40 protein-coding genes, 1 tRNA gene and 1 rRNA gene are annotated in these 44,677 nt (G+C 70.5%); 23 read left to right on the top strand and 19 right to left on the bottom strand.

The window, feature by feature from the left end; all coding sequences use genetic code 11:
• Positions 1-87 (top strand): 5S ribosomal RNA (rrf, locus tag ACH4XV_RS46545); the annotation flags it as partial.
• A 71-nt stretch (positions 88-158) separates the two neighbouring features.
• Entirely contained in the window at positions 159-341 is a 183-nt protein-coding gene (locus ACH4XV_RS46540; protein ID WP_379998717.1) for a hypothetical protein, read from the top strand.
• Between the two features lie 154 nt (positions 342-495).
• Here the strand turns inward: ACH4XV_RS46540 and ACH4XV_RS46535 are convergent, their stop codons facing one another.
• Positions 496-2,310: a protein phosphatase 2C domain-containing protein gene (locus ACH4XV_RS46535; RefSeq protein WP_395800361.1), complete on the bottom strand. Its 1,815-nt coding sequence runs from the start codon at positions 2,308-2,310 to the stop codon at positions 496-498.
• A gap of 578 nt (positions 2,311-2,888) precedes the next feature.
• On the opposite strand from ACH4XV_RS46535, the gene ACH4XV_RS46530 reads away from it, so the two are divergent.
• Entirely contained in the window at positions 2,889-4,049 is a 1,161-nt protein-coding gene (locus ACH4XV_RS46530; RefSeq protein WP_395800359.1) for a tyrosine-protein phosphatase, read from the top strand.
• Positions 4,050-4,182: 133 nt separating this feature from the next.
• On the opposite strand, the gene ACH4XV_RS46525 is transcribed toward ACH4XV_RS46530, so the two are convergent.
• The 4 genes from ACH4XV_RS46525 to upp all read right to left on the bottom strand — a co-directional run bounded on the left by ACH4XV_RS46525 (position 4,183) and on the right by upp (position 7,021).
• Positions 4,183-5,064 (bottom strand): SigB/SigF/SigG family RNA polymerase sigma factor, encoded by an 882-nt coding sequence (locus ACH4XV_RS46525; protein ID WP_078976446.1) that lies wholly within the window; start codon positions 5,062-5,064, stop codon positions 4,183-4,185.
• 250 nt (positions 5,065-5,314) lie between these two features.
• Positions 5,315-5,902: a PH domain-containing protein gene (locus ACH4XV_RS46520; RefSeq protein WP_395800357.1), complete on the bottom strand. Its 588-nt coding sequence runs from the start codon at positions 5,900-5,902 to the stop codon at positions 5,315-5,317.
• On the bottom strand, positions 5,874-6,041 hold the full coding sequence (locus tag ACH4XV_RS46515) for a hypothetical protein (protein WP_170222223.1): 168 nt from the start codon (positions 6,039-6,041) through the stop codon (positions 5,874-5,876). The genes ACH4XV_RS46520 and ACH4XV_RS46515 overlap by 29 nt, the downstream gene beginning before the upstream one ends.
• A 338-nt stretch (positions 6,042-6,379) precedes the next feature.
• Positions 6,380-7,021, bottom strand: a complete 642-nt coding sequence (upp, locus tag ACH4XV_RS46510) for a uracil phosphoribosyltransferase (protein WP_379998726.1) — start codon at positions 7,019-7,021, stop codon at positions 6,380-6,382.
• Between the two features lie 265 nt (positions 7,022-7,286).
• Here upp and ACH4XV_RS46505 point away from each other — a divergent pair, with 265 nt between their 5' ends.
• The 4 genes from ACH4XV_RS46505 to ACH4XV_RS46490 all read left to right on the top strand — a co-directional run bounded on the left by ACH4XV_RS46505 (position 7,287) and on the right by ACH4XV_RS46490 (position 8,701).
• Positions 7,287-7,475, top strand: coding sequence for a hypothetical protein (locus ACH4XV_RS46505; protein ID WP_078979378.1), 189 nt, complete (start codon positions 7,287-7,289; stop codon positions 7,473-7,475).
• Between the two features lie 113 nt (positions 7,476-7,588).
• Positions 7,589-8,068, top strand: coding sequence for a tRNA adenosine deaminase-associated protein (locus tag ACH4XV_RS46500; RefSeq protein WP_395800355.1), 480 nt, complete (start codon positions 7,589-7,591; stop codon positions 8,066-8,068).
• 5 nt (positions 8,069-8,073) lie between these two features.
• Positions 8,074-8,604, top strand: coding sequence for a tRNA adenosine(34) deaminase TadA (gene tadA / locus ACH4XV_RS46495; RefSeq protein WP_395800353.1), 531 nt, complete (start codon positions 8,074-8,076; stop codon positions 8,602-8,604).
• A gap of 10 nt (positions 8,605-8,614) precedes the next feature.
• Positions 8,615-8,701 (top strand) — tRNA-Ser (locus tag ACH4XV_RS46490).
• Between the two features lie 110 nt (positions 8,702-8,811).
• Here ACH4XV_RS46490 and ACH4XV_RS46485 read toward each other — a convergent pair.
• Both ACH4XV_RS46485 and ACH4XV_RS46480 read right to left on the bottom strand, forming a co-directional pair.
• Complete coding sequence (locus ACH4XV_RS46485; protein ID WP_395800351.1) at positions 8,812-9,411, bottom strand: LytR C-terminal domain-containing protein; 600 nt, start codon at positions 9,409-9,411, stop codon at positions 8,812-8,814.
• A 145-nt stretch (positions 9,412-9,556) separates the two neighbouring features.
• A complete protein-coding gene (locus ACH4XV_RS46480) occupies positions 9,557-9,853 on the bottom strand; it encodes a type II toxin-antitoxin system VapB family antitoxin (RefSeq protein ID WP_020556786.1) in 297 nt (98 codons plus the stop codon).
• A gap of 168 nt (positions 9,854-10,021) precedes the next feature.
• Here ACH4XV_RS46480 and ACH4XV_RS46475 point away from each other — a divergent pair, with 168 nt between their 5' ends.
• The gene (locus tag ACH4XV_RS46475; RefSeq protein WP_395800349.1) at positions 10,022-11,590 is read left to right on the top strand and encodes a helicase HerA-like domain-containing protein; all 1,569 of its coding nucleotides are present in this window, start codon (positions 10,022-10,024) and stop codon (positions 11,588-11,590) included.
• Between the two features lie 25 nt (positions 11,591-11,615).
• On the opposite strand, the gene ACH4XV_RS46470 is transcribed toward ACH4XV_RS46475, so the two are convergent.
• The 3 genes from ACH4XV_RS46470 to ACH4XV_RS46460 form a co-directional block, all read right to left on the bottom strand.
• Positions 11,616-13,487: an AAA family ATPase gene (locus tag ACH4XV_RS46470; RefSeq protein ID WP_395800347.1), complete on the bottom strand. Its 1,872-nt coding sequence runs from the start codon at positions 13,485-13,487 to the stop codon at positions 11,616-11,618.
• Between the two features lie 112 nt (positions 13,488-13,599).
• Positions 13,600-15,015, bottom strand: a complete 1,416-nt coding sequence (locus ACH4XV_RS46465) for a hypothetical protein (RefSeq protein ID WP_395800367.1) — start codon at positions 15,013-15,015, stop codon at positions 13,600-13,602.
• Positions 15,016-15,187: 172 nt separating this feature from the next.
• Complete coding sequence (locus ACH4XV_RS46460; protein WP_395800345.1) at positions 15,188-15,982, bottom strand: alpha/beta fold hydrolase; 795 nt, start codon at positions 15,980-15,982, stop codon at positions 15,188-15,190.
• A 179-nt stretch (positions 15,983-16,161) separates the two neighbouring features.
• Between ACH4XV_RS46460 and ACH4XV_RS46455 the strand changes: the two genes are divergently transcribed.
• Positions 16,162-17,013: a helix-turn-helix transcriptional regulator gene (locus ACH4XV_RS46455; RefSeq protein WP_395800343.1), complete on the top strand. Its 852-nt coding sequence runs from the start codon at positions 16,162-16,164 to the stop codon at positions 17,011-17,013.
• A 45-nt stretch (positions 17,014-17,058) separates the two neighbouring features.
• On the opposite strand, the gene ACH4XV_RS46450 is transcribed toward ACH4XV_RS46455, so the two are convergent.
• A complete protein-coding gene (locus tag ACH4XV_RS46450; protein WP_395800341.1) occupies positions 17,059-17,889 on the bottom strand; it encodes an isocitrate lyase/phosphoenolpyruvate mutase family protein in 831 nt (276 codons plus the stop codon).
• A 67-nt stretch (positions 17,890-17,956) separates the two neighbouring features.
• Positions 17,957-18,511 (bottom strand): hypothetical protein, encoded by a 555-nt coding sequence (locus ACH4XV_RS46445; RefSeq protein WP_395800339.1) that lies wholly within the window; start codon positions 18,509-18,511, stop codon positions 17,957-17,959.
• 113 nt (positions 18,512-18,624) lie between these two features.
• Here ACH4XV_RS46445 and ACH4XV_RS46440 point away from each other — a divergent pair, with 113 nt between their 5' ends.
• From ACH4XV_RS46440 to ACH4XV_RS46425, 4 genes are all read left to right on the top strand, one after another.
• The gene (locus ACH4XV_RS46440) at positions 18,625-19,965 is read left to right on the top strand and encodes a BTAD domain-containing putative transcriptional regulator (RefSeq protein WP_395800337.1); all 1,341 of its coding nucleotides are present in this window, start codon (positions 18,625-18,627) and stop codon (positions 19,963-19,965) included.
• A gap of 280 nt (positions 19,966-20,245) precedes the next feature.
• Positions 20,246-21,625, top strand: coding sequence for an FAD-binding oxidoreductase (locus ACH4XV_RS46435; RefSeq protein WP_395800335.1), 1,380 nt, complete (start codon positions 20,246-20,248; stop codon positions 21,623-21,625).
• A 110-nt stretch (positions 21,626-21,735) separates the two neighbouring features.
• Positions 21,736-23,058, top strand: a complete 1,323-nt coding sequence (locus ACH4XV_RS46430) for a sensor histidine kinase (RefSeq protein WP_395800333.1) — start codon at positions 21,736-21,738, stop codon at positions 23,056-23,058.
• Positions 23,058-23,702, top strand: a complete 645-nt coding sequence (locus ACH4XV_RS46425; RefSeq protein WP_395800331.1) for a response regulator — start codon at positions 23,058-23,060, stop codon at positions 23,700-23,702. The genes ACH4XV_RS46430 and ACH4XV_RS46425 overlap by 1 nt, the downstream gene beginning before the upstream one ends.
• A 147-nt stretch (positions 23,703-23,849) precedes the next feature.
• Here the strand turns inward: ACH4XV_RS46425 and ACH4XV_RS46420 are convergent, their stop codons facing one another.
• The 5 genes from ACH4XV_RS46420 to ACH4XV_RS46400 all read right to left on the bottom strand — a co-directional run bounded on the left by ACH4XV_RS46420 (position 23,850) and on the right by ACH4XV_RS46400 (position 29,516).
• Positions 23,850-24,536 carry a response regulator transcription factor gene (locus ACH4XV_RS46420; RefSeq protein ID WP_395800365.1) on the bottom strand — a complete coding sequence of 229 codons (687 nt, stop codon included), beginning with the start codon at positions 24,534-24,536 and terminating at the stop codon, positions 23,850-23,852.
• 14 nt (positions 24,537-24,550) lie between these two features.
• Positions 24,551-25,939, bottom strand: coding sequence for a histidine kinase (locus ACH4XV_RS46415; RefSeq protein WP_395800329.1), 1,389 nt, complete (start codon positions 25,937-25,939; stop codon positions 24,551-24,553).
• A 145-nt stretch (positions 25,940-26,084) separates the two neighbouring features.
• Positions 26,085-28,046 (bottom strand): FtsX-like permease family protein, encoded by a 1,962-nt coding sequence (locus tag ACH4XV_RS46410; RefSeq protein ID WP_395800327.1) that lies wholly within the window; start codon positions 28,044-28,046, stop codon positions 26,085-26,087.
• Between the two features lie 4 nt (positions 28,047-28,050).
• A complete protein-coding gene (locus tag ACH4XV_RS46405; protein ID WP_395800363.1) occupies positions 28,051-28,758 on the bottom strand; it encodes an ABC transporter ATP-binding protein in 708 nt (235 codons plus the stop codon).
• A 260-nt stretch (positions 28,759-29,018) separates the two neighbouring features.
• Complete coding sequence (locus tag ACH4XV_RS46400) at positions 29,019-29,516, bottom strand: DUF1772 domain-containing protein (protein WP_395800325.1); 498 nt, start codon at positions 29,514-29,516, stop codon at positions 29,019-29,021.
• Between the two features lie 383 nt (positions 29,517-29,899).
• On the opposite strand from ACH4XV_RS46400, the gene ACH4XV_RS46395 reads away from it, so the two are divergent.
• From ACH4XV_RS46395 to ACH4XV_RS46370, 6 genes are all read left to right on the top strand, one after another.
• Complete coding sequence (locus ACH4XV_RS46395; protein WP_395800323.1) at positions 29,900-30,586, top strand: Crp/Fnr family transcriptional regulator; 687 nt, start codon at positions 29,900-29,902, stop codon at positions 30,584-30,586.
• Between the two features lie 167 nt (positions 30,587-30,753).
• Complete coding sequence (locus ACH4XV_RS46390) at positions 30,754-31,653, top strand: hypothetical protein (RefSeq protein WP_395800321.1); 900 nt, start codon at positions 30,754-30,756, stop codon at positions 31,651-31,653.
• Positions 31,650-34,070 carry a hypothetical protein gene (locus ACH4XV_RS46385; protein ID WP_395800319.1) on the top strand — a complete coding sequence of 807 codons (2,421 nt, stop codon included), beginning with the start codon at positions 31,650-31,652 and terminating at the stop codon, positions 34,068-34,070. Before ACH4XV_RS46390 ends, ACH4XV_RS46385 begins: the two co-directional genes overlap by 4 nt.
• Before the next feature lie 126 nt (positions 34,071-34,196).
• A complete protein-coding gene (locus ACH4XV_RS46380) occupies positions 34,197-35,417 on the top strand; it encodes a PE-PGRS family protein (protein ID WP_395800317.1) in 1,221 nt (406 codons plus the stop codon).
• 95 nt (positions 35,418-35,512) lie between these two features.
• Positions 35,513-35,950: a Pycsar system effector family protein gene (locus ACH4XV_RS46375; RefSeq protein ID WP_395800315.1), complete on the top strand. Its 438-nt coding sequence runs from the start codon at positions 35,513-35,515 to the stop codon at positions 35,948-35,950.
• Positions 35,951-36,510: 560 nt separating this feature from the next.
• Positions 36,511-37,554, top strand: coding sequence for a M48 family metalloprotease (locus ACH4XV_RS46370; protein ID WP_395800313.1), 1,044 nt, complete (start codon positions 36,511-36,513; stop codon positions 37,552-37,554).
• A gap of 436 nt (positions 37,555-37,990) precedes the next feature.
• Here ACH4XV_RS46370 and ACH4XV_RS46365 read toward each other — a convergent pair whose 3' ends face one another.
• On the bottom strand, positions 37,991-38,740 hold the full coding sequence (locus ACH4XV_RS46365; protein WP_395800311.1) for an SDR family oxidoreductase: 750 nt from the start codon (positions 38,738-38,740) through the stop codon (positions 37,991-37,993).
• Between the two features lie 157 nt (positions 38,741-38,897).
• Positions 38,898-39,803 (bottom strand): AraC family transcriptional regulator N-terminal domain-containing protein, encoded by a 906-nt coding sequence (locus ACH4XV_RS46360; RefSeq protein WP_395800309.1) that lies wholly within the window; start codon positions 39,801-39,803, stop codon positions 38,898-38,900.
• Positions 39,804-39,947: 144 nt separating this feature from the next.
• On the opposite strand from ACH4XV_RS46360, the gene ACH4XV_RS46355 reads away from it, so the two are divergent.
• The 4 genes from ACH4XV_RS46355 to ACH4XV_RS46340 all read left to right on the top strand — a co-directional run bounded on the left by ACH4XV_RS46355 (position 39,948) and on the right by ACH4XV_RS46340 (position 43,301).
• Positions 39,948-40,265 carry a putative quinol monooxygenase gene (locus ACH4XV_RS46355; protein WP_395800307.1) on the top strand — a complete coding sequence of 106 codons (318 nt, stop codon included), beginning with the start codon at positions 39,948-39,950 and terminating at the stop codon, positions 40,263-40,265.
• Positions 40,266-40,385: 120 nt separating this feature from the next.
• Complete coding sequence (locus tag ACH4XV_RS46350; RefSeq protein WP_395800306.1) at positions 40,386-41,345, top strand: alpha/beta hydrolase; 960 nt, start codon at positions 40,386-40,388, stop codon at positions 41,343-41,345.
• A 433-nt stretch (positions 41,346-41,778) separates the two neighbouring features.
• Positions 41,779-42,987, top strand: a complete 1,209-nt coding sequence (locus ACH4XV_RS46345) for a Shedu anti-phage system protein SduA domain-containing protein (RefSeq protein ID WP_395800304.1) — start codon at positions 41,779-41,781, stop codon at positions 42,985-42,987.
• Entirely contained in the window at positions 42,984-43,301 is a 318-nt protein-coding gene (locus ACH4XV_RS46340; protein WP_395800302.1) for a hypothetical protein, read from the top strand. Before ACH4XV_RS46345 ends, ACH4XV_RS46340 begins: the two co-directional genes overlap by 4 nt.
• Positions 43,302-44,677: the final 1,376 nt, after the last annotated feature.

The following is a 44,677-nucleotide window of genomic DNA, read 5'->3' as shown; positions in this document are numbered from 1 at the left end:
GGTCTCATTCCGAACCCGGAAGCTAAGCTCTCCAGCGCCGATGGTACTGCACTCGAAGGGGTGTGGGAGAGTAGGACGCCGCCGGAATCTACGTGTGAAAGGCCCATCCCGAAAGGGATGGGCCTTTTGCGTTTTCCGGGGTGCGGTATGGTCTGCGCATGCCTGACAACGAGATGGATCCTGCAGCCAGTACTCAGATGTTCCGGGCTTTCGTCGCCGAGGACCGCCCCGCGGCTCCCGGCGAACCGGCCCGGCGCGGCACCCCGCCGGTGCTACTGATCGCCGGAGTCGTGATCGCGATCATCGTGGTCGCGGCGGTCGTGCTCATTGCCGTCACCTGACCCACCCATCGGTCGATATACCGACCGCCGTACCAACGGGCCGACATACCGCGGGCGGGACCCCATCCCTCCGGGCCCCGCCCGCGATATACATTCCGCGAATACTTCGGTATCCGGTATCCGGTATTCGCGGTTCGTCGCTCGATACCTCCGGTCAGGTCGACGGCCACAGCGCGACGACGCAGCCGTCCTCCTCGCGCAGCCGCAGGCCCTCGTCCACATCACGCAGGTAGTCGAACAGGGATGGCGGGGTCCGCCAATCCCCGGCCAGGCGCGGAGCGAGACCGGCGGTCGGCTGGCCGAGTGCCTCGGCGAAGCCGCCGGTCATCATCACCAGTACGTCGGTGGGCCGCCACGTGGTCCGGCAGATGCGGAGCTGGTCGTCGCCGGCCTGGTCGGGAATCGCCGCCGGCGCGGCCTCCAGCGAGGTGTCCCGGATGCCCAGCGGCGCGCGCCAGCCGCCCTGGGCCAGGCGGAGCACGGTGCTGTCGCCGAGTACGGCCATGTCGACCCGGTCGTCCTCCAGCGGATCGGCGGCGGTGACCAATATCGCCAGGCGGGTGGCGGGTTCGGAGCGGCCCAGCTCGTGCGCGCGGTCGGCGGTGCCGGTCAGGCGGGAGCGCAGGTCCTCCTCGACCTCCGTCTGAACACCGGCCCAGTCCCAGTTCTCGTGCCGTTCGCGCGCGACCATCCGCGCGACGGTGCGGTAGGCGCTGCGGACCGCGATCTGGGCGGCGAGTTCGGAGGCGTGCGCGTTGTCGACGCCGTCGCAGATGATGGCGATCGTCCAGCGGGCGCTCGGGTCCGGGCCGACCGCGAAGCAGTTCTGTCTGGGCAGGCCCTGTTGCTGGTGCAGTTCGCCCCGGACTCCGGCGGCGCGCACGTTCAACCGGCCCAGCCGGCCGCCGTCGACGACCATGCCGCCGCCGTCGGCGAGGGCGGGAGGTGGGAGCATGCGCAACATCCTTCGCGGGACCTCGTCGGCCGGGTTGTCCGCGGGCGCGGAGCGGTGGGGCGTGCGCTGGGCCGGGGGCGCCTTGAGGAACGTGGTGCCCGGCTCGCCGGCGTCGTCCGGGGCGGGTTCGCCGCCGACGTCGCGCCGTCGTTCCGTCGGATCGTCGCCGAACCCGGGGCTCGCGTCGATCGACGAGTAGCTGTCCGACTCCACGGCCGGTGCGGGCCGGTGCTTGGGGATCGGCGGGTAGTTCGGACGACGCTCGGCGGACGGGCTCGGGCCGGGGTCGAGCGGGTCGACCGGATCCATCGGATCGGCGGGCTCGATGTCGTCGTCGGCCTCCGGCCGCCACTGCTGCGGATCCTCGCGCCGTCCCGGGCGGGCGGCGCCGCGCGACGGCGGCAACACGCCCTGCGCGTCGCGGTGCAGCCGATCGGGCGGCATCGTGTCGCCGGGGATGCTGTCCGACATCGGCGTGCCCGGAGGCGGCGACGAGCCGAGCATCACGTCCTCCCAGTGCGAGGAGCCGGTGCGCCGCCGATTGCGGCCCGACGCGGGCGGCGCCGGATCGTAGTCGGCGTCGTACTCCTGGCCCTGGTCGCGTCCGTAGTCGTACACCCCGGCGTCGGCCTCGTACGGATCGCGGCGGCCGAAGCCGGGCCGGCGGTCGTACTGATCCGGTTCGTCCTCCTCGGCCGGCGCGCCGAACCCGAACCAGTTGGCCACCCGGCGGGCCCGCCCGGAGCGGCGCCCGCCCTGGTCCGGCGGCGCCGAGTCGGGAAAGCCCGGCGGTCCGGAGGGCGCCTCGACCTCGCGGTCGTACAGCGGATCCGGCCGATGGTCGTAGTCCGGGTCCGCCCGACGGTCGTAGTCGGGGTCGGGCCGACGATCCCAGTCGGGTTCGGGGCGTTCACGATCGCCCGGACCGGAGCGCCGGGGACCCTGGGCTCGCGGGACGGGCCGGCCCGGCGAACCATCGCCGGGGGTGTGGCGCTTGCTGGTACCGTCCGGCACGGCTTCCTCCTTCGCGTCGGGCCGGCCGGCGAGCCGGTCCCTTCGGGTCGCCGGTGAGTGGACGTCTCCCACCCGTGCGACCGGTATCAACAGGTATAGCGTGCACGGCCCGTGCCCGTGGGCGCACGCGCGCGCGTTGGTCCCCACTTTGCCCCGGGTCCGCCCGATGACCGGGCGGATGGCGGCGTTCTACCCGGAATCCCGTCGCTCGGTACCTATTTGACGGCGTATCAGGGAAACTCCCGAACCGGGTGCCGGCGTTCCCCGTCGACGGGGCGAATGTGGCGACTGGGCGTCCTCGCCGGCGTGTTCGGTGGGTTTTGTGTCGAAGTGGCTTGCGAAAGTGCCGGATTCGGGTCCGAGGGGGCGGCGTCGGATGATCGGTCCGCCCGGTGATCGGCGGATCCGGGCAACCGGCTCGTACGGTGACCCATCGCACCATCCCTCCATACGGCACCGTCTGGAGTCGGCGCACGGTCGTCACTACAGTGTGTCCGTCGCTCGGCAGCGACGACCGGTTGTTTTTCCAGGTCGTTCCCGGGCGATCACGAACACTTCCTCCTCGGGAGCACAACCGCATGCGCATACGCACCACCCGCCTCGCGACCCTCGCCGTCACGGCGGCGCTCACGCTCGGCGGCACCGTCGCGGTCGCCTCGTCCCCGGCCTCGGCCGCCACGGGCAACGGCGACTCCGGGGTCTCTGCCCGCGCCGGTCTCGGCTCGGTCACCGGAGCCTCGGCCACGGTCGGCCCGGACGGCACGTACACGATCACTTGGACCGATCGTTGGCCCGGCCCGATGCGCGTGTACGCGTCCACCGACGCGGACCGCTTCACCCGGCTCGTCGGCACGACCAAGGGCACCTCGCTGACCGTGTCCGGCCTGGACCCGGCCAAGCGCTGGTACTTCGCCATCACCCCGGCCGGCCCGAACGGCGCGGTGGTCACCGCCCCGCGCTCGCTGGGCCTGCAGGGCGCGCCCAACGCCCGGGACCTGGGCGGCTACCGCGCGGACTCGGGCCGGACCGTGAAGTACGGCCAGGCCTTCCGCGCCGACGCGCTCGGCAAGCTCACCGACGCCGACGTGGCCCGCCTGGGCGGTCTGGGCCTGGACGTGTCCGCCGACTTCCGTACCGACATCGAGATCACCGGCAACGGCGTCAACCGGCTGCCCGCGGGCACCCCGGTCGAGAACCTGCCGATCGCCGACGGCAACCTCACCGCCATCACCAACGCCGCGGTGGGCAGCCGGGATCCGATCCGGCAGAAGGAGCTGCTCGGCGACGGCAAGGCCGCTGCCGCGCTGGAGAACGTTTATCGGGGCTTCGTCGACGACCCGGCCCAGCGCGCGCAGTTCGCCACCGTGCTGCGCGACCTCGCGGACGGCAAAACGGTGATCTACAACTGCACGGCGGGCAAGGACCGCACCGGGTGGATGAGCGCGATCGTGCTCAAGGCGCTGGGTGTCGACGACGCCACCGTGCAGGCCGACTTCCTGGCCAGCAACGACAACCTGCGGGCGCGCAACGAGGCCACGAAGGCGGGCCTGAAGGCCGCCGGGCTGATGCAGGACCCGAGCCTGATGGACCCGCTGCTGTACGTGCAGAAGTCGTACCTGGACACGGCGTTCGCCGAGGTGCAGAGCAAGTTCGGCTCGTTCGACGCGTACCTGCGCAAGGGTTTGAACATCGACCCGATCACCGAACTGCGGCTTCGGGCCCGGCTGCTCACCTTCTGAGCCGCCGTCCCGATCCCGGCCCGCCGGGTGCGGGCGGTCTCGGTCGGCCGCCCGGCAAGGCCCCTGATGATCCGTCAGGGGCGTTGCCGGACAGCGGCCGAGGCCGCACGCACCGCGGCCGGGCCGCGCTCGCTCAGGCGGACAGGTCGGCGCGCAGCCGCGCCAACGCGCGGGCGAGCAGGCGCGAGACGTGCATCTGGGAGATGCCCAGGCGCTCGCCGATCTGAGACTGCGTCATGTTGCCGAAGAAGCGCAGCATGATGATCTGCCGGTCGCGGGGGCTCATCCGGGCCAGCAGCGGCCGCAGTGCCTCGCGATACTCGACCCCGTCGAGCGCCTCGTCCTCCTGGCCGAGACGGGCGATCAGCGCGTTGTCGCGATCGTCGTCGAGGTCGTGTGCGTCCAGCGACGCGGGCGAGTAGGCGTTGGCCGCCTCCATGCCCTCGAGGATCTCCTCGACTGTCAGGTTCAGGTGCTTGGCGAGTTCGACCACGGTCGGTGCCCGGTCGTACTTGTGGTTGAACTGCTCGGTGGCCTCGGCGAGCGCGAGCCGCAACTCCTGGAGCCGGCGGGGCACCCGCACGCTCCACGAGGTGTCCCGGAAGAACCGCTTGATCTCGCCGATGATCGTCGGCACGGCGTAGGTCGGGAACTCGACGCCGCGATGCGGGTCGAAGCGGTCGATCGCCTTGATCAGCCCGATCGTGCCCACCTGGAGCACGTCCTCGTACTGGTCGGTGCGGCTGCGGAAGCGGTTCGCGGCGAAGCGCACCAGGGGCAGGTTCAGCTCGACCAGGGTGCTGCGCACGTAGGCGTGCTCGGCCGATCCCTCGACGACGTCGGTGAGGCGGAGCAGGAGGGTTCGGGACAGCGTGCGCGTGTCCTGGGGGGTGTCGGTGCCGGAACCCCGGAGCGCGCGAGCGCGGGGTATGCCGGTACGGGGAAGGCGCGCGGGCGCGGCGCGGTCGGCGGTCGAGCCGGCTGTGCCCTCGTGGGAAGCATCTCGCAGCAGCACTGGAGAGCCCACCTCCTCGTCGGTCCTGGAGCGGAACCTGTCCGCTGCCGGCCATGGTGGAACGGCAGCCCGTCGTTCGGTACCCCCTTACCGGTGCGGGTCACCGCCCCAAACCCCTTGCGACATCCCCGATTTGTCAGGTGATGCGGGTGTATCTAGCGGCATGTCGACAGTACGAAAGCCGCGAATCACCGCAAAGAAAATTCGAGGTTTTACCAGCCGTTTCGCATTACTCGTCGGTCTTTGACGATCAGTCGACATTCGGGCCGAACAGTTGATCGCATACCTTCAGGTAGACGGCGTCGGGTCGAGGGACGAACTCGACCTCCCTGAGCGGTTGATCCTGCCCCGCGGACTCCATCACGAACGTCCCGTGTCCGAGCAATCTGCCGCCCGGGCTGCGTCGGTAGCTCATGTCGGTCACCTGGGTCAGCGGCAGCATGTTGACCCGCCGCCCGATCAGCCCGGTGGCCAGGATGATGCGCTTGTCGGTGACGATGAAGTAGTCGTTGCGCCAGGTCAGTATGTGACCGGAGCACCACAGCAGCAGGCCCGTGCCGACGGGCCATACGCCGTACTTCACGATCAGGTTCGCGGACGTGAAGTACCACAGCAGCAGCGCCAGGAAGGCGATCCCGAACCCGGTGACCGCCAGCGGGCCGATGATGATCGCCCAGTGCCGGCGTACGGCTATCGCGCAGGTCTCGCTGGGCAGCAGGTAGCGGCGTATCGCGTGGGTCTCGGTGGTGGAGGCGTCGACCGGTGCCGGCTCCGGCCCCGACGCCGCGCTCGCCGCTCGGCGCACGACCTCAGCCCGTGAGCCTGCTGATCTGGTCACCGCACCACTTGGCGGCGGAGGACATCGCCTGGAACCACTGCGCGACCAGGTCGGAGGCCTTTTCGGGCGTGGCGATGATCGTGTAGATGACAAAGACGATCAGGAGCAGCGTCAGGATCCGTTTGGTCTGCCCCGCCATATCCCCGCCTCCCCTATGAGGTGTCGGGGAGAAACAATAGGGGAGAGGGAGCGGCCGCGGGGGGACCGGCCACTCTCTCTCCCCTGTGGGACCCCCGCCGGAGCAAAGGTGGGTCGTACCTTCGCAGCATCGGCAAACAGTCCCGGGGTGCCTGCGGGGCTCCTGCCCAGCCCCGGGCACATCTCCAGCATGCGCCGAGGCGTGGCCGTGCGCATCCGGCGTTCGTCCTGTCGGGGCAGGGCCTTGGTCCCACGCGGGACACGGGCTGCGGGATCGGCCCCGAACGGTCGTACGCGGTGCGTGGGTCGGGTCGGGCTCCGCTCGGGTCGCGGCCCGGGTCAGCCCGCGGTGCCGTACAGCCGGTCGCCGGCGTCCCCGAGGCCCGGGACGATGTAGCCGTGCTCGTTGAGCCGCTCGTCGATCGAGGCGGTGACCACGGTGACGTTGGCCTCGGTGTCCGCGAACGCCTCCTGCATCACCTTGACCCCCTCGGGGGCGGCGAGCAGGCAGATCGCGGTCACGTCCAGCGCGCCGCGCTCCAAAAGCAGCTTGGTCGCCGCGATGAGGGTGCCGCCGGTGGCGAGCATGGGGTCGAGCACGTACGCCTGCCGGCCGCCGAGGTCGTCGGGCATGCGGGTGGCGTAGGTCGACGGCTCCAGGGTGTCCTCGTTGCGGATCATGCCGAGGAAGCCGACCTCGGCCGTCGGCAGCAGGCGCACCATGCCGTCCAGCATGCCCAGCCCGGCGCGCAGGATCGGCACCACCAGCGGCCGGGGGTAGGAGAGCTTGACGCCCGTGGTCTCGCTGACCGGGGTGCTGATCGCGACCGGGTCGACGCGCACCCCCCGGGTCGCCTCGTAGGCGAGCAGCGTGACGAGTTCGTCGGCGAGCCTCCGGAAGGTGGGCGAGTCGGTGCGCCGGTCGCGCAGCGTGGAGAGTTTGTGGGCCACCAGAGGATGGTCGACGACGTGAATCCGCATGGAGCGACAGTAGCCCGCCGGCCCCTCCCGCGACCCTGCGGGGTTGTCGGTTTCGGGGTGTGTTCGGTGGCATTCGTCGGCCGTGCGCGGGTCCGGCGGGCGGTCCGGGCCGGGCGGTTATGGGAATCCCGGGTAAATTGGAGGGATTGAACCGGTTTGTGAACGCACATCCGGCCCGGTCCGGCGGTGCGATGACTGAGCCGGCGTGTCCCGGGAACTACTGCCACGTCGGTTTCGGTGGATTTTCGAGTCCAGGGGCGTGGTGATGGAGAGTCGGGAACCTCGAACGACGGCGGCCGAGCGCCGCGAGGCGGAGGCCGCTCGCCGTCGCCGGCGCACCCTCTTCCTGCGCGAACTCGCCGAGGCGCGCGAGTTGCGGGCCCGCATTCAACCGCGGCGCGCGCGCAACGAGCGGCTACGACAGATGATGCGGATGCGTACGTTCCGTTACTGAAAACGATCCGCGCGCGATCGTCGCGGCGACCTTGTTCGTCAACGTGCGCCAATTCCCGTCGTGGTGGTCCGGTATCTGCCACGATGCGAGAGACAACGCCGAAGCGAACGATCTTGGAGAGTCCCGTGGCGTACTTCGCCGCAGTGCTCGTACGTACAGACGAGCAGTGGGAGGCCCGTGAAGCCGACCTCGACGATGTCGAGGACTCGGCCGGGATGACCGCCCTGGCACGGTCGGCGGCGGTGGACGACGAACCGGTACTGCTGTTCGTCGAACAGGAGGACACCTGGTTCGCGGTCGTCCGGGTGGACGGTGAGGAGGACCCGCGCATCTACGTCTCCGACGTGGCCGCGGTCTCCCGCAGCGCCTACGCGGACGCGTTGCTGACGGCCGATGTGCTCGACGGCCTGGAGGAGGACGACGAGGCCGTGCTGCCGACCGGTCCGGCCGGCGACGAGACCGTCCTGGTGGACCTGGGGGTGTCGGCCCAACTGCTGGCCGACCTCGCGGGCGAGGCGGGGCTGCCCGCGGACGCCATCGCGGTGATAGCGGAACGGCTGGGCTGCGCGGACGAGTTGGAGACGGTCCGCTGAGCACGATGCCCCCACCGGTGCCCGAGCCCCGATTCGATCCCGCGCTGCGACGGTACGAGCCGGCCATGCGGCTGGCCCTGGCCGAGGCGGCGCCGGCGGTGGACACGGGAGACGTGCCGGTGGGGTGCGTGGTGCTCGGCCCGGACGGCGCGGTGCTCGGCCGCGGCCGCAACGAACGCGAGGCGCACGGCGACCCGACGGCGCACGCCGAGATCGTGGCGCTGCGCGAGGCCGCCAAGGCCGTCGGGCAGTGGCGCCTGTCCGGCTGCACGCTGGTGGTCACCCTGGAGCCGTGCACGATGTGCGCGGGCGCGATCGTCCTGGCCCGGGTCGACCGCGTGGTCTTCGGCGCCTGGGACCCCAAGGCCGGCGCCGCCGGCTCCCTGTGGGACGTACTCCGCGACCGCGGCCTCAACCACCGCCCGGAGGTCGTCGCCGGCGTCGCGGCGGCGGAGTGCACCACGATCCTGCGCGACTTCTTCACCCTCAACCGCACCGACGAATCCGGTTACGAACCACACCCCGGCATCCGGTAAGCTCTCTCTCGGTAGCGTGTCCGAGTGGCCTAAGGAGCACGCCTCGAAAGCGTGTGATGGTGCAAGCTATCCGTGGGTTCAAATCCCACCGCTACCGCTCTTGCAAGACGAAGGCGCCATCCGGATTCCGGGTGGCGCCTTTGGCGTTTTCGGGGGCCTGGCGGGGGCTGCCGCCCCTTTGGGGTGGGGCGGCAGCGGGGCTTCGGGTCAGCAGCCGGGGGTTTGGCTGGGCGGGGGCGGGGGTGGCGGGGACAGGATGGCCGCGGCGGCCTCCGGGGTGGCCAGGTCGGTCCACGCGTCGCCGATGGCCAGGTCCACCGAGCCGTCGGTGCGCTGGTCCTCCTTGTCGGTGGAGCCCGCGACCTGGGCGGCGACGACCTTCGCGGGGGTGGCGCCGGGGAAGCCGTGGCGGATCTCGGCGGTGGCCGCGATCGGCGCGTTCAGCGGGTCGTTGGTGACCTTGCCGATGGTGAATCCGCGCGTCTTGAGCGCTTCGGCGACGGTCTTGGCCAGGCCGGTGCGCTTGGTGGCGTTGTAGACGTTCACCGTGATCGTCTTGGGCTCGGGCAGGGGCGCGGCCTGGGTGGGCGGCGGGGCCGAGGCGGTGGGCGAGGGGCAGGCCGCGGCGGTGCCGCCGTCGTCGGAGGTGAAGTGGTACACACCCCAGCCGGCGGTCGCCAGGACCACCAGGCCGACCACGATCGCGATCACCACGGGCATGCGTCGCCTGCGCCGCGTCATCCGCGGATACAGCTTGCCAGTGATCTTGTACTGGCCTCCCATGCCGCGGGGAGTGAGCATGCTCATCGGTGCGCCCCCGTCCTCCTCCTGCACGGCATGGCCGTGGTCCCGGTCGCCATGGAGTCGAGATTAGCGCCGACCTGGCACCTTGCGTATCCGGGCACGGCCGTACTCGTGACGACCACCTGATCGGGCCGCCGAGGTTGCGTGTTCAGCCGAGTTCGAGCACGCGCGCGTGCAGCACCTGGCGTTGTTGGAGGGCGGCTCGGACCGCGCGATGCAGGCCGTCCTCCAGATACAGGTCGCCCTGCCATTTCACGACGTGCGCGAAGAGATCGCCGTAGAAGGTCGAGTCCTCGGCGAGCAGCGTGTCGAGGTCGAGTTGCCGCTTCGTCGTGATGAGTTGGTCCAGACGCACGGGCCGCGGGGCGATGTCGGCCCATTGCCGGGCACCCGACCTCCCGTGGTCCGGGTACGGTTTGCCGTCACCGATCCGCTTGAAGATCACAGGCTCAGCCTACCGGGATCGTGGTCCCCGAACCCCCACCCTGTGCCGAAGCGAGGGAGCGGCGTCGCGGATCGGGTCGGCTCGGATGGCCGATCCGCCGGGGCAATCGGGATATTTCTTGCGCTATCGGTGTATTCGCTTTCCGGATCCCGGTGAGCGGAGGAGCGCATGACCGAGCAGGACGACACCGTCGCGACCATCACAGCCGGGTACACCTTCACGGGACCCGCGGTGGAGTTGGGCGCCGCCGTCGTCGCGGGAAGCGCGTACCCGCAGGCGCCGGTGCGGGTCCCGCTCGGGGTGCTCAACCGGCACGGGCTGGTCGCGGGTGCGACCGGGACCGGCAAGACCAAGACGCTGCAACTGATCGCGGAGCAACTGTCCGCGCAGGGCGTCCCGGTCTTCCTCGCCGACGTCAAGGGCGACCTCTCCGGCATCTCCGCTCCGGGGGAGCCCGGGGAGCGGGTCGCCGCACGGGCGGCCGAGGTCGGTCAGGACTGGCAACCCGGCGGATGTCCGGCCGAGTTCTACGCGCTCGGCGGGATCGGTACCGGGGTGCCGATCCGGGCCACGATCACCGACTTCGGGCCGACGCTGCTCGCGAAGGTGCTGGATCTGAACGAGACGCAGGAGTCCTCGCTCGGGCTGATCTTCCACTTCGCCGATCAACGCGGCCTGGAACTGGTGGATCTGAAGGACCTGCGCGCGGTGATCCAGTTCCTGACGGACGATCAGGGCAAGGCGGAGCTCAAGGGGATCGGCGGTCTGTCCGCCGCCACCGCCGGGGTGATCCTGCGCGCGCTGATCACGTTGGAGAACAACGGCGGCGCGGCGTTCTTCGGCGAACCGGCCTTCGACACCGCCGATCTGCTGCGCACCACCTCCGACGGGCAGGGTGTGGTCTCGCTGCTCGAACTCGCGGCGGTACAGGACAAGCCGCAGTTGTTCTCCACCTTCCTGATGTGGCTGCTCGCCGACCTGTTCCACGATCTGCCCGAGGTCGGCGACCCGGATCGGCCGCGCCTGGTGTTCTTCTTCGACGAGGCGCATCTGCTGTTCACGGGCGCGTCGAAGGCGTTTTTGACCGCGATCACCCAGACCGTGCGGCTGATCCGGTCGAAGGGGGTCGGGATTTTCTTTGTCACGCAGACGCCGCGTGACGTGCCCGCCGATGTGCTGTCCCAGTTGGGCAATCGGGTCCAGCACGCGCTGCGCGCCTTCACGCCGGAGGACGCGAAGGCGCTCAAGGCCACCGTGTCCACGTTCCCGCGCTCGTCCTACGACCTGGAGCAGGTGCTCACCCAGGCCGGCACCGGCGAGGCGGTGGTGACCGTGCTCGGCGAGAAGGGTGCGCCGACGCCGGTGGCCTGGACCCGGCTGCGGGCGCCGCGGTCGCTGATGGCGCCGATCCCGGAGGAGGCGATGCGCACGTTGGCGGCGAACTCGCCGCTGTTCCCCACGTACGGCACCGCCGTCGACCGCGAGTCGGCGTTCGAGAAGCTGACGGCGGCCCAGGCCCAGGCCCAGGATCAGTCCCAGGCGCCCGCGGAACCCGCAAAGACGCCCGCGCCCGACGAACCCGCGCGCGGGCGAGCCCGGGAGGAGAAGCCGAAGCCCGGGATGGTCGAGCAGATGATGGGCAACTCCGCGGTGAAGTCGATGTTGCGCTCGATGGGCACCCAGATCGGCCGGGAGATCACCCGCAGCCTGTTCGGCACCGCCCGCCGCAAACGCTGACGGGCGGGTCGACGAGGGGCCGGGTTCAGCGGCGCGGCATCTTCGCGAACGCCTCGATCCAGAAGCGCTGTTTGTCCACCGATTGGCCGACCAGATAGCTGGAGCGTAGCTTGGGCGGCAGGCCGGCGAGCAACTGCGCGACGGTGTCCATGTGTTCGCGCAGCTGGGACAACTCGGCGTTGGCCAGCACCTGGTGCACGATGTCGGTGTCGTCGGTGCCCTCGCCGGACTCCTCGTTGGCCGCGTCGAGTCGGCGCACCCATTCGTCGAGGTTGGCGGAGATGTCGCCGAGGCCGGTGGCCGGGTTCTCCGCGAACCTGGCTTCCAGGGCGTTCAGCGGCACGGGCGCGTATTCGCCGTCGCCGAGGTAGACCTTGGCCATCTCCAGCGGCAGGTCGCGCTGGTGCAGCTTGATCAGCCGCTCCAGGGTGCGCTTGGTGATCCAGTCGCGGCCCTCGTCGTCGATGTCGTTCTTCCACCACTCCAGCACCGTCTCGGCGACCGGGCCGTAGGTGGCGATCAGCCACTCGTTGGCCGGGATGTCCTCGGGACGAATGGTCAGCGACGCGGTGAAGCGGGTGGCCTGGGCGATGTTGTTGCGCGAGACGAGCATCTTGCGGCCGAGGTGGTACGGCGGGTTCTGCAGGGCTATCTGGGCGCGCAGGCCGGGGATCGGGCGGCCGGCGATGGACCACTCCTGGGTGACCTCCATCAGCTTGGCGAAGGTGGACTTGTCCTTGGGCCGGTTGTATTCGTCCCAGACGATCACCTTGGCGCCGGGATCGGTGAACTTGGCCGCCAGCAGGTTCTCCAGCGAGCCGTCGGGGGTGGGCACGGGCGCGCACAGGTCCTCGACGTTGGTCACCGGCAGCGAGAAGTAGAGCGGATCGTGGCCGAGTTCGGCGCGCACCACCTCGCGCACCACCTCGGTCTTGCCGCAGCCGGGCGGACCCTGGATCAGCACCGACCAGCGGCGGTGGATCGCCTCGCGGACGATCCGGCGCACGGCGTCGGGGGTCTGGTCGGGGTTGCGCACGCCCAGGCCGGAGGCGATCCGGTCGAGCACCTCGTCGGTGCGGTCCGGGCCGGGGGAGCCGTCCTTCTTGGTCTCGGTCAGCGCCAGCCGCTCGCCGTTGACCAGCGGCAGCCCCCACACCAGCGGGAAGCCGGCCAGCGCGCAGTCGATCACGTGCTCCAGCGTGCGCGGGGACATCAATTGGCGCAGCGCCGGGGACAGGCTGGTCCACACCTGGAAGACCTGGGTCAGGTCGGTGCCGGCGAAGCGCTCGGCGAGCTTGTAGCGCCACGCGGTGTCCGTCGCGGTGATCTTGACCGTGACCATGCGGTCCAGGATGGCCAGGTCGGTACGCCGGGTCGCGGTCTCGGCCAGCGACTCGTTGTCGGTGAGGAAGACGCCCACGCAGCCGAGTTGGCGCAGGTCGTGTTCGCCGAGCGTCCAGTTGCAGGCGATCTGCATGAGCTGGGACTGGATCGTCTCGCCCGCCTGCAACGCGTCGTCGATCAGCAGCACGAAGCGTTTCCCGGGCCGCAGTTGACGCATGATCAGCTGACGCAGCACCAGTTCGCCGGTGCGCGCGTCCCGGACGGGCGCGTTGATCAGCAGGTCGTCGGGGGTCAGGTTGGCGGCCGGGACGAAGACCAGGACCGTGTCCTCGTGCCGGTCCGGGATGTGGCTGAAGAACGTGGCGGTCTTGCCGATGCCGTGTTCGCCGAAGATCTGCCCGGTCTGGCCGAGGTCGATCATCGCGTCGATGAACTCCTCGAGCTTGGACACGCCCTTCCACCCCTTGGGGCGCTCGGGAAAGGTGGCGGTGACCTTCCACTTGGGCTCGGACACGGGTCGGCCGGCGCGCGTGGTGTCAGCGGTGATCGTCATGGTTCCTTCCGGGGGCGGCCGCACGGCGTGCTGCTGCGGAGGGCTCTTCGGCCGGGGGCGTCGGTCGGCGCGGGCATCGGTCGGCGCGGTGTGTCGGCATCGGCGGCCCCGATCAGTGGTCGCCGGTGACGACGCGGTGACAGTCCATGGGCGGGTCGTGCCGCTCGGGCCAGTCGTCGCCGCCCTCGGTGATCAGCCAGATCCACTTGTCGGGGTCGGCAGGGGTGATCGGCGGCGCGTAGCCGTCGGTGAGCATCACCACCGCGTCCACCGATTCCTCGAACCGGCCCGATCCCTCGATCGCCAGCCGTCCCTCGACGTAGTCGGCGACGTTTTGGAAGTTCGTCCCGCCGCCGCCGAGCACCCGCTCGCCCGGCTTGAACGGCATCACCGTGCCGTCGAAGCTGAGCCAGTGCGTCTCCACGCCCTCGGCCTTGCCGACCAGTTCGGTCAACCAGCCCACCACGTGGTCGGGCATCGAGCCCGAGGTGTCGTAGGCGATCACCACGACCTTGGTGCGCTCCAGACCGCGTCGGGCGAGCATCGGGTCGTGGCCCAGCGCGGCGAGCAGCGCGCCGCGCTTCTTCGGATATACCAGCCGCTCGCCTTCGCGCAGCTTGGAGGCCAGTACGTCGACCAGCCACTGCTGCCACCACTCGACCCGACGGGTGCGCTGGGTCTCGCCGCGCAGGAAGCCGGCCCCCAGATCGCCCCAGAGCTTGGAGGTGCGGTCGGTGGCGCCGTCGGTGCGCGAGAGCAGGTCGAGCAGCTCCCGCCGGGCCAGCCGCTCACCCCGCCGCGCCGCCAGCAGCACGCTGCGCAGCACCTCCGAGGCCACCCGGTCGACCGTCTCGCCGTCCATGCCGTCGTGGAGCCCGGTGCCCTCGCCCAGGATCACGTGTACGCACAGCGGGGGCGGTACCGGCGGGTGCTTCATGCGCTTGAGTTCGGCGTAGACCGTCGCGTCGGTGTCCACGAAGTCGTCGTAGGGCAGCGACTCCAGGCCCCGGTCCTGTAGGTCCTTGACGTAGGCGCGGTGGATCTCGCGCGGGTCGATGCCGGTCGGCTCGCCGATCTGCGCGCCGGTGTCCGGGTCGACCCGCCGCACGATCGGCAGCGACGTGCGGCCGAGGCGGGTCATCGCGACGTGGTTGATGGTCACCTCGGCGGCGAGCGTGAACACCGGGTCGGCGCGCAGGTCGGCCTCGGCGAACAGGTGCCGCTGGATCAGGTGCCGTGCCTCGTGGAAGAGCACGAACTTGACGCCGTCCAGGCCCAGATCGCAGAAGAACCGCGGGTTGTAGAGCAGCAGGCAGGTGCCGTCGCCGGAGGCCATCACGGCGGCCGTGTCGATCGCGGTGGTCGGGATGTGGTGGTGGCACTTGGTGTACAACCACGAGGCGATGACCGACAGTTCCATGCCGAAGTCGAGCAGCGCCTCTTCCTTGAGCTTGCGGGCCCGCGCGATCACCTCGTCGTCGGCCGGTCGCCAGGCCTCCAGCGCCCGACGGTCGGTCAGGCTCACGATCGGCGCCTGCGGGGCACGTTCGCCGTACGCCACGTCCGTCACCTCCCCTCGGTGTCCCTCGATGATTCCAGTGCCGACCGACACCCGCTCGAGTGGTCCGGACACCGCCGTCGGTTCCACATTGTGGGCCGCACCGGGGGCCAGGGTCAGGGGGTTTTCCCGCGTTCGCGCCTCACCCGGCGGCGATGAACTCGCGGATCCTCGCGACGAACTCGTCCTGCTTCTCGAACATCACCACGTGTCCGGAGTCGATCTCGACGTACGAGCTGTTCGCGATCGCGTCGTGCAGGGCCCGGCTGTGCTCCACCGGGATGGTGGCGTCCTGCGCGCAGCCGACGACCAGCGTCCGGGTCCGGATCCGCGGCAGCAGCGGGCGGATGTCGAGGGCCACGTCGTAGTCCACGTGTCGCAGCGTGCCCGGGGTCGGCGTCATGTTCCGCGTCATCGCCTCGACCGCGTCGCGACCGATCGAGTTCAAAAAGCCCCGGCCGAAGCCGGTCATCGTGACGAACCGGGAGAACGACTCGGCGTCGGTGTCCCCGAGCCGGCGCCACAGCGCGAAGGTGTTGCGCAGGTATTCGTCGCCCTCGGTGTACGCCCACCCGGCGACCAGGATCAGTCGGTGCACCAGGTCCGGCCGCAGCGCGGCGACCGCGGCGACCACGGTCGCGCCCATCGAGAAGCCGAGCAGGTCCACGGGGCCGAGGTCGGCGTCCTCGATCACCGCGATCACCTGGTCGGTCAGGATCTCGACGGTCAGCGCGCCGCCGTCGTCGACGGTGGCGTCGGTCCCGGACAGGTCCGGGGCGATGACCACCCGGTCCCCGTCGAGGAGGGGGATGGTCGAGCCCCAGTTCACCGGCACCCCCACGGACCCGGTCCCGTGCACGAGCAGCAGCGCGGGGCCGGCGCCGGAACCGGAGACGGCGTAGTGGACCTGGGCGTCGGCGACCTTGACGACGGGCATGGCGAACTCCTTCACGAAACGGCGGGTGTCGAACGACGAACGGCCGGTGTCGAACGACGTCGGGCATCGGCTCCGACACCCGAACCCTGCCGCCGGGGCCTTCGGCCCGGGAGAGCATCGCCGACCCTGGGATCGGCGGTCCCAGGGTCGGCGATGCGGCGATGCGCGACGATGGGCGCATGAAGATTGTTCGGGACCAGCTCGCCGACTTCCTGCGGCGCTCCCGGGAGCGGGTCTCGCCCCAGGAGGTGGGGCTGCCCGCCGGGCCTCGGCGGCGTACGCCCGGCCTGCGCCGGGAGGAGGTGGCGCAGCTCACCGGAATGTCGGCCGACTACTACATCCGCCTGGAGCAGGCCCGCGGGCCGCAGCCGTCCACGCAGATGCTCGGCGCGCTGGCGCGGGCGTTGCGGTTGAGCGACGACGAGCGGGATCACCTGTACCTGCTGGCCGGGCATCGCCCGCCCGCGGCGCGGACCGCCGGCGACGAGGTGGCGCCGGCGCTGCTGCATCTGCTGGATCAGCTGGACGCCACGCCCGCGCAGGTGCTCGACGACCTCGGTGACGTGTTGGCGCAGAACGCGATGGCGCAGGCCCTGCTCGGCGGGGTGTGTACGGTCTCGGAGCACGGCCGCAACGTGGTGTGGCGGTGGTTTGCCGACGCCCGACAGCGGGCCGCGTATCCGGCCGAGGAGCACGAGTACTACAGCCGGCTGCACGTGGCCGACCTGCGGGCCGCCGCCGCGCACCGGCCGGACGACGCGGCGGTGACGCGGCTGGTGAGCCGGTTGCGCGAGGCCAGCGACGAGTTCGCCGAGTTGTGGGATCGGCACGAGGTGGCGGTGCGGCGGCACAGCCGGATGCGGGTGTTGCACCCGGTGCTCGGTCTGGTGGAGGTGGACTGCCAGGTCCTGATCACCCCCGAGGACAACCGCCGGGTGGTGCTGTACACCCCGGCCCCGGGCGATGACCTGGCCGGTCGGCTGGCCCTGCTGCGCCGACCAGCGGGCGGCGACACCCTGGCGTTCGGCTGAGTCGGCGGCGGCCGGCCCGGGGTGGGCCGGGCCGGTGTCGAATGGTCAGCGGGCGAGCAGCGCGTTGAGGTCGCCGTACGGGATCGCGTCGGCGAGGCCGGTGTAGGTGCCGCTGTCGTACAGCTCCCGCGCCGCGCGGCGGACCACGGCGTAGGCGGCCTCGGCGACGGCGGAGCCCAGGCTGACCCGGGCCACGCCGAGCCGGCCGAGTTCGGCGACGTCGGGGGCGCCGGGGCCGACCAGGATGTTGAGCGGGGCGGTCAGGGACGCGGTGAGCGCGGCGATGGTGGGCGGGTCGACCACGCCGGGGACGAAGATGCCGTCGGCGCCGGCGGCGAGGTAGGCGCTCGCCCGGTCGAGCGTCTCGCGCAGGCGGTCGGCGGGCTCGCCGGTGCCTCGGAGGTAGGTGTCCACCCGGGCGTTGAGGTAGAGCGGGACGTCGGCGGCGTCGGCGGCGGCCCGGGCGGCGGCGATGCGCTCGGCCTGGTCGGCGATCGGGCGCAGCGGTGTCGGGCCGCCGTGCGAGGCGTCCTCCAGGTTGATCCCGACGGCGCCGGCGGCGAGCACGCCGCGCACGGTCTCGGCGACGCCGTCCGGGTCGACGCCGAAGCCGCTTTCGATGTCCGCGGTGACCGGTACCTCGACCGCGGCCGCCACGCGGGCGATCAGTTCGAGGGCCCGGTCGCGGCCGAGGAGGTCGCCGTCGGCGGCGCCCAGGCCCCAGGCGACGCCCGCGCTGGTGGTGGCCACCGCGCGGGCGCCGGCCTCGACGACCAGGCGGGCGCCGGCGGCGTCCCAGACGTTGGCCAGGGCGAGGGGCGCGGAACTCGTGTGCAGGGCGCGGAAGGTCAGGGCGGTGTCACGCGGGCTCGTCATGGCCCCACTCCATCAGCCCGACCGGGCCGCGGCCGGCGGTTTTCCGCCGGCATCCCCTGGGCACGCGCTAGCGGGCCACGCGGGCGCAGATGTCGTCGGTGCCGCCGTGGAGCATGGTCAGGGTCTTGGTGCGGTCGGCGGTGATGTCCAGGATGTACACGCCGTCGATGGTGTAGACGCCGCGCGGCATGTTGCCGCCGTTCGCGCGGAAGGTGGTGAGTACGGGGCCGAGCGCCAGCCAGCGCTGGGAGCCGTCGAGGCGATAGTCGACGACGGCGCTGCCACCGGCGTCGGCGTCGAAGTGGGTGCCGGTGTCGGTGTTGGTCACCCGCATGACCAGGGGGCCCTTGTACGCGACCCGTTTCGGGGTGCCGTCGGGGTGGGTTTCGAGGACTCGTTGCACCACCTCGTCGAGGATCGCCTCCGCGTGTACGGGGAAGTCGCAGCGGGCACCGGCCGGGTAGTCGAACGGCGGGGTGGGCGGGGCGGGTTCCCAGGCGGAGGGGGCTTCGGTCGTGCTCTCGGCCGCGGTCGGGGTGGGGTCGGCGGCCGATGCGGGCGCCGTTGCGGCGCTGCCGAGGAGGGCGGCAAGTACCGTCAGGGTGAGGAAGGTTCGGCGCATGGGCTTCCTTTGCGAGGTGGGGTGCGGTCGACCCGCCCGATTCGGGGGGCGTCGCCCAGCCTCCGCCCCCGCGCTGACCGGATTCTCACCACGCGGGGCCGGTGGAGGTGGTCATGGAGTTTCGGTTGCTCGGTGCCTTTGAGGCGTGCCACGAGGGGCGGAGCGTGCTGGTGGGCACGCGCCGTCAGGAACGGTGTCTGCTGGCCCTGCTGCTCCTCGACGCCGGGAGCGTGGTCGGCACGGAGCGGCTGATCGACCTGATGTGGCAGGAGAGTTCGCCTGCCTCGGCGCGTGGCACGGTGCACACCTACATCGGTCGGCTGCGGGCCCGGCTTGCGCCGTACGGGTTGCGGGTGCGGACCCGGCACGGTGGTTACACGGTGGATGCCGGCGCGCATGCCGTGGATGTACGGGAGTTCCTGGACCTGGTCGGACGGTCGGGACGCGCCGCGGATCCGGCGGAGCGTTTGCGGTGTCAGGATCGGGCGCTGGCGCTGTGGCGGGGGCCGCTGCTCGCGGACGTGATCGACGATCGGCTGCGCGGTCGGCTGGCCGGGCGGCTGGACGAACTGCGCGTGTCCGTGCTGGAACAGCGTGCCGAGGCTCGGCTCGCGATGGGGTTGCACGATCGGGTCCTGGCCGATCTGGCGCCGGTGGCCGAGGAGTTCCCGGCTCGGGAGCGGCTGGTGGCGGCCCGGATGACCGCGCTGAGTCGCGCCGGTCGCCGGGCCGAGGCGCTGGAGGCGTACCGGCGTACCCACAAGGTGCTGGTGAGCGAACTGGGCATCGAGCCGGGGCCGACGCTGACCACGCTGCACGAGCGCATCCTGCGCGGTGACCCGAGCCTGGATCGGCCCTCGGCGCCGGTGTACGCGGTGCGGGTCGGGGAGGAGTGGCTGCCCTGGAACACGAGCGGGGATCCGGCGCTGGAGTTCTGCAACACGTACGCGGGCTGGGGTGGCCCCGAGCGCCCGGGCGCGGACTGGTTGCGCGGCTACGCCACGCTGGCGGTGTGGACGGGGCATCTGGACCTGGCCGACGAGCGGCTGGTCGCGTGGCTGCGTCGGCGGGCGGAGGAGCGGCCCGTCGAGGCCGCCGCAGCACTGGCGCGGGCGCGGGAGTTTCGGGCCGATCTGTACGCCTGCCTGACCGATCCGCAGGACGTGCGCGCGTTCAACGCGGTGGCCGAGACGGCTCGGGAGGCGGCCGGGGCGGCGGTGTTCCGGCGCGGCGAGGACGGGCTGGGGCGGTGGCGGTTGTCGCCGGCGGCGGGGTTGGCGCTGCCGATCTACGCGGTGGCCCGCAGCGCGGCCGAACTCCTGGCGGATCCGCGCCGGTTTTTCGTCCGCAGGTGTCCGGACGAGGCGTGCGGCTGGCTGTTCCTGGATGCGAGCGGGCGGCGTCGCTGGTGCAGCCTGGCGATCTGCGGCAACCGCTGTCGGGGCGCGCAGTGATCGTCGGCGGCGGAACCGTGTGGGATGGCGGCGTTTCGGCTGGTGAGGGTGTTGCGGGCTGGGGCCCGGGGGTGCGGTGGTGGGGCGCCCCGGTGCGGCGGTTCGCCGCTGAATTGCGCGTCGCCGGGGGCGGCGGGACGCTGGACGGGTAAGCCCTGCGGCGTTCGGCGAGTCCTGCAGGCCCGGCGGCGCCGGGGAATCGGCGCATGATTGCTTCCCGAGGGCCGGTCGGCGCGCGACCGGACGGGTTCGCGGTCCGCGTCCCGTCAGGGAGATGGTCATGGACGGCAAAACTCTCGAAGACATGCGCACCGCGCTGCGCGGGCCGGTGATCGGGCCGCACGACGCGGAGTACGACGCGGCGCGCGGTATCTACAACGCGATGATCGATCGGCGTCCGGCGGCCGTCGTGCGGTGCACGGACGCGGCGGACGTGATGGCGGCGGTGGACTTCATCCGCGACCACGACCTCGAACTCGCGGTGCGCGGGGGCGGCCACAGCGGTGGCGGGCTGTGTGTGGTCGACGACGCGGTGACCGTGGATCTGCGGCCGATGCGCTGGGTACGGGTCGATCCCACCGCGCGCACCGCCCGGGTCGGTGGCGGCACCCTGCTCGGCGATCTCGACCACGCCACGCACGCGTTCGGCCTGGGCACCCCCACCGGAATCATGTCGACGACGGGTGTCGGCGGGCTCACCCTGGGCGGCGGACACGGATATCTGACCCGCCGGTACGGGCTGACCGCGGACAACCTGGTGGCCGCGGACGTGGTGCTCGCCGACGGCGGCTTCGTGACCGCGAGCGAGAGTGAACACCCCGACCTGTTCTGGGCGCTGCGCGGCGGTGGGGGCAACTTCGGGGTGGTCACCTCGTTCCGCTTCCGGCTGCACGCGGTGAATATGGTGACCGGCGGCGTCACCGTGTGGCCGGCCGAGCGCACGCGCGAAGTGCTGCGGTGGTACCGCGAGTTCCTGCCGCAGGCGCCCGAGGAGCTGTACGGCTTCTTCGCGCTGCTGACGGTGCCGCCCGGGCCGCCGTTCCCCGAGGAGATCCACGGGCGCGCGATGTGCGGCGTGGTGTGGTGCTGGAGTGGCGATCCGGACGCGGCCGAGCGGGTACTCGCCGTGGTGCGCGAACCCGGCGCGCCGGCCTTCCACTTCGCCGCACCGATGCCGTACCCGGCGTTCCAGTCGATGTTCGACGAGTTGATCCCCGCCGGCCTCCAGTGGTACTGGCGCGGGGACTTCTTCGATCGCATCACGGACGACGCGATCGACGTGCACGCCGGGTACGCGGAGAACCTGCCGACGGCGCTGTCCACGATGCACCTGTATCCGATCGACGGGGCGGCGCATCGGGTGGATCGCGACGACACCGCGTGGGACTACCGGGACGCGGTCTGGTCCGGGGTCATCGGCGGTGTCGATCCGGACCCGGCCAACGCGGGGACGATTCGGCGGTGGTGCGTGGACTACTGGCAAGACCTGCATCCGCACTCGATGGGTGGCGCGTACGTCAACTTCATCGGTGAGGGGGAGGGCCACGATCGGGTCGAGGCGACATATCGCGGGCACTACGACCGGCTGGCCGAGATCAAGCGCAAGTACGACCCGGGGAACCTCTTCCACGCGAATCAGAACATCGTGCCCGCGCGATAGGACCGGCTTTCGCGGATTCGGGCCGACGGGGGGCGTCTGGGGGTGTGCCCTACCCCCGGGGTCCGGAATACCCGCTGTGCGCGGTCGTTTTCGGCGGCGAGGATGTGGTCATGACCCAGACGACCACATCATCCCCGGTGGCGGCCGTGCCGCGTGAGATTCCGCAGGAGCCGGGGGTGTTTCGGCTCTTTTTGCGCCGACTCGGGTTCGTGCTGGGCGGGTTGCCGCTGGGTGTCGCCGCGTTCGTGGTCGGGCTCGGCGGGTTCGCGATCGGCGCGGTGGGCTCGGTCCTGGTGTTCGGGATCCCGGTCCTGGTCGGGGTGTTTGCCGCGGCCGGGTGGTTCGCCTCGGTGGAGCGGCGGCGGGTGGAGGCGGTGACCGGTCGGGCTCTGCCGCCGCACGGCTACCGGGCGTCGACGGGTACGGGCTTCAAGGCGTGGCTGCGCGCGCTGCGCGACCCGCAGTCCTGGCGCGATCTGACGCACGCGGTGGTGTCCTTCCCGCTGCGGGTGGTGGGCTTTTGCCTCGCGCTGACCTGGACCGTGGGCGGGCTGGGGGAGGTGCTGTATGCCGCGTGGTCGTGGCCGATCCCGCGCGACGAGGGCAAGCAGGGTCTGCTCGACCTGATGTTCGGCGTCTCGTCGCGGGCCGCCGACATCGCGTTCAACACCGGGATCGGTGTGGTGCTGCTCGCCACGGCGGCGCCGATGACGCGGGCTCTGGTGGCGATCCAGGCCGGACTGGCCCGGGTGTTGCTGACCAATGAGACGGCGGCGTTGCAACTGCGTACCGAGCAGCTCGCCCAGGGTCGGCGCAGTGCGGTGGCGGCCGAGGCGAACACGCTGCGCCGGCTCGAACGGGACCTGCACGACGGGCCGCAGCAGCGGCTGGTGCGGCTCACCATGGACCTGGAGACGGTGGCCCGTCGGCTCGACGACGACCCCGACCGGGCCCGGCCGCTGGTCGCCGACATGATTTCGCAGAGCCACGAGGCGTTGACCGAACTGCGGGCGTTGTCCCGGGGGATCGCGCCGCCGATCCTGGCCGACCGGGGCCTGGTGCCGGCGCTGACCGCGGCGGCGGCGCGGTGTCCGGTCCCGGTGACGCTGACGGCCGAGTTGCCGCAGGGGCGGCGGTTCGCCCCGGTGGTGGAGAATACGGCGTACTTCGTGGTGACCGAGGCGCTGACGAACGTCGCCAAGCATGCCGGGGCCGAGCGGTGTCGGGTGCGGGTGTGGGTGAACGAGCGGGCGTTGTCGGTGGAGGTGCGCGACGACGGGCGCGGCGGGGCGCATCCCGGCAAGGGACACGGCCTGGCCGGGCTGGTCGACCGGTTGGCCGCGGTGGAGGGTCGGCTCGACGTGGTGAGCCCGGTCGGTGGGCCGACGACGCTGACCGCGGAGATTCCGTTGAGCGGGGTGGGGGAGCGTTGATGCGGGTGGTGCTGGCGGAGGATTCGCTGCTGCTGCGGGAGGGCCTGGTGCGCCTGCTCGAGGAGACCGGCGCGGAGGTGGTCGCGGCGGTCGGCGACGGCCCGTCCCTGGTGGAGGCGGTGGCCGCGCACCGGCCGGACGTGGCGGTGGTCGACGTCCGGATGCCGCCGACCTTCACCGACGAGGGCCTGCGGGCGGCCCTGCGGATCCGTCGCGAGGTGCCGGGGACGGCGATCCTGGTGCTGTCCCAGTACGTCGAGGAGAGCTACGCCGGCGACCTGCTGGCCGACGGCGGCGGCGTCGGCTACCTGCTCAAGGACCGCGTCTCCCGCCTGGACGAACTCTCCGACGCGCTCACCCGGGTCGCGGCCGGCGGCACCGTCCTGGACTCGGAGGTCGTCTCCGCCCTGTTCACCCGCCGCCGCGACGACCCACTGGCCGCCCTCACCCCGCGCGAACGCGAAGTACTCGCCCTGATGGCCGAGGGCCGCCGCAACACCGCCATCGGCCGCACCCTGTCCCTCACCCAGGGCACCATCGAGAAACACATCTCCGCCATCTTCGACAAACTCGCCCTCCCCCCATCCGACGACGACCACCGCCGAGTCCTCGCAGTCCTCACCTGGCTCCGCACCAACCCCTGACCCGAGCACGGCAACTCCCGAATGGGAATCGATCATTCCGTTACCAGCCGGGTGGCAACGGGCAACCTGCACGGAACCCGGCTTTGCGTCGCTGACGGGCTTCGACGCCTGGGCCCACGGGACGACGGCCCCGGCGGACCCGTACCTCTATCCGGGCACCCTTGGCTCGTTGAAGCCGAACCGGCCCTGAACCGAGGGGCTTTCGGACGAGCCGAGGTAGGCCAGGACGGCGAGGACGCGGCGGTTGGTGTCGTCGTCGGGCGGGAGGCCGAGCTTGGTGAGGATGTTGCGGACGTGCTTGCCGACGGCCGGTTCGGAGATGTCCAGGACGCGCATGATCGCGGCGTTGGACAGGCCTTCGGCGATCAACGCGAGGACCTGGCGTTCGCGCGGGGAGAGCGCGGCGACGGGTTCGGCGCGGCGGCGCAGGAGACGGGTGACGACCTGGGGGTCGACGGCGGTGCCGCCCGCGGCGACGCGGCGCAGGGTGGCGGCGAAGTCCTCGACGTCGACGATGCGGTCCTTGAGGAGGTAGCCGATCGCGCGTCCGCCGCCACCGGCGAGCAGTTCGGCGGCGCCGTCGGGCTCGATGTACTGGCTGAGGACGACGATCGGCAGGGCCGGGAACGTGGCGCGCAGCGCGAGTGCGGCGCGCAGGCCCTCGTCGGCGAACGCCGGGGGCATGCGGACGTCGGTCAGTACGAGATCGGGGACCCGCTCGTGGACGGCGGCGGTCAGCGCCGCGCCGTCCGCGACGGCGGTCACCTCGAAGCCGAGGCGCTCGAGCAGCCCGGTGAGGCTTGCCCGGAGCAGGACGGTGTCCTCGGCCAGGATCAGGCGCAGCGGGTTCACCGGTCGTCCTCCTGTGGATGGGGCGGGCACGGGATCGTCACCCGCACGAGGGTCGGCCCGCCCGGGGGGCTGGACACCCGGATCGTGCCGTCGACGACCGCGACCCGGTCGGCGAGCCCGCTCAGCCCGGTGCCGTCGGCGAGGCGGGCGCCGCCGCGTCCGTCGTCCTCGACGTCGACGGTCAGCCGGCCGTGCCGTACGCGGGCGGTGAGCCGGATGTTGTCGGCCGCGCTGTGCCGGAGCGCGTTGGCCAGCGCCTCGGCGGCGGCGAAGTACGCGGCGGTCTCGACCGCTCGCGGTGGACGGTGCGGCAGGTCGATGTCCGTGCCGACGGGCAGCGGGCAGAACTCGGCGAGTTCGTACAGGGCCGCGCCCAGCCCGCGGTCGGTCAGCACTTGGGGGTGGATGCCGCGGATCAGTTCGCGCAGGTCGGCCATCAGGGTCTTGGCCTGGTCGTGCGCCCTGGCGACGGCCTGCCCCGCCGGGGAGTCGGCGGGCAGGTCCATCCGGGCGAGGCCCAATTGCAGGGTCAGGCCGAGGAGTTGCTGCTGGGCGCCGTCGTGCAGGTCGCGTTCGATGCGGCGGCGCTCGGCGGCGAAGCCGTCCGCGAGGCGGGACCGGGAGCGGGTGACCTCGACGAGGCGGGTGGCGAGCGGGTCGGGGCGGGGCTCGACCAGGGTTCGGGACAGGGCGGCCTGCGCGCGGACGAGGGTGGTGAGAACCACGAGGCCCAGGACGCCCGCGGCGAGCCCGGCGGCGCAGTACGGAAGCGCGTCGGGGACACTGCGCGCGTGGCCGATGCCGAGCGCCACCGGGCCGCCGCTGCTGCGCGCGACCACGAGCGGCGCGGCGAGCCATACCGGGCACAGGACGGCCCAGGTCGCCGCGAGCAGCACCAGCCCGGGCCCGGCGACGGCGACCAGGTACCCGGCGGCGACCTCGCGCCAGGCGCGGGCCGTGGTGTACCTCGCGCGGAATCGAACGGCGCGGGGGCTCGGCTCGGGCTCGGCCGGTGCGGCCGGCGCGGATGCCAGTACGCGCAGCCGGCGGCGTTCCAGGGCGGCCAGCGGAGCCGCGGCCAGGGGCGCGACACCGACGGTCAGGAGGATCCCGAACAGCAGGAGCGCGGCACGGCGGACGGCGTCCGCCCACGAGGAGATGTCGGCGGGCCGGGTGCACGCCATCAGCACCGGCGTCGCGAATGTGCCGAGGACGACCAGGGCGAGGAGGCCGACGGGCAGGCCGAGGGCGAGGTAGGCGAGCCCGCGTCGCAGCCGTCGCAGCCGTCGCCGCAGGCCCGCGCCGGCGCTGCCGTCGGCAGGCGCGTGGTCGGCGGTCGCGCGGCCCCCGGACCGTCGGCTGCGGAGCAGGGCGGACGATGGCACGGCGGGTCCTCTCGTGATCGTTGGCAGCGGTGCGCAAACCGTACCCACCGGGCCGTCGAGCCCGCCTGGCCTTCCGGTCGCGCGCCCGGCGTCCGTCGACGCGGCTCGCGCGGTTCGAACGGCCCGCTCCGACGGACCGTGGCCCTCACGTACGCGCCCCGGCGACTCGCACCGGCCGCTCCCGCGTCGCCTTTCGCGTGGTCACCACGGCGGCCACCACCGTCACGGCGAACGCGCCCGACACGGTGGTCGCCACCATGCCCCACGGCACCACCACGATCGCCGTCCCCGTCGCGGCAGCCGTGCTCCTGGCCGTGCCGGCCATCCCCGCGGCCGCGACGAGACCGCCGAGCAGGAGGCCGATCGTGGTCACGGCACAGGCTTCGACGAGGGCCATCCGTACCACCTGCGGGCGTTCGAGGCCGCCGAGCCGCACGACCGCGAACTCGGTGCGGCGTTCGGCCGTGGCGATGACCAGCGCGTTGACCACGCCGATCAAGGCGTAGACGCCCGCGAGTGCGAGCAGTACCGCGAAGATCTTGTCGTTGCCGTCCTGCTGCGCATCGGCTCTGCCCTGCGCCCATCGCGCCACGCTGGTCGACGTGCCGAGACCCGCCGCGCGGATCCGCTTCGCGACCTCGGCGGCGGACACGCCCGGCGCGACCGTCAGTACGGACTCCGCCGGCGCGGCGGCCACGAGATCGGCGGGCAGCGCCTCGCGCGGAATCAGGAACTCGTCGCCGATGTCCAGCGTTTCCGGCAGTACCGCGACCACCCGCAGGGTGCGCTCGTGCCCCGCGACGTCGACGCTCACCGTGTCTCCGACGCGCGGGGGACGGTAGCCCTCGGCGGCCACCGCGGAGCCGACGGCCACGGTGTCGCCGCGCAGGTCCGCCAGCGAGCCGGACGCGGGCGCGAGCGTACGGGCCCGTGCGTAGGCGGCCGGGTCGACGGCGATCACCCGCTCGTCGAACACGTGCGGCCGGGCGGCCCCGGCGCCGTCCCGGCGCACCTCGGCGGTCACCGGCACCGGCACGGTCAGCCGGGTCGACACGTCCGCGACGCCCGGGATCCCCGCCAGCCGCGCCGCCCGCGCGCCGTCCGCCGACGTGACGACGAGGTCGCCGCGGGTGAGTTGTTCCTGCTCGACACCGATCGACCGCGCCAATACCCCCAACGCGCCCGACAATCCCAGGACGAGCGAGACGAGGGTGATCAGCGGCGCCGCGACGGCCGCGTTGCGACGCGCGCCGTCGCGGATGTTCGCCTCGGCCAGCGCACCCAGCGCGCTGCGCCGCAACATCAGCCCGAACACCCGTGCCACGAGCGGCACGACCAGCGGAGCGAGCGCCGACAGCGCCACCGCGCCGACGACCGCGAGCGCCATCGCGATGGTGACCGCGCCGATCATGTCGGCGGCCTGCGCGCCGACGGCGAGCACGATCGACAGGGCCAGGCACGACAGGCCGACGCACCACCGGCCCGGCGTCATCACGCGAGCCGCCGCGCCGGTGTCGTGCATGGCCTCCAAGGGGCGGATGCGCCCCGCGCGCCGAGCCGCGTTCCATGAGCCGAGCAGGGCGATGCCGGTTCCGGTGGCGCCCGCGACGAGTACGGCCTTCCAATCCCAGTACGTCGGTCGGAACCCGGCCAGCACGAAGCCGACGTGTTCCAGCAGTCGTACCTGGACCCACGTGGCGATCAGCCCCAGCGGAGCGCCGCACAGCGCACCGACGAAACCCAGCAGCAGCGACTCGGCCGCGAGCAACCGCCGCACCTGGCCGCGGCCGCCACCCAGCACGCGCAGCAGCGCGAGGTCCCGACGGCGCTGGGCGACCGCGAACGCGCAGGTCGAGCCGACGACGAAGACCGCGAGGAACACCACGAGCGGGACCTGAAGCCCCATCAGCATCGCCGCGCCGACGAAGCCTTCGCGCATCTCGTTGCGTTCGGCGTGCGGCAGGTCGGCCGGGATGACCGGATCGGACACCGACATCAACACCAGCAGCGAGGCCTGGACGAGTGCGACGCCCAGCGCGATGGCGACCAGCGCACCCGCGAACAACTGCTTGCGGTCGCGCAGTGTGCTCCAGGAGAGCGTGAACATCGGCTCACACCTCCAGCGACACGAGGCGATCGGCGATGTGCCGCGCGGACGGCCGCTCGATGCGATCGACCACCCGCCCGTCCGCGAGGAACACCACGGTGTCGGCGGCCGCGGCGGCGACCGGGTCGTGCGTGACCATGACGATCGTCTGTCCCGCGTCGTCGCACATGTCCCGCAGCAGCCCCAACACGGTGCGGGCGGACGCCGAATCGAGCGCGCCGGTCGGCTCGTCAGCGAAGAGCACCCTGGGCCGGGTGACCATCGCCCGCGCCAGCGCGACGCGCTGCTGTTGCCCACCCGACAATTCGCGGGGACGATGCCGCCCCCGGTCCGCGAGCCCCACGTCGGCGAGCGCGGACCGGACGTCCTCGCGCCGCACTCTGCGCCCCGCCAGCCGCAGCGGCAGCGCCACGTTCTGTTCGGCGGTCAGGGACGCGACCAGGTTGAAGTTCTGGAACACGAACCCGACCGTGCCGCGCCGCAGTCGGGTCAGTCGCCGGTCGTCCGCGTCGGTCATGTCCTCACCGAGGAGGGTGACGCGACCCGAGTCGACCGTGTCGAGCCCGGCTGCGCAGTGCAGCAGCGTCGACTTGCCCGATCCCGACGGCCCCATCACCGCGACCCAGGCGCCGGCCGCGAGCGACAGGTCCACACCGTTCAGCGCTCGCACCCGCGCGTCGCCGTTGCCGTACCCGCGCACCACCTGCCGCATCTCCAGCACCGGTACATCGGGCCGCGCCGCACCGGGCCGTACCGGCTCCGAACCCCTCGGCGCGTACTTCACTTCGCCACCCGTGCCGCCCACTTCGTCCTCCCGGCCCCGCCCGCCGCCACGGTTCGGGCGGTATTCGAAGTCCATCAACACGGGCGCCCGGGGGCACTCCGGGAGGCAGGCGGATTCCGGGTATCCCTAGGCATACCCGGGGTATCGACGGTCCGCGTTGCCGATGCGTCGGCGTTCCCGCCGTCGTACTACCGGTGCGCGCCGTGCACGATCAGCGCCCAGGCCAGGCAGGCGAACGCCGCCGTGTGCAGGAACGCGCGGACGATGTTCCAGGTCACCCACTTGCCCTCGAAGTCCGCGCGGATCGAGGCCGATTGCCCGGCCCGGTCGGGATCACCGGCCTGCGCGAGTCGGTTGTTGAGGGGCACGTTGACGCCGGCCGTGACCACGAAGGCGACCAGGTACAGCGCGAGCGCCGCGAGTACCCAGGGCAACACGGGCCGACCCTGGTCGCGCCAGGCCTGGACGGCGGCCAGACCGAGAAGGGGGATCGTGCCCATGAACGGAAGCATGAAGACCGGGTTGAGGATGGCCTTGTTGATGCCCCGCATCGCCTCGACGAACGTGTGGTCGGACGAGCGGCCGAGACCCGGCATGACCGAGTAGGAGAAGGCGGCGAACAATCCGGCCATCAGCCCCGCGGTGACAAGGGCGGTGAGCAGCACACCGGTCTGCAGGTGTTCCATGGCGCGTCCTCCTGGTTGCCGGCCACATCGACCACGCGGCCACGAGGGCGTCGCCGCAGCTCAACCATCGGATCCGGAGCGGCTTGTCGGCAACGCCCGTTTCCGCAAGGCGCGTTAACCTGACGGTTAACGTCACGGCCGCTTGCCACGAACCGTGTGGGTCCCCCGACACGGGCTTTCCGGGGGTCAGGCGGCGAAGTACCGGCCAGAACGCGCTTCTTGGCGATCCGGAGCGCTGTCCGGACACGTGTCCGATGCTTTTCGGACAATTCCGTCCGACAGGTTGCCCGGTTCCTGGCAGGATGCCAGCCGAGTGATGCGGTGTCGCCGCGGTGGGTACGTCGGGGCGAGCCGGGGGTGAATGCGGTGACGAGAGGCAGTCGATGGAGTTCGAGGATCGGGTCCCGTTCGTGGTCCGACTGGAGTCCGAGGATCGGCAGGCCCTTTTCGCGCGCGGCACCCGCCTGGTTTTTCCCGTACGCCAGGTGCTTCTACGCCAACATGAGCCTTCGGCGCACGTGCTGATCCTGCTCTCCGGTTGGACGAAGGTCACCTCGGCCGCGGCGAACGGCTACGAGGCGCTGCTGGCACTGCGCGGGCCCGGCGACATCATCGGAGACGGTGCGGCGGTCAGCGGACGGCACCGGTCGGCGACCGTCACGGCTTTGGGGCAGGTGGAGGCATTGGCCGTCGAGACCGAGCAGTTCAACGCCCTTCTCGATGAACGGCCTGGCATCACCAAGAAGTTGCTGGCGCTGACCGCAGACAGGACTCGTGACAGCGACCGTCGGCGTGTGCAGTACGCGGCCATGAACGTGCAGGAACGACTCGCGCTGCTCCTCCTGGAATTGATGCGCGGTCACGGTCGGGACTCCCAGGAGGAGGGGGTGCGACTCACTCCCGGGCTCACCCAGAGTGAGCTGGCGGGTTCCGTGGGCGCGTCCCGGGAAGCGGTCGCGCGTCTGTTGAAAGACCTGCGCGAGCGCGGAATCGTGCGCACCGAGCGCCGCAGCCTGGTGGTCATCAGGCCGGAGGCGCTTCGGAGAATGGCGCGCCATGACGTTCGCTGAGCGGGCACCAGGCCGGTCGGGCGGCAGGTCCCGTTCTGTGCAGACGGTCACAGTTCGACAGTGCCGGTTTCCATCGCGCGGCAACCGTCTCCTCTGACACCGTCTTGGGTGTCCAGCCGGGCCTTGGGAGCCCGTTTCTCCAGCGGAAGGCAGCCATGGGTGAGCCGGTGAACCGAACGATTCTGCTCTTCGACACCGAGCGGTTCAGTCATCGCGACGACGTCGTACAGGCAGTCCTACGGCGGAGTCTGAACGCGATCGTCGACCAGACACTGGTGGCCGCCGGTGTCGAGGCGACGCTCCAGTACCGCGAGGACCGCGGCGACGGCATGATCGTGCTGCTCGGCGCCGATGTGGCCAAGACAGCCGTTCTGCGCTCCCTCCTGACGCTCACCCCCGAGTTGCTGCACGACCACAACCGCCTCGCCTCGCGTAGCGCGCAGATGCGGCTGCGGATGGTGTTGGCCGCCGGTGAGATCACGCACGACCCTCACACCGGCACCGTCGGCGGGATCGTCGGGCACGATCTGAACCAGGCATGTCGGTTGCTCGACTCGGAAGCGCTGCGCACCGCGTTGGCCGAACGCACGGACGAGGAGAGCGTGCTGATGGTCAGTACGCAGGTCTACGAAGGTGTGGTCCGGCACGGTTATCGAGGGGTGCGGCCGGAACATTTCGAACGTATCGAGCTGGAGGTCAAGGACGGTGTGGTCTGCGCGTGGCTGCACAACCGGCACGGGGCAGCGGGTGCTTCGGAGACGGGGGATCAGAGTCGGACTGCTCGACCCGGGTTCGCTTCGCACGCGGCGGCGGGTACGGAAGGAGCGGGTTCGGCAGGAACGGGTTCGGCAGGCGACGTTCCGCAGGCATCCCGGGCGCAGGCCCAAGAGCGGCCCGTAGGGACGGTGTTCCATTTTCATGGGACCCCAGAGGTACACGGCTCCATCGTCGGCGGCGACCAACACGGAGTCAGCGGGGGTCGGGTTACCGGTGATGTCGTCCTCGGCGGCGTCGTCACCAAGGGAGCCCCGGCTTCCGACAGCGAGGACGGCAGGAGGTCGTCGTGAGTCCCGTACAGGGGACACAGGCTCCCGGACGCGATGGGGTCGCGGCGGAACCGGGCCGCGAGTCCACGCCGCCGGAGCCTGCCCCGACACCCGGTGACCCGGAAACGCCCGCGGCTCGCGAGCAGCTCGATCACGACGACGAGGTCGACACCGGCGGCGAACACGCGTGGGACTCGCGACGCGACCTGTACCGGCACAGCCCCGGCATCATGCTGGACCACTCCGCGCGGCTGGGCGGCTCGCTTGTCGGCGGGGATCAGCACGGGGTGAGCGGCGGTCATGTCACCGGCGACGTCATCCTCGGAGGCAGCAAGATCGAATACCACCTCGGTGGCGACGGCGAAGAGACGTCCGGCGAGATCCCTGTCGCCGAGGTCGAGGCGCTCGCCCTGAGCTTTGTTCATTCGACGAGTCCGCAGGACGAGGAGTCCGAGCGGGTGCCGGCCTCATGCGGCGAGGCCGACGCCACGTGGCAACCCGACAGTCCCTTCGGCTTGGCACTCGACCTCCTCCGGCGGCAGCGTGTCGCGGTCATCTCCGGCCCGGCGACGACCGGGCGCCGTACCGCCGCTCTCATGTTGCTGCGTGCCGCCGGATCCGCCACGTATCGGGCGCTGGATCCCGCGCTCTCGCCCGGGCGCTACGCCGGAGAACTTCGTTCTCGATGCGGGCACTTGCTCGCCGACTTCGCAACCAGCGCCGAACGGCCGCTGCGTGAACACCACGTACGGGCACTGAGTGAGAAACTGCACGCCACCGAAAGCCACCTTGTCATCGTGGTCGGGCCTCACCCGGTCGTTCAAGGCGTCGACTTCGTATCGTGGCAGCTGCCCGAACCCGATCGGATTCTGCGCGGACACTTGCGTCACAAGGATCTGGGCGGACGTGCGATCGAGGACCTACTTGCCTTACCCGCGGTTCGGTCGGTGCTCGCGCACCGGCGCCCCGTGGCCGAACTGGCGCGATTCGCCGACCGAATCGCCCAACACGCCTGCGGTGTGCTCTCGTTGGACGGCCTCGCGATGTTCGGTTACTACGCCGCCGAGCGGCAGGTGCGACGGTGGTTCGACGGCATGGATCAGACCCTGCACGACAAGGCGTTCCTGGTTGCCCTGGCCGCCTTCGACGAGGCCCCCTACGCGTTGACCGCCGAGTTGAGCGATGCCTTGTTCGGGCTCTTGCAGCGCATCGAGAATCCAGACGAGCCGGCCTGTATCCCCGTCTTCGGTACCTCCAGCGCCCAGCGTGTCGAGCTCGCTCAGGCGGACCGCTACCAGGAGGCCGAGGAAACCGAGTGGGGGCCGGTACTTCAGACGAAGATCCAGTTCCGGGACCGACTCACCGCCATCACCCTGCTCCGCGAGGTCTGGACCGGACATCCGTCGGCACGTCCCGCCATGGTCGCGTGGCTGCGAAAGCTGGCATTCGATCCTCGTCCGCTCGTTCGCAACCGTGCCGCCTCCACGACCGCCGTACTGGCCCAGGCAGATCTTCCTTCGACCATGGCCCTGCTCATCCAGCCCTGGGCGGCCGACCGACGATTCCGCGCCCGGCTCGCCGCCGCGAGCGCGCTCGCCCTCGCCCATCACCTGGGTGCCCCGCACGTGCCCCACATTCTTCGGGCGTGGTGCGCCGCGCCCGATCACCACATGCGCCGGACGGCGGTACGCACCTACGCACTCGTGGGCGAGACCTTTCCCGGGCACGCCCTCACGGCGTTGATCGAGGCTGTGCGCGCCCTGGAGTCACGAGGCAGCGGTCCGGCTCGTGCGTGGCCCGAGGAAATCGACGAGATAGCCCAATCCGCCGCGACACTGCTGCTCGCCGCAGACCAGTACACGGCCTTGTCGGAGGACGTCGGGCACGCCGACAGCGCGCAGGGCACCGAGGTCACGGGTGGCCGCGGTACGGGTGCCGCAGCGGACACCGCGACCGGGTTGTGGCCCAGGCTGGTGCCGTTGACACGCCACAGCGCCACGCGGGAGTTCGCCCTGCGCACGGTCATCCACGCATGTGGGCCCACGGACGGCCCGCCCGACACCGGACGTCCCCTCCTGCTCGACCTCTTCGCCCGCGCGCGGAGTGCACCGGCGACTCCGGGTGCCTTCCTGCGGCAGTCTCTCGCAGCCCTGTGGCGCAGCATCCTCAACGATCCGATGTCCTCGGTATCCGGTCTCGAAGCCATGCGCCGATGGATTCGGGCCGCCGACCGTGACCCGGATGCCGAACGCGCCCTCGCGGAGCTGCTCCCCATGCTGGCCGTCACCGCCGAGGACGCGAAACGGCTCGTCTATCTCGTGGACAACCTGCGCGGCGGGGAGAGCGAGCAGTTCCCGCCGGCTGTCGCGCGGCGACTTCGCGCGACGTTGCCGGTGCCGGGACCATCGGCGCGGCCGTCCTCCGATCCGACACCGTAGGCGCGGCCGACGCGACACCTGCCCGAACCGAGGTCGATCGTCCGCACTGGTTCGACCCGGCCCCGGCCGACGCGACGAACCCGCACCGGTTCCTGCCGTCCGGACCCTCTCAAGGAGAGCAAACGCATGATGAGCCCGCCCCCGCAGTGGGAACAGAACGCGAACCGGGACACGCACATCGTCGACCCGGTGGTCACCATTCAGGAGCTGTCACGCTTCAGACCGCTGCGCACCACCAGGATCGACTACGCCTTGGTCTTCACCACCGCCAAGGGAGGTCTCGACACCTTCCTGCCGCCGCATCGTCCGAGCCGCGCCGAAATTGCCACCCGCCGGTGGACCAGCGTCTACTCGGTGGATGTGGGCCTGCACGAGGCCCGGGCCTTACTCGCGTTGCCCAGCAACAACGACGCCTTCCCCTTCGAGGTCACCATGGGCTGCGACTGGCAGGTCGCGGACCCGGCGGCGTTCGTCGCCAGTGGCGAACGTGATGTCCCCGCCATGGTGCAGCGGCTCGTCGACGGTCTCATCAGGCCCGTGCTGCGCGCGTACGCGATGGAGGACAGTGCCGTTGCGGAGAAGGACGCACAGGGCGTGCTGGCCGCGGCCGGTCCGCTGGGCACCGCGGCCGGACTGCGCGTGCGGTGCGGCATTCAGGTCCGGCGGGACGAGGCCGCCCTGGAGCATGCCCGGAAACTGCGCGAGATCGAGTTCGCCCGGCAAACGCTCGATCCGCAGCACACGCTGCTGATGCGGGAGGAGGAACTGGCGGCGGAGCGTGCGCTCGCGCAGGGCCGACACCGGCATTTGATCGAACTGCAGACCCAGAACCTGGACCACCAGAGGGAGTTGGTCCGCGGCGAGCAGGAACTGGAACGACAGGCGATCGAGGCGCAGAAGATCCGGTACTACACCCATTACCTGGAGCGGGGCGGACCGAGCGCGATGGCGTTCCAACTCGCACAGCACCCGGAAGACGCGCGTCTGGTCATGGAGAACCTTCGGCAGGATCAACTCAACGCTCTACAGGCCCAATTGCAGGTCGCGCTGCAAGCGCTCGGCGGCGGCCCCGGCGGGTTGGAGGAACACCAGTTGGACGAGCCGCGCAGACTGGCGGCGAACGTCATCAGGGAGGTTCTGAGCGCGAGGCTCGGGCCCATGGCACCCGGCAGGGAACCCGTCGTGGGGGAGGCGCCGTCCGAGACCGCGTCGATCGAGTCCCCCGCCGACGGCGAGGCCGTCACGGCCGATTCGGTGGAGGCCGGCTTCGACACCGGCGATGCGCCGCCGCAGGACGCGGGTGCCGTGTTCGGCTACCGGGTCCCGAATCCGCCGCCGGTCCCATGACGCCCGCAGGGCAGGCGCCGGACTCTCCCGCGCAAACCTTCGACCTGCGTACCGCCGAGCGGCTCCTGAAGGACCTTCGGCAGGAGGCAGCCAGGGTGGACACCAAAAGCTCCGTGCTGGTCGGTGCCCAGGGCATGGTTGTGGCCGTGCTCGTCGGTGTGCTCAGCACGCGTGGTTGGCATCCCGGCGTGCTGGCCGCGCTCGGCCAGTGGTTGTGGTGGACCGGCACGACGTGCCTCGTGGTCTCGCTGTCCGCCCTTTTGATGGCGGTAACCCCGCGTTACCGGGCGCGCGCATGGCAGCCGGGAATGCCCATCACCCACTTCGCCGACATACGGAGCGCCGCCGGCCACAGGCCCACGGCGCTGGAGGAGGCACTGCGGGATACGGAGCGCGCCCCCGAGGCCACGATTCTCGTCGCGCTCACGGAGAACAGCCGGATTGTGGCGGGCAAGTACCGGTCGTTGCGCATCGGTACGGCCTGTTTCGTGGCTGCACTGATCCTGCTGCCGGGCTCCCTCCTTGCCGCGTAAACGACTGCGCGTCTTTTCCGGCATCCAGGACGATCCCCAGGAGATCTACTGTCATGTCTGTGTACGAGCCGGACGCCGTTCCGGAGCCGAGCCCGAACACCGGGGCCGGACCGACTCCTCCGGACACCGGGGCCGGAGCAACTCCCCCTCCGGACACCAGGGCCGGAGCAACGCCCCGGAGAGACGGACCGCCGCCCTACCCGAGCGCTGTCGCACCGCAGGGCAGGGACGGCGCCGCGCCCGCGTGCCCGGAGCGGCCGCCTGTATACCCCGGCTCCGGGGCGGACGTGGAGGCACCACCGGCATACCCGGGCACCGCTGGGCCGGTGGGGGCCGACGTGCCACCGGAGTACCCGGGCATCGCTATGCCGATGGGGGCGGACGCGCCTCCGGAGTATCCGGGTGCGGCGATGCCGGTGGAGGTCGACGTGCCCCCGGAGTACCCGGGACCCATTCCGCCACCACGCGCGGCGCGGTCGGTACCGCGGCCCGCCGGAGCCGGTCGGGCGTCGCCGAGCGCTCCGCACGTGGCGCCCCCAGGTACGCCGACCTTGAACACCGTGGTACCGCCTCCACGGTTGCCGGCACACATCGAGATCAGCCCCCGAGTCAGTGCCGATGAAGGTAGTTCCGAGCAGGACGACTTGGCGCTGTTGTCCGGACGCAGGCACCTCAAAGCGCGTCAGCGCGGTGTGGACCGCGCCGCGCTCTGGCAACTCGTGGTGACCCTGCCGATCGCGTTGGTCAGTCTGTTCGTCGTGGTGGCTGTGTTCACCGTGATCAGCCCGGTCCTCGGGGCGCTCATGATGGTCGCCTGGCTGATTTCCGGGCCTCTGGTCTTCCACCGGCGCACAGAGGCGTCCATCGCCCGACATTTCATGGGCATGTGTCGCCCGAGCCCGGCGGACGCGCGACGCCTGGAGGAAGTATGGGGGGAGGTGACCCGTAGGGCAGGTGTGCGACAAGAGACCTACGAGCTGTGGATTCAAGAGCGCGGGGAACTCAACGCCACCGCGGCGGCGGGTCACATCGTCGGCGTGACCAGGCACGCGATGGACCGGTTGCCCAACTCCCAACTGGCCGCGATCCTCGCCCACGAGTTGGGTCATCACGTCGGCGGCCACACCTGGGCCGGGATGCTCGCCGACTGGTACGCGCTTCCGGCCCGGACGCTGGGGCGGTGGATCATCGCCGGTCTCTCCAAGCTCGTGTCCTCGAGGAACCGGCACGGCCTCGCCTGGGGCGGTTGTCTTTCCCTGCTCCTCCTGCTGTTTCTCTACACGCTGGCCTTCACGCTGGGGATGTGGTGGCTGGTCCTGCTCGTCGCGGTCGCCCCACTACTCATCTCATGGCTCCACCGCCGTGCCGAAGCCAGAGCGGACGACTACGCGTGCGGCCTCGGATTCGGCGCAGAACTCATGGCAGTACTCGCCCAGGAACACCGCAACCGGACCACCTCGCAGGCAACCGATCCATGGCCGAGATTCCCTCACGCGCCACCGTCCCACGCGAGCAACGCACACATCATGGTGAAGGGAGCCCACCAGGACTACGCGGCACGTCTACGACACCTACAGCGGGGCGTTCCCTCTCAAGGACGGTGACGTTCAAGACAACGTGAGTCCCCACCGGTGATCCAGTGGGGGCTGACGCTTTGCCTGTCCAGGCTGGCGGAGGATACGAGACTCGAACTCGTGAGGGGGTGAACCCAACACCCTTTCCAAGGGGTCATCCGCCGATCCGGCGACGCTCGCCAACGTCCTGGCCTGTGGTGGAGTTGTCGGCTGTCAGCCTCGCGAACGCCGCTGTACGCCGGTGAATGCAACCAGAACTGCAACCAGGGTGGTGGCTCTTGATTGGTTGATCAGGCTGACAACCTCTCCTGCGCCCTTGGAGTTCTCGGGGCCGCGCACCCTACGACTCGGTGATGCTGCGGGCGGTCTGTGGCAGCTCTGGGATGCAGGCGCCTACAGCGCCACTGTCGGCGGGTTCGTCTCGGACAACCCCACGCCGGTGCACGTGAGCGCGCATCCGGTTCGGTCACGTCGCCTGGGCGAGCCGGACGGCGTCGGGGCCGGCCGGGAAGCGCAGTTGGCCGGTCGTGTCGTGGGCGGCGCGCCAGACCGTCTCGGCGACGTCGCTCTCCTGGGTGAACAGATCCTGGCCGGTGAAGTCGGCCATGGCCCCCCTTGCGAACGGCGCGTAGGGCGGCGGGACCAGTTCGTCCGGCGGCCCGCCGGCCATGCCCTTCCCCGCGAAGTTCGTCGTCAGACAGGCGCCCGGCTGGACCGTCTTGGCCCGTACGCCGAAGGGTGCGAGTTCGAGCGCGAGGGACGAGGTGAAGCCCTCGACGGCCGCCTTGCTCGCCTTGTAAACGGCCGAGAGGGGCATGTGGCCCAGCACCACGCTGGAGGTCACGTTGACCACCACGCCGGATCCGCGCTCGCGGAACTGGGGCAGCACCGCCTGCGTCGTGGCCATCACGCCGAACGTGTTGGTCTCGAACACCTCCCGCACGCGGGCCATCGGGGTGCCCTCGAACACGCTGATCGAGGGGATGCCCGCGTTGTTGACCAGGGCGTCGATCGGCCCGGCGGCCTCGAGCGCGGTGGTGATCGTGTCGGGCTTGGTCACGTCCAGTTCGACGATGCGAAGCCGGTCCGACTCGGGCAGGACGTCCGGACGCCGGCTTCGCATCGTCGCGATGACGTTCCACCCCTGCGCGTGGAAGTGGAGGGCGGTCGCGCGGCCGTACCCGGACGAGGTCCCGGTGATCAGAACGGTGTTCATGCTGTGCCCCTTGCGATGTGGTGGGATCCGCGGACTGGAATGTTCATTCCTGCTCAACGGGGGTTTCAGTGATCCCATTGAATCGCTCTGAACTGGGAAAACAGTAGAACTATCCTCGCCCCTCCTTGCACGATTCTCCCATTCTGTGCGACCGCACTCAGGGCATGACGCTTGCCGGGCCGCAGGCGGCGTCCCGCAGGCGGACCGCGTCCCGGCCCGGAGGCGCGCCGAACCGGCGGCGGTACTCGCGGCTGAACTGCGACGGGTTGTCGTAGCCGACGCGCCGGCCAACCCCGGCGACATCGCCCGGGTGGGTGGCCAGCAGCAGTCGTGCCTCCTGGAGTCGGATCTGCTTCTGGAACTGGATGGGGCTCATCGCGGTCACCGCCTGGAAGTTGCGGTAGAACGCGGAGGCGCTCATGCCGGACAGGCGGGCCACGTCCTCGACCCGGAAGGGCTCGGCGTAATGCTCACGGATCCAGCGTGCGGCACGTGAGACATGACTGAGGCCGCTGTCGGCGATGCCCAGTTGGCGCACCGTCGCACCCTGCTCGCCGGTGATCACGCGCCACAGGATCTCGCGTTTGATCAGCGGGGCCAGTACGGCGCGGTCGCGGGGTTCGTCGAGCAGGCGCAGCAGTCGGACCACCGCGTCCAGGAGGGCGGGCGGGGCATTGCTGACGGCGATCCCCGACGGCGGGCCTCCGCCGGTGCGGGGCATGTCTCCGGGGCCGGCCTGCAGCAGGAGCTCGGCAACGGCGGACGGTTCGAGGACGAGCCCGAAACCCAGCGCCGGGCGGCCGGGGTCGGCCTGGGTGAACTGTCCGGTGACGGGCAGGTCGACGGAGGCGACCAGGTACTGCCCCGGGCCGTACTCGTAGACCCGGTCGCCCAGCGCGAGCCGTTTGGCGCCCTGGGCGATGACCGCCAGGACCGTGCCGGACATGGAGGGCGCGGGCGGGTCGGGCCGGTCGACCTTCGAGATCAGGACGCCGTCGACGGCGGTGGTCCAGTCGGGGCGGGCGTGCCTGGCCAGCAGGTCGCGGAACTCATCGAGGGGCATGCGCCCATTTCAGCAGCAATGCGCGGTGGCACTCCCGATTCTGCGAGGATCATGCAAGAGCGCGAGAGGATCGTTCTAACATTTCCGCAGGTCAGAGGCGTTGAATGGAGGCAGTCCACTCCACCGAAGCGAAGAAGGCTCCTCATGATTGCCAACTACGGATTCGCCGCCACGCTGACCGCCGCCCCCGGAATGGGCGACCGGCTGGTCGAACTGCTGTCGACCGGCCTGGACGAGGGCAGCCCCGGCGCGAGCGAGCACTGCGTCGTCTACCTGGTCTCGCGTTCCGCCTCCGACCCCGACGTCGTGCACGTCACCGAGGGATGGACCAGCGAGGAGGACCACCACCGGACGTTCGCCGGCGAGGCCGCCCAGGCGATCGTGGCGCGGATCGGCGGACTGCTGGCCAAGGAGCCGGAGAACACCGACTACGTCCCGGTCTGCGGCAAGGCCGCCTTCTAGGTCCCGACAAGGCTGCCTTCCAAGCCCGGGGAGGCCGCACCGGTGCCTGCCGAGGCGGCCCCGCTCCACCCGAAATCCCGCCCGAACGCCCCCGCACCATCCCGCGAAAGGCCGACGACCATGACCACAGCGCGCCCCGCCCTGGACCCCGAACTGCGCGACCTCCTCACCGACATGCCGCTGATGTCCGAACTCACCATGGAATTGCTCGCACAACTGCGGCAGTACCCCTCGACGCCGGTCGAGTCCCTGCTCGCCGACCGGCGGGTCGACCGGCGCGAGGTCACCGTGCCCGCCACGGACGGCACTCCGATACCCCTGTCGGTCTTCACCCCCGAGAGCGCCGACCGCACCACCGCCGCGCCCTGCGTGTACTGGATCCACGGCGGCGGGATGGTGATGGGCGACCGCTTCTCGCAGATCGACATACCGCTGGAGTGGCTCGACGCGTTCGGCGCGGTCGTGGTGTCCGTGGACTACCGGCCGGCGCCCGAGGCCACCGGCACCGTCCCCGTCGACGACTGCTACCGGGGACTGCTCTGGGTGGCCGAACACGCCGAGGAACTGGGCGTCGATCCCGCCCGGATCATCGTCGCGGGAGCCAGCGCGGGCGGCGGCCTGGCGGCCGGCGTCACCCTGCTGGCCCGCGACCTCGGCACTCCGGCGATCGCCGCGCAGATACTGATCTGCCCCATGCTCGACCACCGCAACAACAGCACCTCCAGCCGCCAGTACTCCGGCGGGCCCGGCGTCTGGACTCGCGAGATGAACGACTTCGGCTGGCGCTGCGTTCTCGGCGACCTCACCGATGACGACGTGCCCGCGTACGTCTCACCCTCGCTGGCCGACGATCTCTCGAACCTGCCGACCACCTACATCGACACCGGCTCGGCCGAAGTGTTCCGCGATGAGGACACCGACTACGCCACCCGGATCTGGGCGGCCGGCGGACAGGCCGAACTCCACGTCTGGGCAGGCGGCTTCCACGGCTTCGACGCCCTGTATCCGCAGGCGCAGATCTCGGCCACGGCCCGCCGCACCCGCACCGACTGGCTAGCCCGGCTCCTGCACGCCACATGACCCCGCAACCCGCGGCGGCGCCGGCACCGACTCGGCGCGCGAGGGTTGGGACCGGGAGCGAGGAGCAAACCGAGACCAACAACAACGTTGCCCCCGGCCGCAGAGCGACCGGGGGTAACGTTTTGCCTGTTCAGGCTGGCGGAGGATACGAGATTCGAACTCGTGAGGGGGGTGAACCCAACACGCTTTCCAAGGGCTCACATGCCTGTCCGGTGAGCCTCACCAACGTCCTGACCTGCTCCGAACCGCCCGACTGGTCAACCGCTGAACTCCTCCGTATGCCCATGAACGCAACCAGAATTGCAACCAGGACGAATCACCGGGCTGGTTGCTCTGGAGCAGGTGAGGGTCCTTTCGGGGGACGGAGCAGCCCCACCTGCTCCCTGTGGACATCATCGGCATGAGTGTCGTCGCCTGGCCCTAGGGTGACCGCATGGTGACGTTCCGATCTGGATTCACGCTGCGGCGCATGGTCGAGGCAACGCAGGAGTTGACGGGGCAGCCGAGCGTGCTGGAGCGCATCGAAGCCGTGTTGCGCATCATGGGGGCGGACCGTACGTACGGGAAGGGCAGGCCGTTGGTGGATGCCCTGGAAGGCGTATCCCGAGAGGCCATCCTGCATGGGGACTTCGAACTCGCCCAACGTTTTCAGCGGTTCGCCGGCTATGCCGGAGGAGAACTGTTCCTCGAAGTCGTGGAGACATACTACGACGACGAGGCGCGGCAGCGTAGTGAGGAATTCATGCGGAGGTTGGCTGCGCTCGGCGCTGACCGGGCGGTCGCCGCTATTGACGTGCTCTGTCGTGACAACCCCGGCGCGACTGCCGCCAACGCCCGTGATCTTTTCAAGGGGATCGCTCAGTCCGTCGACCACCTGGGCCTTGGGAGCGGCGATGGTGGCATCCGACTGTCCACTCGGGAAGTGAGGCGACTCCAGCAGTACGGGCACATGGAAGTGCTCCTTCGCTCCCTGCCCAACTTGGCATCCACGGAAGCGGCCCGATTGATGAGTGATGTTCTGGCGGATGCCGACGCAGGCCTATTGGCCCAGTTCCTCGAACTCAAGGCGAGGCGGGCCGCGTTGGTGGACTTGCGGGCCGCAGTGGAGGATCCGGTCAGCTCCGAGAGTGCCCTCCACGCTTGCCTGAAGAATCAGGCGTGGATCTTCGGTGGGGCCTACGTTGCCGAGCTGGCGCGACGTCAATACACCCCGGACACCATCCTCGACATTCCACTCTTGCGTGCTGACGGGTCACTGCACGTGGTTGAACTCAAACGCGCCTGCATAAGCAACTTGGTCGTCAGGCTCAACGGCCACCTGATGCTGGGCGCGCCGGCACATCGCGCCGTCTCCCAGTCGCAGAACTACCTTCGAACCTTGGACGAGAACCGGAGAACCATCCTGGCAACCCACGGTGTCGACACCCGTAGAGCCTCGGCCACTGTCGTGATCGGCCATTCCCGGTACGTGAGCGGGGGGATCACCTCTCAGGAGATCTCGGAGACACTGCGCACCTACAACACGCATGCCACTCGCATAGAAGTGATCACGTATGAGACCTTGCTGGATTCGGCAGCAAGGATGCTGGCACTTTCGTCGACACAGCAATCCTCCGACGCGGCTGAGGAGTCCGACGCATGAACGATGCGCGTCCCGAGATTGAGCAACTCTTGGCTGGCTTGTGCGGCGGCTCGATCACCGCCGATGACTACGTGGGCTATTTCCTGAACGAGTATGGCGAAGAGCTTTTCTTTGCCCAGTGTCAAGGCGAGAAGACGGCGCGACTCTGGCACAGCGATGCGGAATGGCAGATGTTCCATGTCGGCGACGACTCGATACGAGTCGGCCATGTCATGGGCGGGATGATCACCGTTGACGACCTGATCATCAATCAGCCTGAAGCGTCCTGGTTGTCTGCCTGTCTGGCCGCGTCCCGCCACTTGCGTCCAGAGTAGCGAGGGCAAGTGAGGGTGGGTGTACCCGCCTTGGGCGAAGGTGCTTGTTTGGTGATATTTGCCGTAAATGTTCGGAATAAGTGCAACCAGAACTGCAACCAAGACGACGTCAGCCCGGACCGTGAGAAACGATCCGGGCTGACGTTTTGCCTGTTCAGGCTGGCGGAGGATACGAGATTCGAACTCGTGAGGGGGTGAACCCAACACGCTTTCCAACTGTTCAACCGGGGGTTCAGGGAGAGCCGGGAGCATCCTGGCCTGCGGACGAGGCGCCTGATTGCTATCTGGCGGACGCCCTTGGACGTGAGTGACTGCAACCAGAACTGCAACCACAGGGCGCTGGGATCCTGCCTTGTCTCTGCCACTCGTCATGTGACGAGCGGGGACCCGGCACGACCTTTGCCGTCCTGGCAGACCAAGGCCGATGCCGTAGTCCGCGAGAGAGAGTCGTAGAGGTTCTGATGAGGCTTGGAGGACAGCAGAACGGAAAGGCGTAGATTGGCCCGGTCGGGGTGGTGGCGGTAGTCCATGAGTTGGCCCACCGCCGTCCGTACTGTCCTACGGTCTGCCTTTGCTTTGGCCTCGTAGAGAACGCCTGCCGTGTCGTCGACCAGATCGGTCCACAAGAGCTTGGCCGACCCGGCGACGAGGACCTGGTACCTCCGACGCTCATGGCCGAGGTTGGCCAGGTGCTCCCAGTGTGCATAGACGAGAGCTGCTTCTGGTCGCCCGGTTTGCCTCGTCCTCTCTTGCTTCATCCGAACGACTCCCATGGTGTGGACGGCCTTGGGAGGAGCCGGGACGCTTCGTGTCTTGGCCAACAGCAAGGCTGTAGGGCCGGGTACAGGGATTTGATCCACACGTGGCAGGTGGCCCGATGCAGTCGTGGGGCAGCGGCGCGGACATGCGCCCGGCGCTGATGCAAGGCGTGCACCCGGTCAAGCAGCACTGCGACATCCGTCAGATTTCCACGCGGCGGCCCCTCTGCCCGGCAGCGTCCCACCGTTGCAAGTTCTCAAACTCAAGGGTTCGCTGGTTTCGACGACGTTGTTCCGGGTCCTGTTGGGCCGCGGTGCAGACGACCGTGAAAATGAGAGCGTTCACAATGCCTCAGTCGATGCGCAAAGGGTGCGGCCCCATTTCGGGCTGCATCTTTCGGAGTTCCTTGTAGACGCTGCTGAATGGTTGCCCGATTGAGCGGTCGGCGTAACGAGTGCATGAGGTGCGTGTTTCGGAATGAAACGCTCGCCGAAGGCGGTTTTACCTTCCAGGGTGGTCAGGGCTAGTGCTGTGACCGGAAACGTTCACCGGGTGGCCGGGGTGGTCAGGCTGCTCGGGTGAGGGGGCGTCCGCCGTAGCGGACGCCCTTTTCGCTG

Source organism: Embleya sp. NPDC020630 (genome assembly GCF_044334985.1).
In the GTDB taxonomy this organism is placed as follows: Bacteria; Actinomycetota; Actinomycetes; order Streptomycetales; family Streptomycetaceae; genus Embleya.
The sequence above is the reverse complement of the archived record's forward strand: the minus strand, read 5'-3'. Positions and strand labels throughout refer to the sequence as shown.

What these genes read in the sequence shown, in the direction of transcription:
- ACH4XV_RS46340 (WP_395800302.1), top strand. Translation starts at nt 42,984, where the DNA reads ATGAACGATGCGCGTCCCGAGATTGAGCAACTCTTGGCTGGCTTGTGC.
- ACH4XV_RS46440 (WP_395800337.1), top strand. Translation starts at nt 18,625, where the DNA reads ATGGAGTTTCGGTTGCTCGGTGCCTTTGAGGCGTGCCACGAGGGGCGG.
- ACH4XV_RS46380 (WP_395800317.1), top strand. Translation starts at nt 34,197, where the DNA reads ATGATGAGCCCGCCCCCGCAGTGGGAACAGAACGCGAACCGGGACACG.
- ACH4XV_RS46425 (WP_395800331.1), top strand. Translation starts at nt 23,058, where the DNA reads ATGCGGGTGGTGCTGGCGGAGGATTCGCTGCTGCTGCGGGAGGGCCTG.
- ACH4XV_RS46350 (WP_395800306.1), top strand. Translation starts at nt 40,386, where the DNA reads ATGACCACAGCGCGCCCCGCCCTGGACCCCGAACTGCGCGACCTCCTC.
- tadA (WP_395800353.1), top strand. Translation starts at nt 8,074, where the DNA reads ATGCCCCCACCGGTGCCCGAGCCCCGATTCGATCCCGCGCTGCGACGG.
- ACH4XV_RS46475 (WP_395800349.1), top strand. Translation starts at nt 10,022, where the DNA reads ATGACCGAGCAGGACGACACCGTCGCGACCATCACAGCCGGGTACACC.
- ACH4XV_RS46435 (WP_395800335.1), top strand. Translation starts at nt 20,246, where the DNA reads ATGGACGGCAAAACTCTCGAAGACATGCGCACCGCGCTGCGCGGGCCG.
- ACH4XV_RS46430 (WP_395800333.1), top strand. Translation starts at nt 21,736, where the DNA reads ATGACCCAGACGACCACATCATCCCCGGTGGCGGCCGTGCCGCGTGAG.
- ACH4XV_RS46405 (WP_395800363.1), bottom strand. Translation starts at nt 28,758, where the DNA reads ATGCGGCAGGTGGTGCGCGGGTACGGCAACGGCGACGCGCGGGTGCGA.
- ACH4XV_RS46485 (WP_395800351.1), bottom strand. Translation starts at nt 9,411, where the DNA reads ATGAGCATGCTCACTCCCCGCGGCATGGGAGGCCAGTACAAGATCACT.
- ACH4XV_RS46360 (WP_395800309.1), bottom strand. Translation starts at nt 39,803, where the DNA reads ATGCCCCTCGATGAGTTCCGCGACCTGCTGGCCAGGCACGCCCGCCCC.
- ACH4XV_RS46410 (WP_395800327.1), bottom strand. Translation starts at nt 28,046, where the DNA reads ATGTTCACGCTCTCCTGGAGCACACTGCGCGACCGCAAGCAGTTGTTC.
- ACH4XV_RS46530 (WP_395800359.1), top strand. Translation starts at nt 2,889, where the DNA reads ATGCGCATACGCACCACCCGCCTCGCGACCCTCGCCGTCACGGCGGCG.
- ACH4XV_RS46455 (WP_395800343.1), top strand. Translation starts at nt 16,162, where the DNA reads ATGAAGATTGTTCGGGACCAGCTCGCCGACTTCCTGCGGCGCTCCCGG.
- ACH4XV_RS46345 (WP_395800304.1), top strand. Translation starts at nt 41,779, where the DNA reads ATGGTGACGTTCCGATCTGGATTCACGCTGCGGCGCATGGTCGAGGCA.
- ACH4XV_RS46445 (WP_395800339.1), bottom strand. Translation starts at nt 18,511, where the DNA reads ATGCGCCGAACCTTCCTCACCCTGACGGTACTTGCCGCCCTCCTCGGC.
- ACH4XV_RS46540 (WP_379998717.1), top strand. Translation starts at nt 159, where the DNA reads ATGCCTGACAACGAGATGGATCCTGCAGCCAGTACTCAGATGTTCCGG.
- ACH4XV_RS46450 (WP_395800341.1), bottom strand. Translation starts at nt 17,889, where the DNA reads ATGACGAGCCCGCGTGACACCGCCCTGACCTTCCGCGCCCTGCACACG.
- ACH4XV_RS46400 (WP_395800325.1), bottom strand. Translation starts at nt 29,516, where the DNA reads ATGGAACACCTGCAGACCGGTGTGCTGCTCACCGCCCTTGTCACCGCG.
- ACH4XV_RS46470 (WP_395800347.1), bottom strand. Translation starts at nt 13,487, where the DNA reads ATGACGATCACCGCTGACACCACGCGCGCCGGCCGACCCGTGTCCGAG.
- ACH4XV_RS46460 (WP_395800345.1), bottom strand. Translation starts at nt 15,982, where the DNA reads ATGCCCGTCGTCAAGGTCGCCGACGCCCAGGTCCACTACGCCGTCTCC.
- ACH4XV_RS46365 (WP_395800311.1), bottom strand. Translation starts at nt 38,740, where the DNA reads ATGAACACCGTTCTGATCACCGGGACCTCGTCCGGGTACGGCCGCGCG.
- ACH4XV_RS46355 (WP_395800307.1), top strand. Translation starts at nt 39,948, where the DNA reads ATGATTGCCAACTACGGATTCGCCGCCACGCTGACCGCCGCCCCCGGA.
- ACH4XV_RS46505 (WP_078979378.1), top strand. Translation starts at nt 7,287, where the DNA reads ATGGAGAGTCGGGAACCTCGAACGACGGCGGCCGAGCGCCGCGAGGCG.
- ACH4XV_RS46395 (WP_395800323.1), top strand. Translation starts at nt 29,900, where the DNA reads ATGGAGTTCGAGGATCGGGTCCCGTTCGTGGTCCGACTGGAGTCCGAG.
- ACH4XV_RS46515 (WP_170222223.1), bottom strand. Translation starts at nt 6,041, where the DNA reads ATGGCGGGGCAGACCAAACGGATCCTGACGCTGCTCCTGATCGTCTTT.
- upp (WP_379998726.1), bottom strand. Translation starts at nt 7,021, where the DNA reads ATGCGGATTCACGTCGTCGACCATCCTCTGGTGGCCCACAAACTCTCC.